We start from the raw sequence: 55,432 nt of genomic DNA, 5'->3' as shown, positions 1-55,432 counted from the left end.
GCGTCGTTCACTGCCGCAAATTGCCGTGATGTCGAATTTGGAGATGAGCGACAGCCGCCAGATTCGTATGACTGCCACCATTGGCGGAGAGTAATGATGAAACAAATGGCTACGGGGCTTTTAATCATGTGCTGCTCGGTGTCCGCTCTGGCGGCCTCTGGCTCCTGGTCGGACAGCAAGGCGGGCATCACGCTACAAAATCGCGGGCAGATGGCTTCTGCTTCAACGCTAAGCCCATCAGCCAACGCGCCAGTGATGCAGATGCCCTCGGCGGTTATCGATACTATAAGTTGGAGCTACAGCCTGCTGGGTCCGGAACCGGCGGGTTTGCAGGTGCAGCTGTGCAGTAGCAGCAACCGCTGCCAGCAGCTGGATGCCGCGCAGGGGCAAACGCGTAACTTCTTTGGTCAGTCGGCGCAGTCTTCTTTCAGGCTGGTATTTGGCGTCGAGGGACAAGGCAGGCTAAACCCGCCGCTGCGCGTGGTGAGTCAGCAGGTGATCGTGAATTATCGCTAAATGGGTTGCCAGGGCTGGCTTTTAAAACCAATCCTGCCGTCAATCACAAAAATATCGCTGATATCGGCGATATTTTTTTGTCTGAGTTTTGGCAGGCTGGGAATTTATGAGCAGGAGAAAGAAGGATAAAGTTGGAGAAGTTATACCGAAATTTTACGCACGGTCTGCCCGCTGACTGAAGTCTGGCCGTTTGGGCCATAAAGCTTTTGCGTTTGGCTGGCGCCCAGAATGGCCATGGCCTGCGTGTTGTAGTCAATTTGCTTATTGAGCAGCATACCGTTGTGGCGGTTTAGCGCGCTGAGCTTCTCACTCAGTTGAACCACGGCCTTCCACATGGCAGCAATTTCAGGCTGACGCGAATAGGGCGCAGTCTGCTTCAATCTCGCGTCATGTTCCCGACGCTGTTTATCAAGATAATCGACGGTGGTCAGCAGGGAGCTTTTTTGTTCAGTTATATTTTGCAAAGCTACCCCATTGACGCGGCCTGAGCAGAGCAGGGTTTGTTCATGTTGAATGATCAAATCCAGCGCTTCCAGCGTTTCCACCAGCGTCTTCATGGTCTTGATAAAATCTTTCATCGGGCTTCTTTACCTTTCAACTTAAGCTTATTGACTTAAATATCGTTGAGATAGGCCTGCGTGTCCTGCAACAACGCATCGGCGATTTTGCCGGTATCCATCGTCAGTTTGCCGTCACGGATAGCCTGCTTTAACTGTTCTACACGTGCAGTATTAATGTCTTGTGAACTTGATTTGGTCAGCACGGCCTGAGCATCACTCAGGGTGACAGCCGTGCCGCTAACTGGCGCGCTGTTGGTGCTTTCTTTGCGTGTCACTTGCGCATTGGTGTCAGACGGATCGCGCTGTTGAATCGGGCTAACCGGTTGCGATGCCTGAGTGCGTTCGATGCTCATAATACTTCTCCCAATCTGATATGCCGTCAAATTGCGGCTTTGATATCAGGTTATCGACACTTTACGGAAAAACTTTAGCCTTTATTGCAATGGCAGGGAAACATTCGCTAGATGGCGATGCTCACCGTGCCATCTGCTGCTACTTTGCCGTTAACAATCTGCCCGGAAGGCATTCTGACCCGCACGGTTTCACTGGCGGCGGCGTTATTCATCGCTTTGCCAGAGCTGGAAACATTAAACCCGGTTCCCGTCGCCTGTACCTGAACTTCCTGCCCCGCGTGGACCATCCACGGGCGGCGCAGCATCGATAAAGTTAGGGGCTGACCGACATTAATATTGCGCAGCGTCACCGCGTTGATGGCTTGCTGGCTGTCAAGAATAGCCCGTGGCGGCAATAAGTCCAATCTCCCCGTTTTCTGCTGCATATCGGCCTGAGTCAGATGCGCGCCGGAAGAGACGTTTCGCGCCGCCACCCAGTAGCTGCCACTGACCTGCACCTGTGCCTGCACGTAGCTTTTCTGCCCGTTGCAGTTCACCGCCACGGAGACATTTCCCCAAGGCCGCGCATTGGGAGAAAGAGAAAGCTGTGGTGAAAGGCACTGCGGCTGGCGGGCGGCAGGGGTGGTAATAAGGCTTTTCACCTGAGTCCCATTACCGGCGTACTGCTGACTGAAAAACTGCTGAATATGTCCAGCCAAGGGCGTGTTGTTATTGTCTGACGCCGCCGGCGCTGCTGCCAGCACTGCACCCGGTATCAGGCTCAGTAAAAACGCGCCTGCTTGTCCACTCTTCAGCTTAGTCATTTCGCCTTGCGCCTCGTCATGATGGCTTTTGGGGGGAACCCCACTTCTGGCGACAAGTCTACCCGCAGTTTGCATTTCCTAAAGGGACAAATAGCGGGGCATTTTGCGCTTATTCCCGCGATAGGTTGTTGACATAGGGATTTATGCTGTCGGCTCCAAATTCTCACTTTGCGGAGGGCGCATGCTCGACAAATTGAACGCCGCACTACAGTTCCAACAGGAAGCGCTCAACCTGCGCGCCCAGCGGCAAGAAATTCTTTCGGCGAATATCGCCAACGCCGACACCCCGGGGTTTCAGGCGCGCGATATCGATTTCGCCAGTCAGTTACAGAAAGTGATGGAAGCAGGGCGAGCTAACGGCAGCGGCATGTCGCTGGAGTTAACCAACGCGCGCCACATTCCAGCGGCGACCAGCTCAGGCCCGGATCTTGACCTGATGTACCGCATTCCCGATCAGCCGTCGATGGATGGCAACACGGTGGATATGGACCGTGAGCGTACCAATTTCGCGGATAACAGTGTGCGATATCAGACTGACCTGACCGTATTGACCGGGCAGGTGAAAGGCATGATGTCGGTACTTCAAGGATAACCAGTATGTCGATGCTCAACATTTTTGATATCGCCGGTTCGGCGCTTTCTGCCCAGTCGCAACGCATGAACGTTAGCGCCAGTAACATGGCCAACGCCGACAGCGTGACCGGCCCGGATGGTCAGCCATACCGCGCCAAGCAGGTGGTCTTTCAAGTCAACGCCGCGCCTGGCCAAGAAACCGGTGGCGTGAAAGTGGCCGAGGTGGTGGATGATCCCGCCCCCATGCGCATGGTGTATCAGCCTGGCAACCCCATGGCGGATGCCAAGGGTTATGTGCAGATGCCCAACGTCGACGTGGTGAGCGAAATGGTTAACACCATCTCCGCCTCACGCAGCTATCAGGCCAACGTCGAGGTGTTGAATACCACCAAATCGTTGATGATGAAAACCCTGACATTGGGTCAATAACGGAGCCGCTTATGTCAGTTTTAAGTTCAGTCAACGACAGCACCGACAACACCATTAATACCGACAACAGCAAGCCGAAATCCACGGCGGATGATCTGTCGAATAACTTCCTGACCCTGCTCGTCGCCCAGCTTAAGAACCAAGATCCTACCAACCCGATGGATAACGCCCAGCTCACCAGCCAGTTGGCGCAAATCAATACCGTGAGCGGCATCGAAAAACTCAACACCACCTTGGGCAGCATTTCCGGCCAGATCAACAGCAACCAGTCGGTTCAGGCCACGGCGCTGATTGGTCACGGGGTGATGATTGAAGGGCGGGCGATTCTGGTGGGCAGCTCTGACGGCAAGGTCAGCACCACGCCGTTTGGCCTGCAACTCGAAAGCGCGGCGGACACCAACAATGTGGTGATCAGTGACTCCACCGGCAAAGTGGTGAAAACCATCGCGCTGGGTTCACAGACTGCCGGCGTCCACAGCTACACCTGGGACGGCAAGCAGGATGACGGCACGGCGGCACCGGACGGCGCATACACCTTCAGCATCAACTCGACCAACGGCGGCCAGCAGATGGTCGCCACCGCGCTGAACTACGCGCTGGTCAACGGCGTTACCAATGACAGCTCCGGCGCAGTGCTGGATCTCGGCGTGCGCGGCACCACCACGCTCGCCAACGTTCGACAGATTTTGTAGCAGATTGAAGATTTCACACAGCAGCATAAACAGAAATTTATAATTTTAACCTATTGATTTTGCTTTTAATCACTCTCGTTTTAGGGCTGGCTACAGCCTTGCAACAAGAAGGATGACAGGCAAAAAGGAGTAGACCATGAGCTTTAACCAAGCAGTCAGCGGCCTGAATGCAGCATCGACCAACCTGGACGTGATTGGTAACAACATCGCCAACTCCGCCACCGCTGGTTTCAAATCAGGCACCGCCTCATTCGCCGACATGTTCGCCGGTTCTCAAGTAGGTATGGGTGTCAAAGTGGCAGCTATTACTCAGGACTTCAGCGACGGTACCACCACCAATACCAACCGTGGTTTAGACGTTGCGCTGAGCGGCAACGGCTTCTTCCGCCTGACTGACTCCAGCGGCGGCGTGTTCTATTCGCGTAACGGCCAGCTCTCTCTGGATGACAAACGCAATCTGGTGAACACCCAAGGTTTGAGCGTGACGGGCTACCCGGCAACCGGGACTCCGCCAACCATCGCTCAGGGCGCACAGCCAGTGCCGTTGACCATTCCGAACACCATGATGATCGCCAAGCCAAGCAGCAGCGGCCTGATGGTGGCTAACCTGAACTCCAGCGACAAGTTGCCGAAAAACGCCACTTTCTCCAGTTCAGATCCGGACAGCTACAACTACGTCAACACCATTACCACCTATGACTCACTGGGTAATAAGCATGACAACAACGTGTATTTCGTTAAGTCATCTAACCCAGCGACCCCGAACTCTTGGGACGTCTATTCACAAGATACCAGCGTTTCAGGCTCTAAAGCGGGCAAGCTAGGCACCTTGAACTTCAACCAAAACGGTACTCTGGCGAGCACCACCAATGCTGACGGCACGCCAACTGCGACGGCTTTTGCTTTCACTCTGCCGATGGATAACAGCACCAACGGTGCTACGACGCCGCAAAACGTCTCGCTGAGCTTCCTTGGCAGTATTCAGCAGAATACCGGTAGTAACAGCATCGGCGCGTTGAATCAGGATGGTTATGCCGCGGGCCAGATGACCGGCTACCAAATCAATAACGACGGCACCATCACCGGCGTCTACTCCAACCAGAAAACCCAGCTGTTGGGTCAGATCGTGATGACTAACTTCTCTAACCCGGAAGGTCTGAAATCCGAAGGCGATAACGTGTGGTCCGCCACCCAGTCCTCTGGTCAGCCAATCACCGGCATTGCGGGTGCAGGCGGTTTTGGTGAGATGAAAAGCGGGGCGCTGGAAGCGTCAAACGTCGACCTGAGTAAAGAGCTGGTCAACATGATCGTGGCTCAGCGTAACTACCAGTCGAACGCGCAGACCATCAAAACCCAGGACCAGATCCTGAACACGCTGGTCAACCTGCGCTAATCGCGCTGAATGACAGACGCAAAAGGAACGCACTATGGATCACGCTATCTACACCGCGATGGGTGCTGCCAGCCAGACGCTGAACCAGCAGTCGGTCACCGCGAGTAATCTGGCCAATGCCTCAACGCCGGGTTTTCGTGCCCAACTGATGGCGCTGCGCGCGGTGCCGGTCGATGGGCCAAGCCTTGAGACACGTACTTTGGTGACGGCTTCAACGCCGGGTGCCGACATGACTCAGGGCCAGCTGAACTACACCGGTCGCCCGCTCGACGTCGCGTTACAGCAGGACGGCTTTTTGGCGGTGCAGATGCCTGATGGTTCTGAAGCCTATACCCGAAACGGGGATCTTCAGGTTTCGCCGACCAATCAGTTAACCATTCAGGGGAACCCAGTGATGGGTGACAACGGCCCGATTGAAGTGCCGCCGAATGCGCAACTGACCATCTCGGCCGACGGCACCATTTCGGTGCTCGAGGCGGGTGCGGACCCTAACACCATGGGCCAGCTGGCTCAGTTAAAACTGGTGAAAGCCAACGGCAGTGAAGTGACCCGTGGCGATGACGGCATGTTCCGTCTCACGCCGGCCACTGCCCAGGCTCGGGGCAATACCCTGCAGGCCGACCCGACCATCCACGTGATGCCGGGAACGCTGGAAGGCAGCAACGTCAAACCGGTGGAAACCATGGTTGACATGATTGCCAACGCCCGTCGCTTTGAAATGCAAATGAAGGTCATCCACAGCGTGGATGAAAACGAACAACGCGCCAACCAACTGCTGTCGATGACCTAACGGCGGCAGAGGAGTAACAACATGATCCCATCGCTATATATCGCGAAAACTGGCCTTGACGCGCAGCAGACCAACATGGACGTCATCGCCAACAACCTGGCGAACGTCAGCACCAACGGGTTCAAACGCCAGCGCGCGGTGTTTGAAGATTTGCTGTATCAGACAATCCGCCAGCCGGGTGCCCAGTCTTCCGAGCAGACCAATCTGCCGTCAGGCTTGCAGATCGGTACCGGTGTTCGCCCGGTCGCTACCGAGCGTATCCACGCGCAGGGCAACCTGTCGCAGACGGATAACAGTAAAGATATCGCCATCAAAGGGCAGGGTTTCTTCCAGGTGCAGCTGCCTGACGGGACCTCAGCCTATACCCGTGACGGCTCTTTCCAGGTTGACCAAAACGGTCAGCTGGTGACCTCCAGTGGTTATCAGGTTATCCCGGCTATCACCATCCCTGCTAACGCCCTGAAAATCACCGTCGGCCGTGACGGCATTGTCAGCGTGACCGTGCAGGGGCAGGCGGCAGCGCAGCAGGTAGGGCAACTGACGCTCAGCACTTTCATCAATGACTCAGGCTTAGAGTCCACCGGTGAAAACTTGTATCAGGAAACCCAAAGTTCTGGCGCGCCAACGGAAAGCACGCCGGGCCTGAACGGCGCAGGCCTGCTGTACCAAGGCTATGTTGAAACCTCAAACGTTAACGTGGCGGAGGAGCTGGTCAACATGATTCAGACCCAGCGCGCGTATGAGATCAACAGTAAAGCAGTATCAACATCCGACCAGATGTTGCAGAAGTTAACTCAGCTTTAAGAGTAAGAAAGGTAACGCCCGGCGTTACCTTGGCCTGCGGGGGACGGTACGCCGCCCCCGTTACTTCAGGCTCCGATTCATTCTTTTTCGAAGGCGATTTCCGTGGTGACCATGAAATTAACGTCGGTAAACAGTGCACATTTTCACCGACATGGCGTGTTGGCTCTGCCGCTATTAGTGACCTTATTGCTCAACGGGTGCGCGTACATGCCGCATAAACCCTTGGTCGAAGGCGCCACCACGGCTCAACCTGCTCCTGCGGCACCACCGGTTCCGAACGGTTCGATTTTCCAATCCGTTCAGCCGATGAACTATGGCTATCAGCCCCTGTTTGAAGACCGTCGACCGCGTAACGTCGGCGATACCTTGACGCTTGTACTGCAAGAAAACGTCAGTGCCAGCAAAAGCTCCTCCGCCAACGCCAGCCGTAATGGCTCAAGCAAGTTTGGCGTGGCGACCGCGCCGCGTTATCTGGAAGGCCTGCTCGGCAATGCCCGCGCCGATATGGATATCTCCGGCGATAACACCTTCGGCGGCAAAGGCGGCGCGGCGGCGAACAACACCTTCAGCGGCACCTTGACCGTCACGGTTAGCGAAGTGCTGGCCAACGGCAACCTGCGCGTGGTTGGTGAGAAGCAGATTGAAATTAACCAGGGCACCGAATTTATCCGGTTCTCCGGCGTGGTGAACCCGCGCACCATCAGCGGCTCCAACAGCGTGGTTTCCACGCAGGTGGCGGACGCCCGAATCGAATATGTGGGTAACGGCTACATCAATGAAGCGCAGAACATGGGCTGGTTGCAGCGGTTCTTCCTAAATGTATCGCCGTACTAATGAGGCACTCATGCGAAAACTAATTTCCGGCTTACTCTGTATTACGCTCTGCGCGGCGGCCGCGCTGCCGGCTTCGGCGCAAAGAATTCGCGATCTGGCGACCATTCAGGGCGTGCGTGATAACGCCCTGATCGGCTACGGCTTGGTGGTTGGCCTCGACGGCACTGGTGACCAGACCACCCAAACGCCATTTACCACCCAGACGCTGACTAACATGCTTTCCCAGTTGGGGATCACCGTGCCACCCGGCACTAACATGCAGCTGAAAAACGTGGCGGCGGTCATGGTTACCGCCAAGATGCCGCCGTTCGCTCGCAGCGGACAGGCCATCGACGTGGTGGTGTCATCCATGGGTAATGCCAAAAGTATTCGCGGCGGCACCCTGCTGATGACTCCCATGAAAGGGGTAGACAACCAAGTTTACGCACTGGCACAGGGTAACGTGCTGGTGGGCGGCGCCGGAGCCTCGGCAGGTGGCAGCAGCGTGACGGTTAACCAGCTCTCCGGCGGCCGTATTACCGGCGGGGCGACCATTGAACGCGAACTTCCAAGCACCTTCGGCACCGAAGGGGTGATCAATCTTCAACTCAATGATGAAGATTTCAACCTGGCTCAACAGGTGACCGACGCCATTAACCGTCAGGGCAGCATGGGCACGGCGACCGCGCTGGATGCCCGTAACATTCAGGTGATGGTGCCACGCGGCAATAGCTCGCAGGTGCGCATTTTGGCCCAGATCCAGAACGTTGAAGTGACCGTAGGCCCGATGGATGCCAAGGTGATCATCAACTCGCGTACTGGCTCGGTAGTGATGAACCGCGACGTGACGCTGGACTCTTGCGCCGTGGCGCAGGGTAACTTGTCCGTGGTAGTCGACAGACAGAACGACGTTTCCCAACCAAACACGCCATTTGGCGGCGGCCAAACCGTGGTGACGCCAAACACCAATATTTCCGTGCGCCAGTCGGGCGGGGCCTTGCAGCAAGTGCAGTCAAGCGCCAGCCTGAACAATGTGGTGCGCACGTTGAATGCGCTGGGTGCGACGCCGATTGACCTGATGTCAATTCTGCAAGCCATGAAAACCGCAGGTTGCCTGCGCGCTGATTTGGAAATCATCTAATGAGCGATCTTATGTCGATGTCCGGCGCTGCGTATGACGCGCAGTCGCTGAATAAACTGAAGGTAGCGGCCAAGAACGATCCGCAAGGGCAGGTCAGGGAAGTGGCGAAGCAGTTCGAAGGCGTTTTCGTGCAGATGATGCTGAAAAGCATGCGTTCCGCACTGCCGCAGGACGGCCTGCTGAGCAGTGACCAAACCCGTCTTTATACATCGATGTACGATCAGCAAATTGCGCAGGACATGTCGGCTAAAGGGCTGGGCATGGCCGATATGATGGTGAAACAGCTCACTGGCGGTAATCCCGAGCCCTCCGAGAAGGCGGGTACGGTGCCAATGGCGCTGGACAACGAAGTACTGAGCACCATGCCGCTTCAGGCAATGGAGCAGATGATCCGCAAAGCCATTCCTAACGCGCCGGACCGCACGTTGGGCGGCGCACCGTTGCCGCAGGACAGCGGCCAGTTTGTGTCGCGCCTGAGCATTCCGGCGCAGGTCGCCAGTCAGGAAAGTGGCATTTCGCACCAGCTGATCATGGCGCAGGCCGCACTGGAATCCGGCTGGGGCCAGCGCGAGATCCCAACCACCGACGGCAAGCAGAGCTATAACCTGTTTGGTATTAAGGCGGGCGGCAACTGGACCGGGCCAACCACGCAAATCACCACCACCGAATACACCAACGGCGTGGCGAAGAAGGTGCAGGCCAGCTTCCGCGTCTATGGCTCCTATGTCGAAGCCATCAGCGATTACGTGAAATTGCTGACCAACAACCCGCGCTATGCCCACGTGGCGGCCGCCAACACGCCGGAACAGGCGGCCCACGCGCTGCAAGCAGCCGGTTATGCCACCGATCCTAACTACGCCGCTAAGCTGGTGAATGTTATCCAGAAAATCAAAGGGGCCGGCGCACAGGCGGTCAAAGCCTACAGCACGGATCTCAGCAAAATTTTCTGAAAAAACTGTCTTTTACGTCTCAAGTTCTCAAGGCATTAGCCGATAACTCTTTCAGAGCGGAAAAAGGGCGCGAATCCCGATTTCCATAACACTTTGATTTTATATCATTCGCCGGGCTGGTTCCGGGAGCAGAAGGGTCACTCATGTCCTCAAATGGCTTAATTAATACCGCAATGAGCGGACTGAATGCGGCTCAGGCTGCACTGAGCACGGTGAGTAACAACATCGCCAACGTCAGCGTGGCGGGCTACAACCGCCAGACCGCGATCATTGTTCAGAGCAACGGCAATAGCACGGCGGCGGGTTACATCGGCAACGGCGTTAACGTCAGCAGCATCAACCGTGAATATAACGCCTTTGTTTCCAACCAGTTACTAGGCGCCAGCACCATCAATAGCGCGCTGGGCACTCAGTACGCTCAGGCGAGCCAAATTGATAATCTGCTGTCGAACAGCACCACCAACTTATCGAGCACCATGCAGAACTTCTTCAAAAGTCTGCAAACCCTGACCAGCAACGCCGGTGACAGCGCGTCACGTCAGGCCGTTTTGGGGCAAGCGCAGGGGATGGCGGCACAGTTCAACAGCGCGGCAAAATACCTCGCTGATATGAATACCGGCATTAACCAGCAAATCACCGATAATGTGAACCAAATCAATAACTATGCTTCACAAATCGCCAAGCTGAACCAGCAGATCACCGCCACGCGCGGCAGCACCGGGCAGGAGCCAAACGCGCTGCTGGACCAACGCGATGAGATGGTCAGCAAACTGAATGATATCGCCGGTGTAACCGTGACTCAGCAAGACGGCGACGCCTATAACGTCTCCTTCGCCAACGGCGTGCCATTAGTGCAGGGCAGCGATACCCGTACCGTAGTGGCTACGCCGTCCAGCGCTGATCCGAGCAAACTGACTGTAGGCATGACTCAGCCAGATGGCAGCGTGACCCAGGTTAGCGAAAGCCGCATCACCACGGGTGCCTTGGGCGGCGTGCTGGCCTTCCGTAAAGACAACCTTGAGCCGGCCATAAACCAGCTGGGCCAGTTGGCGCTCTCCATTGGCAGCAGCTTCAACGGCGTGAACAAAGCTGGTTTTGACGTGGCCGGTAACGCTGGGACGAACTTCTTCAACTTCAGCAATCCGTCGACCATTTCGAACACCAAAAACACCGGCACGGCTAACATGACGGTGACCTACGCCGACGCGACCGCAGTGAAAGCCAGCGATTATGTGATGTCCTACGAAGGTGGCAAGTGGACGGCAACGCGCACTTCCGATGGGGCAAAAATCACCCCGACGCAGAGCACCGATGCCAATAACGTCACTACCATGACCTTCGACGGCATCAAGATTGATGTCACCGGCACCCCGGCTGAAAAAGACAGCATCACGGTGAAAACGGTAAGCAATGCCGCGAGCAGCCTGAATGTGGCATTGACCGACGGTTCGCAAATTGCCGCCGCCAGTAAAACAGATTCCGGTGCCAGCGATAACACCAACGCGCAGAAACTGTTGGATTTGCAAACCGCCAAGCTGGTGGAAGGTAAATCAACCCTGACCGGCGCATATGCCAGCCTGGTGAGCAGCGTGGGTAATCAGGTTGCCAGTTTGAAAACCAACACCACGGCGCAAACCAACATCGTCACCAACTTGCAGCAGCAACAGCAGTCGATCTCGGGCGTTAACACCGACGAAGAATACGGCGATTTGCAGCGTTATCAGCAATATTATCTGGCTAACGCGCAAGTGATTAAGACGGCATCAACCATTTTCGATGCGATCATTAACCTGTAACGCATTCACCGCGACTCGATAAGGAACTGATGCCATGCGCCTTAGTACCAACATGATTTACCAGCAGAATATGAACAGCGTCTCGAATGCTCAGTCGCTGTGGCAGGATACCGGTGTGCAGCTCTCTACCGGCAATCGGGTGAACAAGCCGTCGGATGACCCGCTGGCCGCCTCGCAGGCGATTATGGTTCAACAGGCGCAGGCGCAGAACGATCAATACGCCATCGCGCGTACCTTCGCGAACCAGAATATGAGTCAGGAAGAGAACATCCTGAACAACGTCACCACCGCGATTCAGAGCGCGCAGAGCCTGATCGTTAACGCCGGTGACGGTGCGTTGAGTGATGATGACCGCGCGTCATTGGCGACCAAATTGCAGGGTATCAAAGACCAAATCGTCAATATGGCGAACAGCACAGACGGTAACGGGCGCTATATCTTTGGCGGTTACAAAAGTGATAAGCCGCCGTACAGCGTGGATGCAACGACGGGGGCAGTGACCTATAGCGGCGGGGATGAAGCGATTTCCCAGCAGGTTGATGCCAGCCGTACCATGACCATCAGCCACACCGGCACGCAGGTATTTAACACGCTGACGTCTAACCCAGTGAAAGAGCCGGACGGCACGCCAAGCCAGACCGATATCTTCAAAACCATCGACGGCGCTATCGCCGCGTTGAAAACGCCAAAAGCTAATTTCGCTAGCCCTTCTGATTACACGGCAGCCATCGACAAAAGCAACCGCGGCCTGTCGAACTCGCTGAACAACGTGCTGTCCGTGCGCTCTCAGTTGGGTACTCAGCTGGACGAGTTGGATAAGCTGGATTCAATGGGCGACGACACCAAACTGATTAACGGCGATAAGCTTAACGCGCTGGTCGGCACCGACTGGACGGCGGCTATTTCGCAATACAGCTTGCAGCAAGTCGCATTACAGGCGTCATACAAAACCTTTACCAGCATGCAAGGGCTGTCGCTGTTCCAAATGAATTCTTAATTTCCCGCGAATTCATGTCTAAAACGTCTCACTGAAAGGGGCCTGCTGGCTCCTTCTCATTTACACCTTTTCTGAGCGTACTTAAACCGGGTGCGTTCAGTTTGTATGTCACTTTGTCAGCCTAAGGGCAGGGTGACATACACTTTTTATTTTCAATTGCATCTTAAAGGGTAAGGTCAAGGTCGTGCGCTGCCGCCACACCGGCCTTGAGGGGCGCCTATCGCCGCGCCCCTCAAGACTCCCCGGCTCTTTACTGCGCGCTGTCGCTCGTTGGGGGGGACGTGTTTCAGGTATTTCCGTTATCCACCGCAAAATGCCGCCGCTTAGGCGGTGCCTTCGCCACGGGCTTCGAGCCATAGGTCTCGAACCTCTCGCTCAGCGCCATTTTTGACTGCGGTTTTGAGGCATTTCTACCGTGCCGTTTCAGTGGGGGTTTTGCTTTGCTCCTTCTCCTCTCAGAGGAGAAGGCAGGGATGAGCAGTGGTTTAAATCGTGCTCAATGAGGCAAACCTCACCCCAGCCCTCTCCTTAAAAAGGAGAGGGAGCAAAGCAAAACCCAATGATCTGCTTTACCCAAACATTGCCAGCAGCACCGGAAACAGGAAAGGTGCAATAAGTGACGTCATGATCCCGCATATCACCAGTGCCAGCGAGCTAAAGGCACCTTCTTGAAAATCAACTTCTGCGGCGCGGGCCGTGCCTAGGGCGTGGGAGGCGGTACCCATGGCTAAACCGCGTGAGGTTTTGGTGGTGATTTTCAGGACATTCAAAATACTGTGACCAAACACCGCGCCAAGAATACCCACGAAAATCACGCAGACTGCGCTAATCGCCGGGATGCCGTTGATCGAGTGAGCCGTTGCCATGGCAATCGGCGTGGTCACTGATTTTGGTAATATTGAGGCGGCCAACTCAGGCGTCGCGCCCATCCATAAGGCTATCGCCGTGCCGCTGGTCATCGCCACCATACTGCCAATAAAACAGACGCTGATGATCGACTTCCAGCGGGCGCGTATCTGGTGCAACTGCTCATACAGCGGGAAAGCCAGCGCCACCACCGCCGGTTGTAGCAGGTCATTCAGAATCTTACTGCCAGCAAAATAACGGGCGTAGGGAATGTTGGTCACTAACAGTAGTGGGATGATCACCACCATCGACATCAGCAACGGATTCAACAGCGGAAGTTTCAGCTTGATAGCCAGCTTGCGGGTGGCGAAAAATACCAGCAGCGTTAAAGGTAACGACCAGAGAATGTCGATCATGATTTCTCCTCCGCGTCATTATCCAGCGGCTTTTCACGATGAATAAAGTGCGAGCAGTAAGCCGTGATCACCAGTACGACTAAAGTGCTGACCAGACAAGAAACCACCAGAGGGCCGAACTGGGCGCGCAGCATATCGTAATAGGTCATCACCCCGACACCGATGGGTACGAAGAGCAGGGCCATGTAGCGAATGAGCACATTACAGCCCGGCTTCACCCAGCGATAAGGCAAAACTTGCGTCGAAAGCAGGCAGAAAAGGATCAGCATGCCGATAATGCTGCCGGGAATGCTGATTGGCAGCAGTGATGAAATTCCGATGCCAGCGTATAAGCAGGCATAGATCAAAATAAATGACCTTATATATTGTAAAAGCAAAGTTAATACGTCGCGCATAGCCTTCATCCCAGTAAGGTGACGCATTCATCATACAATTAAACTGTGATCTGCACCACAAAAAGGAGTATGAAATTAATGCATGAAGTGTATGCCATTTTGGAAACGTACCTAAGGTAACTTTGCAGTTTTATCTCAGCTTTGACGTGGTTGATAGAACGTCCGCGTGCCCTTTGAAACGGTAAAAGGGCACGTGGTGGCTCATTTCATTAAGGGCAGCAGGCTTTGATAAAGCTGGTGGAAGATTTTTCGTCGTTCAAGATAGCACTGCTGCTTTGCACCGTCAGGGCGATGCGTTTGTTCCAATGGTAACTCAGGTAGCAGCTCTTCCATTGACTTATCCGGGTTCATCGCCAACTGCGCCAAACGCGCTGCACCAAGGGCTGGTCCAACATCGCCGCCGGTTCGATACTCCAGCGTCTGCCCGCTGATATCCGCCAGCATTTGCCGCCAATAGGCACTGCGTGCGCCACCACCTATAAGAGTGATGGAATCAGGTTTCAGGCCCGTGGCGTGAAGGGCATCCATACCTTCTGCGAGGGCGAATCCTACGCCTTCTAATACGGCCCGACCAATATCGGCCGGGCCGTGTTCATGTGTTAAGCCAAACAGGGTTCCGGTAGCGTTCGGATTATTGTGCGGCGTGCGCTCGCCAGAAAGATAGGGCAAGAACCAGACAGGGCTTTGGGCCGGTGTCGATTCTTCAACCAGCTTAAGCAGACTGGCTACCGAGTCCATCCCCGTTAGCTTTACCGCCCAGTCCAGACAAGAAGCGGCGCTCAGCATTACCGACATCAGATGCCATTTATTGGGCAAGGCGTGACAGAAGCTGTGCACCGCCTGCTGCGGATTACTGAGGAAGCCTTCGCTAACTGCAAAATAGACGCCCGATGTGCCGAGTGACAGCATCGCCTGGCCTGCCCGATAGAGGCCAACGCCCACCGCACCGGCTGCGTTATCTCCTCCGCCTGCGACCACCGGCACGCGTCCGATACCCCAACGCTGAGCCAATTCGGCACTCAGCTCGCCTGTGATCTGATTGCCTTCAAACAGGCGTGGCATATGTTTGCGCGAAAGGCTACAGGCGGCGAGTATCTCATCGCTCCAGTCTCGTTTGGCGACGTTCAACCACATCGTGCCTGCGGCATCTGACATATCACTGGCAAACACGCCGGTCATGCGCCAACGCAGATAGTCTTTCGGCAGCAGCACTTTGTCGATGCGACTGAAAATATCAGGTTCAAATTGCTTGACCCATGCCAACTTCGGCGCGGTAAAGCCCGGCATCATAATATTGCCCGTGATTTCCCGCGAGTTGGGCACTGCCTTTTCAAGCCCCTGACACTGCTTGGCGCTACGCCCGTCGTTCCACAAAATGGCCGGACGCAGCACTTGCCCCTGCTGATCTAACAGCGTGGCGCCGTGCATTTGCCCCGTCAGCCCAAGGGCCTTAACTGTGGCAAGGTTATGTTCAGCCCCCAACGCGAGAAGTGAGTTATCGGTGGCTGTCCACCAGTCGGCGGGATCTTGCTCCGACCACAAAGGGTGAGGGCGGGAAAGGGGGAGAGGTTCCGTGTGCGTAGCCACGACCTGACCTTGTTCATTAAGTAAGATGGCTTTGACACCCGACGTGCCAAGATCGATACCGAGATACATAAACACTTCTCTCCCTGTAGGCTGCTGCATGAGTCTTCAGCGCCCAGCAATTATCATGCCGGGCGAAGCAGATTTTATATCTTATGGGGCTTAGCCAAATAAATAGCGGTTGACGAGATTCTCTAGTTTTTCTTGTTGACCACTCTGATGAGCCGGAGCTAACTTATGCTGCTGAGCAAACTGGGACAGGGCCTCAAGAGACATCTTGCCCTGCAAAATTTGCTGACCAAACTCAGCATTCCAGCCGGCGTAACGCTGGGCGACGTGCTTGTCCAACTCGCGACTTTCCACCATTTTAGCCGCCACTTTTAGTGCGAGCGCCATGGTGTCCATCGCGCCAATATGACCGTAAAACAGATCGTATTTGTCATTGCTTTGGCGACGCACTTTGGCATCAAAGTTCAGGCCGCCGGTGGTAAAACCGCCAGCCTTAATGATTTCGTACATGACCAGCGCATTCTCTTCCACGCTGTTAGGGAATTGGTCGGTATCCCAGCCCGACTGTGGGTCGCCGCGGTTGGCATCAACGGAGCCAAAAATTCCCAGCGCGATCGCATTGGCGATCTCATGATGGAACGAGTGGCCGGCAAGGGTCGCGTGGTTGGCCTCCACGTTAACTTTAACCTCTTTCTCCAGACCAAACTGTTTCAGGAAGCCATACACCGACGCCACGTCAAAATCATACTGATGCTTGGTGGGCTCTTGCGGTTTTGGTTCAATAAGCAGCGTGCCCTGAAAACCGATTTTATGTTTGTGCTCAACAACCAGCTGCATAAAGCGGCCAATTTGCTCGCGCTCTTGGCGTAAGTCGGTATTCAGCAGGGTTTCATAGCCTTCGCGGCCCCCCCAAAGCACATAGTTTTCGCCCCCGAGTTTTTGGGTCGCTGCCATCGCATTGCACACCTGCGTTGCTGCCCAAGCGAACACTTCTGGGTCGGGGTTGGTCGCCGCCCCCGCGCCGTAGCGTGGATGAGAAAAGCAGTTCGCGGTTCCCCACAGTAGCTTAACGCCGGTGCTCTCCTGTTTGCTGGCTAATACGTCAGTCATCACCGCGAGATTATGGGCATACTCCTTGATGGTCGCGCCTTCAGGGGAGACATCCACGTCGTGGAAACAGTAGTAAGGAACATTCAATTTTTGGAAAAATTCGAAAGCGACGTCTGCTTTGCCTTTTGCCAGTTCCAGAGCCTCTCCCGGCTGCTGCCAAGGGCGGTCAAATGCCCCCAGACCGAACATATCAGAGCCGTTCCAGCAGAAGGTATGCCAGTAACAGGCCGCAAACCTTAGATGTTCTGCCATGGTTTTACCCAAAATGACTTCATTGGGATTGTAATGGCGGAATGACAAAGGATTGGTGCTGTTGATTCCCTCGTAGCGAACCGCGTCAAGCTTGTCGAAATAAGCGTGCATTGAAAACTCCTTGGAAACTGGCCCAGATCGGCTGGGAAGTGAGTTTTAATCTTCGGAGTTGAACGCCTTGCTAACAATTACGTTATTTCACACTCAAATTAACTTAATTATTAAATGTGCTGTAGATCGCATAAATAAGCAGATCGGGACGATTTATTTTCAGAAGTTACGTGATGTCACGTAAATAAATTGAGCGAAGTGCAGCTCCTTACCATAAAACTATGACATCCATCAAACATTCGGAAAGAAACTAAAAAACATAACGCGGCGATTAAAATCTGCAATTGCCGAAGTGAGGGTCAGAGACAACAATTCCACGGCGACAATAACTCTTCATTGATGAGCAATCTTTGGTGGTTAAGCCAGAGCTTCTCCTTTTCAGCCTCGATATAAAAAAGGTCTTAGAAGATGAAAATGAAAAAAATCTTACTTACAGCCTGTGCCGCAATGTTGTTTATCAGCCACGCTGGTATCGCTAAAGAAATTAAAATTGGCATGGCTATCGATGACTTACGATTAGAACGCTGGCAGAAAGATAGGGATATATTTGTTGCCAAGGCGAAAACATTGGGTGCGGATGTTTTTGTACAATCGGCCAATGGTAATGAAGAAACACAGATGGCGCAGATTGAAAATATGATCAATCGCGGCGTGGATGTCTTAGTGATTATTCCCTATAACGGCGAAGTATTGAGTAATGTTATTGCCGAGGCGAAGCGAGAAGGGATCAAGGTTCTGGCTTATGATCGCATGATCAATAATGCTGATATCGATTTTTATATTTCGTTTGATAATGAAAAAGTGGGTGAACTGCAAGCACAAAGTCTGGTCCAGCGAGTGCCTCAAGGTAACTATTTCCTTATGGGAGGATCGCCTGTCGATAACAATGCCAAGCTGTTCCGTGCAGGGCAGATGAAGGTGCTTAATCCATTAATCAAAGAGGGTAAAATTAAGGTTGTTGGCGACCAGTGGGCAGATGGATGGCTACCGGAAAACGCGCTGAAAATTATGGAAAACGCATTGACTGCCAATAACAATAAAATTGATGCCGTTGTAGCCTCTAACGATGCCACGGCAGGCGGTGCTATTCAGGCGCTTTCTGCCCAGGGGCTGGCAGGTAAAGTAGCGATTTCAGGTCAAGATGCCGACCTTGCCGCGATAAAACGTATTCAAGCCGGCACGCAAACTATGACGGTTTATAAACCTATCACCAAGTTAGCGGATAAGGCCGCTGAAATTGCCGTTCAGTTAGGCAAAGATGAGAAACCGGCGTCCAATGCCACCTTAAGTAATGGCAAGAAAGAGGTGCCTTCCTATTTGTTAACCCCTATTCAAGTTGATAAAGAAAATATCGACTCAACCGTGATTGCCGATGGCTTCCATAAAAAGTCGGAACTTAATTGATATTGAGTTAATGGTTTTTGCCATCAATGGGACTCGCTCGGCATTCGACGGTTTTACTGTCTGAATGTCCGAGCAATGCGAGGTAACTCATGCCTGTATTATCGGAAAAAAGCTGTCTGCTGGAAATGCGACACATCACCAAAAAATTTGGTCAGGTTAAAGCCGTCGATAATATTAGTCTTAAGCTAGATTCCGGCGAAGTGCTTTCTCTTTGTGGGGAAAATGGTTCCGGAAAATCAACCTTAATGAAAGTGCTATGCGGTATTTATCCTTATGGTAGCTATGAGGGAGAGATCTATTTCTCCGGCGAGCCGCTATTAGCCAAAGGCATTCGTGAGACAGAACAGAAAGGCATCGCGATTATCCATCAGGAATTAGCGCTAGTGAAGCAGATGAGCGTGCTGGAAAATATGTTCCTTGGTAACGAGTGGGGCAAGTTCGGCTTCCTCGATACCGACCAGATGTATTTACGCTGTCGGCGGATGTTAGCCCAGGTTAAATTAAACATTGATCCTCATACGTTGGTGGGAGAATTAGGTCTTGGGCAGCGCCAACTGGTTGAAATTGCCAAGGCGCTCAACAAGCAAGTGCGTCTGCTGGTTCTGGATGAGCCAACTGCCTCGCTCACTGAGAGTGAGACGGAAATCCTATTAGATATCATCCGCGATTTACGCAATCACGACATCGCTTGCATTTATATTTCGCACAAACTGAATGAGGTGCGGTCAATCTCCGACAGGCTTTGCGTCATCCGTGATGGGCAACATATTGCCACGCGGGATGCAGCCGGAGTCACGGAGCAGGAGATTATTGCGATGATGGTCGGCAGAGAGTTGACCGAACTCTTCCCTGAGCGCCAGAGGCGGATTGGCAAAGAGGTGCTGCGCGTATCGCAGCTAACCGCCTGGCATCCGATTAACCGTCACATTAAGCGAGTGGATAACGTCAGTTTCCATCTGCATGCCGGAGAAGTATTGGGCATTGCAGGGCTAGTGGGGGCTGGACGTACTGAAATAGTGGAGTGCCTATTTGGGGTTTATCCGGGGCGCTGGCAGGGCGAAGTGACCATTGCCGGCAAGGTTGCCCACATCAACAACTGCCGTGATGCGATGCGACTGGGATTAGCCATGGTGCCGGAAGACCGCAAACGCGACGGCATCGTGCCGGTTATGGCGGTAGGCAGCAACATCACTCTGGCGGCACTGGATAATTTCACCGGCGGCGGCGTGATCCACGAAGCCAATGAACAGCAGACCATCCGGCAGTCGGTGCGCCAACTGAACATCAAATCTTCCTCTTCCGAATTGGCAATTGGTCGTCTGAGTGGCGGCAATCAGCAAAAAGCGATTTTGGCCCGCTGCCTGTTACTCAACCCCAAAATCCTCATTCTCGATGAGCCGACGCGCGGTATCGATGTCGGCGCAAAACATGAGATTTATAAATTGATCGGTCAACTGGCGGCAGAGGGTATGGCAATCATTGTTATCTCTTCCGAACTGCCAGAGGTGTTGGGGTTAAGCGACAGGGTGCTGGTGATGCATCTTGGCCAGTGCAAGACCTGTCTGGATAACCATAATTTGACCCAGCAACAAGTGATGGAAGCCGCCTTAAGGAGTGAAGTTAATGTCTAAAATATCCCCGCCAGTCACTGGCGAAACGGCTAATCAATCAGCAGGGTTTTCACTGCATCGCCTTAAGAATATAAACCTGCAGGTCTATGTCATGCTCGCCGCTATTGCGGTGATTATTGTGTTCTTTTCAATCACTACCGATGGCGCCTACATCAGTTCACGTAACATCTCCAACCTGCTGCGCCAAACAGCTATCACCGGGATTTTGGCCGTGGGAATGGTGTTCGTCATTATCTCAGCGGAGATTGATCTCTCCGTCGGCTCAATGATGGGCTTACTCGGCGGCGTGGCGGCCATTTTTGATGTCTGGCTGGGATGGCCGTTGCCGTTAACCATTGTCGTCACGCTACTACTAGGATTGCTGCTTGGTGCATGGAATGGCTGGTGGGTCGCCTACCGCAAAGTCCCATCGTTTATTGTCACGCTAGCGGGGATGCTGGCATTCCGTGGCATCTTAATTGGTATCACCAGTGGGACCACGGTAGCACCGACCACGCCGCAAATGTCGCTGATTGGTCAAAGCTATCTGTCAAATGGCCTGGGTTTTGGAGTTGGCGTGGTGGCACTGGTGCTATTTATTGGTTTTCAGTGGCGTAAGCGTAATCAGCGGGCAGCGCTCGGTTTGCCGGTGACAGCGGCGAAAAACGATGTCACCCGACAGGCACTGACGGCGGTGATCGCTCTGGGCGCAGTCTTACTGTTGAATGAATATCGTGGCGTGCCGACCCCGGTGTTGATTCTGGTCGCGCTGATGCTGGGGGGGATGTTTATGGCTTCGCGCACGGCCTTTGGGCGGCGAATTTATGCTATCGGTGGCAATATCGATGCTGCAAGACTCTCCGGCGTTAATGTTGAGCGCAGCAAGTTGGCGGTCTTTGCTATTAACGGCCTGATGGTGGCGATTGCCGGTTTGATTCTCAGTTCACGCCTTGGCGCGGGTTCACCTTCGGCGGGTAACATTGCCGAACTGGATGCCATTGCTGCCTGCGTTATTGGCGGAACCAGCTTGGCTGGCGGGGTGGGCAGCGTCGCGGGGGCAGTGATGGGAGCTTTCATTATGGCTTCACTGGATAACGGCATGAGCATGCTGGATGTTCCCACCTTCTGGCAATATATCGTCAAGGGCGCGATTCTACTGCTGGCAGTATGGATGGACTCGGCCACCAAGCGGCGCGCATAAAGAGACTTATTCACGAGGCGGCTTATCTGAAAGGGGACAAATGGCAATTAAATCCAGTAAACATCACAAATTCTCACGCCGAAGGCGCGGATTTGTCGCGGTCATGTTATTGAGCTAACTCACTGTGCCCCATCTGTTTCTATACGCTGGGGCCCTCTCTTAACTATCTTTGGCTGAGATGGAAACGGCATGTTTGATAAGCGCTTTCGCATAACACTGCTATTCAACGCTAATAAAGTCTATGACCGGCAGGTGGTCGAAGGCGTCGGCGAGTATTTACAGGCGTCACAGTGCGATTGGGATATCTTTATTGAAGAAGATTTCCGTTGTCGTATCGATAACATCAAAGATTGGCTGGGTGATGGCGTTATTGCCGATTTTGACGATCGTGAAATAGAGCACATGCTGCACAATCTCAATGTGCCGACGGTGGGCGTGGGCGGTTCTTATCACCGCGAGGAGGATTATCCCCCCGTACACTACATCGCGACTGACAACTATGCGCTGGTGGAAGCCGCGTTTATGCACTTGAAAGAGAAGGGTATAAACCGTTTCGCCTTCTATGGCTTACCCGGCAGCGGCGGCAAGCGCTGGGCCCAAGAGCGAGAACACGCCTTCCGCCAACTGGTTGCGGCAGAGCAATATCAGGGCGTGGTCTATCAAGGGATGGAAACTGCGCCGGAGAACTGGCAGTACGCGCAGAACAGGCTGGCCGACTGGATACAAACTTTGCCCCAGCAGACGGGGATCATTGCCGTGACGGATGCACGCGCTCGCCATCTGCTTCAGGTGTGTGAACATCTGGATATCGCGGTGCCGGAAAAACTGAGCGTTATTGGCATAGATAATGAGGAGCTTACCCGTTACCTGTCGCGCGTCGCGCTGTCATCCGTGGTGCAAGGCACGCGGCAGATGGGCTACCGGGCGGCCAAGTTACTTCACCAACTGTTGGATAAGCGAGAGTTGCCGTTGCAGCGTATTTTGGTTCCGCCGGTAAAAGTGATGGCGCGCCGCTCTACCGATTTTCGTTCTTTGCGTGACCCTGCCGTGATCCAGGCTATGCATTACATTCGCCACCACGCATGCAAAGGCATTAAGGTTGAGCAGGTGCTTGATGCAATTGGCATATCACGCTCAAACCTTGAAAAGCGTTTTAAAGATGAAACCGGCCAGACTATTCATGGCATTATTCATGATGAAAAGCTGGATAGGGCGCGGAACTTGCTGGCGGCAACCTCAATATCTATCAATGAGATCTCGCAAATGTGTGGCTATCCGTCATTGCAGTATTTCTACTCGGTATTCAAAAAAGGCTATGACATGACGCCGAAAGAGTATCGTGATAAGCATGGCGAAGTCCTTTATTGAGCCATAAAAAAGCCCCCGGGCACCGGGGGTAACATAAATCACAACTTGATCAATCTCAGGCCTTTTATGGCTCTTTGACTTCCTGATATCCGACAAGCATTAATGTGGCGTTTTTCCCACCTTCTTTGCTACTCATCGAAATGACTCTCCCCTGACGTTCACCGCCTACGATGTAGGAAATTTCAGTTTTACCTGCCGCCAATGCGGCCCTGACGGGTTTGTCTACGGTCACATAACGGAACTGCTGGTTATTGTTCAGCTGCATACTGCCATCGGCGGTGTAATTGAATGGTGGTCGAGTGTTCCACGTCACGCTCTTTTCACTCCAGGCATTAGGATCCGTCGGATAGAAGAAGATATTTCTGACTGCGGAGTCGGTGGTATTGCCATCCCAGACGCGAATTTTATAGGTAAAGGTTACGCCCGGATAATCCTCCATATTGCTCGGGAGTGGCGGAATAGTGAATTTTAATAATGCCATACTCTGTTTATTCACATCTCGACCCGGAGGGTTCCAGTTGTCTTGAATTAACATAGTAGTTTGGTCATTAAAGTTTTTATCACTATCTTCCAAATTACTAATATAAGTATCTTCAATCACGTCGGTATAGCTATATGGAATATTCTTTCCACAATCCATCTTATAATTCATACAGCGTTCGGTCATGAATGTTGCGGCTTGGTCTGTCCATGCATTCATAAAATCACCGTGAGCTGTATAAGGGCTGCCCCAGCGAGGCGTTAATACGCCATCAACTATTGTAGGGTCCATCGATAACTCTATTTTACTCACATCCAGAGAAGTAATTTGTGGCAAGACGTAGGCGATGTTCATATTGACGGTGGCGAGTTTCACCGGATAATCCGTCGGGCATTGATTATTAGTACTATAAGTTGCGTTAATGACGCCGGCACCCGCTTTGAGATTTTTTCCATCCCAACAGTTGGGGAAAGCAATGCCGATATTTAATTGCACGGCGTCACCGGCAGATCTCAGCCCGCAGATTTGGTCTGCCTTGTTGGTGTATCCAGTACCGTTGGCACATAAGAAAGTAATATGCGGATTTGGGCCGGTACCATCGTGGTCACCGGCTAAGAGTTGCAGCCCGTGTGGATAGGGGGTTAGCGGGTTGTTAATAACATCATTGGCCTGATAGTAGTTCTTCATATAGGACGGATGGACGATCTCACCATTGGGGAGTTTCATGGTGGGAACCCAATAGGCGGTGCTGTCCGCCGCGTTGTTGCAAGTCGTGCCTGACTTGGTTAATAAGATATCGGCGGTGGAAAAGGCGTTAGTAAAGCGATTGCCAAAAAAATCATGGGACATCGCCATACCAGGTTTGCCGAACATTAAAATCGGATCGTCAGATTTCATATGGCTAAAACTACAATCAACGTCGATTTGAGAATCTGCCGCCAGAGCAGGCACGGGGAGGAAAGCCGCTAGCCCGAATAAGCAGGGCAAAGTGGTCAATACTTTTCTCATGGGATATTCCTCAAAAATAATCAATGATGCACAAGAGAATAAAGCGATGAGAGAAGTATTAGCGAAGTTAAGTCATTTAGAGAACTTAAAATCTGCTTTCCTGTTATTAATGACAGCAGTCTATGCACTATATATGGGGTGACTAAGAAGTGGGTGGCGGAAGATAATTCTTGCAACGATCATTTATCGAAAAAATTATCTTCCTGTTCTTCTAATGCAGGTTTTTACAGCCTGATACTCAAGGGTGCATTACTTTCTGTCGGCTTAAAGAGGATGCCTTTATCACTTTCGCTGGTTGCGAAGTTTTCAACATAGCTAATCTTGTGAACATTACGCAGACAGAGACTCCAGTCTGTAGCTTCACCCTCAGCAGTAAAGATTATCTGCTCACCTGAGCGGGTCGCCGTGAGGGTGAAAATCGTATTGCCGTGCATATCGGTCAGCTTACTTTCGGCGGTGTGACCTTCATCCAGCTCGAAAAGGTGGAATTCTGGCGCAACGCTATAGTCATAATCTGGCTTCTGATTATTACTGCCTAACGCCAGCAGCGTATTAGGCCGCACATAGAGCGGCAGGCTGTCAAAGCCGTGCTGCTGGTGATGCCAGCGATTACCTTCTGCCACTTGGTTAGAGAGCAAGTGGGTCCAACGGCCCGAAGGCAGATAGAAATCAACCTCTCCTTGTTCACTAAATACCGGGGCGACCAGCAAGTCATCGCCGAGCATATATTGGCGATCGAGATAGTCACAGGCCGGATCCTCAGGGAACTCTAGCATCATGGCGCGCATTACTGGCGTTCCATTGTTTGCTGCCTGAGTGGAGGCAGGATAAAGGTAGGGCATCAGTCTGCATTTGAGTTCGGTAAACAGGCGCAAGACGTCGCAAGCCTCTTCATCATAAACCCAGGGAACACGATAAGACTTACTGCCATGCAACCGGCTATGGCTCGACAGCAGGCCAAAGGCGCACCAGCGCTTATAGATATGTGCAGGAGCCGTGTTTTCAAAGCCGCCGACGTCATGACTCCAGAAACCAAAGCCGGACAGGCCGATGGATAGCCCTCCGCGTAAACTTTCCGCCATGGATTCATAGGTGGCGTAACAGTCGCCGCCCCAGTGAACAGGGAATTGCTGCGCTCCTACCGAGGCCGAACGTGCAAAAAGCACGGCTTCCGACGCGCCCAGTTTGTCTTGTAATGTTTCGTAGACCAGTTGGTTATAAACAAACGCATAGTGGTTGTGCATTTTCTGCGGATCACCGCCGTCATGCCACACCACGTCCGTGGGAATTCGCTCGCCAAAGTCAGTTTTGAAGCAGTCTACGCCCATGTCGATGAGCCGTTTTAGATGACCGGCATACCATGTGCAAGCCTGTGGGTTCGTGAAATCAACAATGGCTTGACCAGGCTGCCATTTGTCCCATTGCCACACGCGCCCATCCGGGCGTTTTAATAAATAGCCGCGTTCTTTGCCTTCTTTAAACAAAGGAGATTTCTGCCCGATATAGGGATTAATCCATACGCAGATTTTTAATCCTTTATTTTTAAGCCGGCGGAGCATGCCCTGTGGGTCGGGGAACACTTGCGGATCCCACTCAAAATCACACCATTGGAAGGCTTTCATCCAGAAGCAGTCAAAATGGAAAACGTGTAGCGGCAAGTTACGCTCAGCCATGCCGTCAATAAAGCGATTCACCGTCTCTTCGTTATAGTTCGTGGTAAACGAAGTGGTCAGCCATAAGCCGAATGACCAGGCGGGAGGCAGTGCTGGTCGGCCGGTGAGCCGAGTATATCGGTCTAACACTTTTTTGGGCGTCGGACCGTCAATGACCAGGTATTCAAGGTATTCGCTTTCCACGCTGAACTGCACCTTCGACACTTTCTCGGAGGCGACTTCAAAGGAGACGGCTTCAGGGTGGTTCACCAGCACGCCATACCCGCGATTAGTGAGGTAAAAGGGAATGTTTTTGTAGGCTTGCTCGGTACTTGTGCCGCCATCGCGGTTCCAGGTTTCTACCGTCTGGCCATTCTTTACCAGTGCGGTAAAGCGTTCTCCCAGACCATAGACAGTTTCGCCGACGCCTAAATCCAGACGCTCCATAATGTAGTTTTTGCCATCACGGTTGTTCTGCACATAGCCATTGGATTTGGCTACGCTGCCGGTGATGCGCTTGCCGTGCCGCAGAAAGTCCAGCGACCAGTGCGGGCCTTTGGTCACGCGCACGCTGAGGTCGCCGCTGTGCAGCGCGCAATATTCCTCACCGTTTTCGAACCTGACGTCGTGCTGAGTTTCGACGTTGAGCGGATACTGCGGGCCGAGATCCAAACCGCCATCAAAATGGGTAATTCGTACCCCAATGACGCCATGCTGCGGGGAGAAGAAACGCAGCGTAAAGAGCGCCGTATCAAGCTGGTTGGCTCGCTCACTGGCTTCTCTCGGCGCGGCATATACTGTCATTTCTTGATCAGAAAACTGGACCTCCGACACATACAGTGGATGGGTTAGGACCAGTCCCTCTTGAATTAACCAGTTACCATCACTGATTTTCATTTTTCACTCTCCTTGCTCTCATGATCCTGAGCCAATTTAAAATGTGGATTAATGTCTTACTTGAAAAATTCACGTTGATTACGGCGAATACCGCTGGCAACTTCGTCCAAAATGCGGCGTAAGAGTGGGGTGCGCAGGATGTAAAAGCGTTTACAGATAATGGCGCTTAGCAGATAACAGGCGGCGGGAACCAGAGTAAACAGAGCAATGATGCTGGTGAGGGTGCCGCCATTTTGGGTTGCTGCGCCGGACTGATATCCCGCACCGGCCAACACCCAGCCGATGAGCGCGCCAGCAAGGGCTAAACCGAGTTTTAATACAAACAGCGTCCCGGCAAAACTGATCCCCGTCAGGCGCTTACCGTCGTTCCATTCACCGTAATCTACGGTGTCAGACATCATTACCCACTGAATCGGCGTGACCAACTGGTGGAATACGCCAATCACAAAGATGAAGGCAAACATGGTGACGCTGGCGTGAATCGGCAGGAAGAACATGGCCGCACTGAGTACTGCTAAAATGGCGTTAGTCCACCAGAAGACGCTGACCTTACACTTCCAATCGGTCAGAGGTTTAGCCAGCGCGCTGCCGAAGAGGTTGCCCACCGAGTAGGCTCCGAGGAACCAGGCAAAGAGCACTGGATTGCCCAGAATGTAGGTGACGTAATACATCATGGCCCCGCCGCGAACGGCTACCGCCATGATGTTGAGAATGGTCAATAGGCCGACAATGCGCCATTGATCGTTATGCCAGATATCCCGGAGATCTTCGCGCATCGTGCCGGTCGGTTTACCTTCATCGCTGACGCGCTCTTTGGTGGTCGCAAAGCATATGGCAAGCATAACAATGGCCACCACCGCCAGTACCGCGATCCCGCCTTGAAAACCGAGCGCCTTATCCTCGCCACCGATCAATTGCACCAGCGGCATCATTAAGACGGTGCTCAGCATGCCACCGGCGGTGGCTAAAACGAACCGATAGGACTGCAACGAAATACGTTGAGTCGGATCGGCTGTTATAACGCCACCAAGGGCGCAATAAGGAATATTAACCACCGTGTACATCAGCGTCAGCAAGGTATAAGTGACTGCGGCATAGACCATTTTTCCGGTCATGCTGAGATCGGGAGAAGAGTAGGCGAACACGCACACTATGCCGAAAGGTACAGCACCGAACAGCACGTAGGGGCGGAATTGCCCCCAGCGGGTGCGGGTTCTGTCGGCCAGCAACCCCATGCAGGGGTCGGAAATCGCATCCAGCGCGCGGGCCAGCAAAAACAGCGTGCCCACGTATCCGGCGGGAATACCGAAAATGTCCGTATAGAAAAACATCATATAGAGCATGACGTTATCAAAAATAATGTGGCTAGCCGCGTCCCCTAAGCCGTATCCCACTTTTTCTTTTACCGAAAGAACCTCAGAAACCGATCGCACTTCAGAGCTCATAACGAGACGTCCATATCAACAATGTGAGCTTGCAGTTTTAATCCTTGTCGCGGGTATGGGCTATTGAGTTATTTACTTCTGAAATTACGTTTATTTATTTTTGTGATCGGGCAACAGAAAAACGGCTTAGGTTTGCAAAGTTGCGTTGTTTTGCTGCGAGGAAGCCCAGCTTTATGGCATTTGGCTCTATTCTTAACGGACGAAAAATAATCGAATGGAGATCTGATGAATACTCTTTTTCGCCCCACAGCGCTGTCCGTGCTGGCCGCATTGTTCCTCTCTCCCGCCTTTGCCGTGGATAAATCCCCAGAGTCGGTCCCTGAAGCCAACGCCAAGGTTGAAGAGCTGGCAGCGGGCTTGGATCATCCTTGGTCTTTGGCATTTTTGCCCGGCCAGCAGGCCGCATTAATCACCGAGCGTTCTGGGCAGTTGAGGCTGTGGCGGGCTAATAAAGGCTTATCTAAGCCTTTGGCAGGATTACCAAAAGTATGGGTTGCAGGGCAGGCTGGGCTGTGGGATGTCCGTCTGGCGCCTGATTTCGCCAGTAGCCGCCGGGTCTACCTCAGCTTCGCGCAGCAGGGAGATAAGGGACAGGCCAATGCGGCATTGGGCTACGGGCGTCTGGCCGAGGATGGCAGCGGTCTGAAAGACTTCAAAACTATCTTTGTGCAACAACCGGCGTTGAGCAGCGGGATTAATCTCGGCGGCAGGCTGGCTTTTGATTCGCAGGGCAATATCTTCATGTCGACGGGAGATAACAACCAGCGGATGTCGGCCCAGCGGCTCGATAGCCTCAAGGGTAAAATCCTACGCCTGACCCCTGAAGGCGGCATTCCGCAAGATAATCCTTTGGTGAATAAGCCAGCGGCCAAGGGGGAAATCTGGACTTATGGCAATCGCAATGCGCAAGGTTTAGCTATTAATCCCTGGAGTCACGCGCTGTGGGAGACAGAGCACGGACCGCGCGGCGGGGATGAAGTCAATCTGCCGCAAGCAGGCAAAAACTACGGCTGGCCGCTGGCGACCTACGGCATAAACTATTCAGGGCAGCCGATACCCGAGGCCAAAGGAACCCATCTTAACGGGGCGGAGGACCCGCTCTACTATTGGCCGGTATCGCCGGCGCTGAGTGGCATGGCGTTTTACAACGCGTCTAAATTCCCGCAGTGGGATCACTCACTATTTATTGGCGCGTTGGCGGGGAAATCCTTGATTAGGTTGACGTTACAGGGTAACAAAATCATCGCGGAAGAGCGTCTGTTAAGCGAGCGTAATGAGCGTATTCGCGAGGTGCGGCTGGGGGAAGATGGCTATATCTACGTGTTGACCGATGAAAGTAATGGCAAGTTGCTGAAGGTTGCGCCGGGAGCCTAGGGCGAAAATGGCCGGAGCTGTCTCCGGCCAGAAGCATATTAAGTCAATGCGATCATCACGTGCTGCTGATACGCCGCGCGTTGAGAAAGCTGTTGGTACCAGCGCTCAACGTGTGGGTGCTTTTGGCGCTCAATATCCAAATTGAACCACGCATAGGCTAAACAGCCCAGCGGGATATCCCCCAAGCCAAACTGTTCCCCGGATAACCATTTTTGTTTCGCCAGCACCTCGTCGAGCGTGGCCCAGGCCTTCTCAAAAGCCGCCATGCCGGTAGCGATAACCTGCGCATCGCGCTGTGCTTCAGGCGTGCGGATCAGGCTGACATAGACCTGCCTGAAGGGGATCGCCAGCGTGCCGCTGGCCCAGTCCAGCCATTTATCGGCAGAAGCGCGCTGTTGGGCATTTGCCCCCCAGAACTCAGGCTGCGCGGAGCGCTCCGCCAGATAGCGCAGAATGGCATTGGATTCCCACAGCACGAAGTCGCCGTCCTGCAAGCAAGGGACTAAGCCATTGGGATTGAGTGCCAGAAAACTGGCTTCGGTGTTTTTGCCATATTGGCCACCGGCGTTGATCAGCTGATATTGCTCACCAAGCTCATCCAACAGCCACAACACTTTCTTCACATTGGTCGAATTTTCACGACCCCAGACCGTTAACATGGTGATGACTCCTACAAGTAAATAAGCAATGCGGCTCAGCTGTGAAAACGCGTCCAAAGAGAGATCAACAGCCAGGCGGCTACCGTCCAGCACAAAACGCCGCCGAGCAGGGCATAGGGCAGTTTCATTGAGCCGACGAAGAAATAGAGGGCAATCAGGTAGACCATGTAAGGGATCACGGCCCACAGCCCGAAGATGATGGTAGTGCGTAACGCTTCAATGCTGCGTTCAGTGCCGACAATATAGTGGGCTATCAGCGCAAATGTGGGAAATAGAGGTAATAATCCTGCGATATAGTAGTTTTTGGTTTTCGACAATAAGCCTATTGCCACGACCATTAGCGCACCAATCAGCGCTTTTATGAGCAGACCCATCTTTTATTTCCTATCGTATTACCGCGCTATGTTGAGAGTCCATTGCGGGTAAGCACTTTATAGTTATCGTCAATAATCAATGCCGTGGCACAAACTTGCCCGAGTCACATTATCTGGTCAAGAGGCGCGATGAGAATAAATATTGCGCAGCAAAATGCAACAAAGCTTAAAAATCGCGACTATTCTAACAATCTTTACATTGCAACGGTTTCATCGCCGCGCATAAAACGGTAGGTTTTAGTCTCGGCGAACGTTTCACTTTTCAGGCGTAAATCTGTTTGAAAGATAAGATAAATTTCAGTTACATGGACAAAAGCGCTGATAACCTATGACAATTTCTCCTAAATTCCAACGGACCTTCCTATGCGCGCTCGGCGGCGGCGTTATGCTGCTAGCGCTTCCTGCTGCACAAGCAGATACCAACCCCGTAGCCCCGCAGATTAACGCGAAATCTTGGGTATTAATGGACTATAACAGCGGCAAAGTGCTGACTGAGTCCAACCCCGATGCCCGTCTTGACCCGGCCAGCCTGACCAAAATTATGGTCAGCTATGTGGTGGGTCAGGCGATTAAATCTGGCAAAGTCACTCCTGATGACATGGTTTCAGTTGGGCAGGATGCCTGGGCGACCGGCAACCCGGTGCTGCGCGGCTCCTCGCTGATGTTCCTCAAGCCGGGCGACAAGGTGCCGGTTTCCGAGCTGAACAAAGGGATCGTGATTCAATCGGGTAACGACGCCAGCATTGCCTTGGCTGATTACATTGCCGGAAGCCAAGACTCTTTCGTCAGCCTGATGAACCGCTATTCGCAGCAGCTCAAGTTAGATAACACTCATTTCAAAACCGTCCACGGTCTTGATGCAGACGGGCAGTACAGCTCGGCGAAAGACATGGCGCTGCTGTCTCAGGCGCTGATCCGCGATACGCCGGACGAATACGCGCTGCACAAAGAAAAAGAATTCACCTTCAACCATATTCGCCAGATTAACCGTAACCGTCTGTTATGGAGCAGCAGTCTCAACGTTGACGGCATCAAAACCGGCTATACCTCCGGCGCGGGTTATAACCTGGTTTCTTCGGCCAGTGACCCAAGCGGCATGCGCCTGATTGCCGTGGTGATGGGCGCGCCAAGTGACCGTATTCGTTTTAGCGAAAGCGAAAGCCTGCTGACCTGGGGTTTCCGTTTCTTTGAAACGCTGACGCCGATTAAAGCGGGTAATGCTTTCACCACCCAGCGCGTGTGGTTCGGCGAGGAGAAAATGGTGCCGCTGGGCGTGGCGGAAGACGCATCTTTGACCATGCCAAAGGGCCAGCTCAAAAACCTTAAGGCCAGCTTCAATCTGACCAACAAAGAGTTGGAAGCCCCGCTTAGCAAGAATCAGGTGGTGGGAACGGTTGATTTTAGCCTTGACGGCAAAGTCATCGACTCACGCCCGCTGGTGGCGTTGCAGGAAGTGAAAGAGGGCGGCTTCTTCAGCCGTATCTGGGATTTCGTGATGATGAAAATCACCGGCCTGTTTGGTTCTATTTTCGGCAAATAATTTGATCATTGTCTGTAATTAAAAGGCCCGGCATGAGTATGCCGGGCCTTTTGTTTTCGTGGCTTGTGACGCGTCGCGATAAGAGATTACTCGCGAACCCAGCCTTTACGGATGAGCAGGGCAAAGCTAAAGCGATAGAGCTTGTCTAAGCCTGCTGAGATCTGCTCGCCATACAGGTTCCACACCAGCTGCGAGAACAGACAACCCACCATGCCGACCAACAGGCCGCCGAGCATATCCAACGGCCAGTGTACCCCGAGGTAAACGCGTGACCAGGCAATGCCGAGGGCGGTGACGATTAACAGCGCGCCGGACCACAGGCGATGCCAGAACAGGAAAGCAATCGCAAAGGTGAAAATCGCGGTGCCGTGGTCGCTAGGGAAGGAATCATCGGGCGCGTGATGCAGGAAGTTATAGCCAAAGCCTTCAACGAACGGACGTGCGTGCGGGAATAGCATCGACAAGGTTTTTGCGCAGCTCATTGAGAACAACAGTGCGATAACGGTTTTTGTCACCAAGGTACGCTGGAAAACGATATGTTCGCGGTGACCCCATAGCCAAAGCCCAATAATGAGCATCGGCACAATCATAATCATGTCATTGGCCATAAAAGTGGCAAATTTGATCAGCGCGGGCGGGGAGTCTGGCGTGGCGTTAATCCAGGTAAATAAAAGATGGTTTAATTGCTCCATGCTTGGTACCCCAGCACGGTTTTTTGTTCACTTTGAATCTGCAAAATCACTACCCTCATCATCATTGGAGTCAGCCAAATAGGCGGCTGAAAATGTTCTAGTAACTTACTGACCATAATTCCAAAATTCGGTTCAACGTTAGTTTGAGTTAAGCGCTGGGTAAAGGGGGATCGTCTGAATATCCCAATTTCATTGAGCTACGGTATAGGTTCAGAGTGAAATCAGTTTATGGAGTGAAAATTAAGAAATCCTTAAGCCGGGGGAGGACGAGCCTCCCGACTTAAACAGTCTGAAAATGGTGATGAGGTAGGAAAGAGCGTGTTTTGTAATGCAGTGAGTGATTAACGCGGTTTTTGCGCGGCGAGCAGGAACATCATTGGGCGTTCGGTCTCTTCTTGCAGAGCGGGCGTGCTGGCCAATTGCTCGGCAGAAGGACCCCATTCATCAAGCTGGGTGATAATAAATCCACTCTTAATCAGCAAGTTAATGTAAGTCGCCAGTTTGCGATGCTGTTTGACAACCCCTTCGGCAAACCAGTTTGTGACGCGTTCGCCTTCCCGCTGATAGCCGTCTATCGGCCAGGTTTTCTGCCCGCTGGTGGTCGTTAGCCAACCCGGTTGCGCCGGTGCGGTGAAAATCGGGTGCTCGGCCGAAAAGACAAAATGCCCGCCCGGAACCAGAGAGTGATACACCTGGTCAAACAGCCCTGAGAGGTTTTGCAGGTAGTGCAACGCCAGAGAACTGTAGGCCAAAGAGTATATTTCAGACGGTAATCTCAGCTGATCCAAGTCTTCACGGCGATATTCAATACCAGAATCAGCCGTCATACTGCGGGCCTTTTCCAGCATCTTTGCAGAAATATCTAACCCTAAGACCTGCGCCGCCCCCTGTTCGCGCATATGGCGGCAGAACCAGCCATAACCACAGCCGAGGTCAACCACTTTTGCCCCGCGAAGGTCGGGCAGCATGGCTTTTAGGGCAGGCCATTCCGGCGCGCCGTCTAAACCATGAACCGAACGGTTAAGTTGTGAATAACCCTCGAAAAATTGCTGATCGTCATAAATGTTTTGAGCCATATTAATGCTTCCTTTAAAACGTTATCCTGTGCCGTATAGGCCCACTTAGTGTAGTGAAAAAAGTCCGGGAGAAAAACGTTTGGAGATTCGACAGGCGGTACTGGCTGAGATTGAGCCACTTCGGCAGCTAGGGATTTCAACTTATCGCCACTATTTTGGCGCGTTGTGGCAAAGCCCGGCGGAGCTTGAGGCGTTTCTGGAAAGTGACTTCTCCCTTGAGATTCTCACCGCAGGGTTTAGTGATCCGCAGCAACAGTGGTGGGTGGCTTGTGAAGAGGGGCGACTGCTGGGGTTTGCCAAAGTGCACGACCAGCAGACGCTGCCGGAGAGCGAACAGCGCGGTGCTATGCTTTGTAAACTTTATCTGCAGCCTGGCGCGAAATCCCGGGGGCTGGGCTCGCTTTTGTTCAACCACGTTGAGCAACAAGCAAAAAACCGCCAGCAGAACTTACTTTGGTTGACCGTGTTGCAAAGCAATACTGCCGCTATCGCATTTTATCAACGGCAGGGCATGATGATTCATAGCGAATCCGCCTATGTGACGCAGACGCAAACCACGCCGCTGTGGACAATGAAAAAGGAATTAGGATGAGAAGGAAGGCGCAATGGTCAGAGTAAAACTGGGCGGGCTGTTTATCACGCTGGCAGAGAATGAAGAGATCCCCGCGGACGAAGAGCTTTACGAGCATTACACCTACATTATTCGCTCCCAGCCGCGCGGTTTTGAGATCCTGCGCTACGATCCTTATGCTGGCTGGAAACGCAAACCCGACCGTTGGTTCTCGACCGGGCACAATGCCTTTGTCTTTGCCTACGAGTCTTACGTTGAAGAGTGGAATCAGGTCGATGGCCGTATCGGCGGGCCTTCTCAGACCGTCAATCGCATCATTTAGGCCATCACCAGGAGCGCCCGTGGATCACCCTTCGGCAGACAAGATTATCGATTTATACCAGCGTAACAGTGATTATTGGGATGATATTCGCGGCAAACAGCTTTTCGAGTTGCCCTGGCTCGAGCGCTTTCTCAACCTGCAACCCGCCGTAGCCGACATTCTGGACATCGGCTGTGGCTCCGGCAAGCCGATAGCTCAGTTCTTTGTCGAGCAAGGGCATCAAGTTACGGGCGTCGACTCCTCTGAGGCGATGATTGCCCTCTGTCGCCAGCGTTTTCCTGCCCATCACTGGCAAGTGGCCGATATGCGGCAGCTTGCACTTGGGCAGAAATTTGATGGCATTCTGGCGTGGGACAGTTTTTTTCATCTTAAACGCGACGATCAGCGTGGGATGTTTGCCCTCTTTGAGCAGCACGCCAAACCCAACGCGGCCCTGATGTTTACCAGCGGCCCCGCCAACGGCGAAGCGATTGGCGAATTTAATGGCGAAACCTTGTATCACGCCAGTTTAGCGCCAGAGGAGTACCGCCAACTGTTGGCTGATCATGGCTTCAGCCTAGTGAAAAACGTGGTTGAAGACCCAGAATGCGGCGGGCACACCATTTGGCTGGCGCAGGCAGGCGAATCCTGAAATCTAACACATAGAGCATTAATAAATAATCACCAATGGTTATGTAAATTAATGCTTTTAAAAATTATATAAATTATCTTCATAATAAAATCATGCAGATGTGTTTTTATTCCGTTCACTAGCACCTCTTACACATTGCATTTGTTAAACCATGGTCTAATTTTTAATCAGGTGCCGGCATCATGCATAAGCCGCTCACCTACATAGCCCGTATTTAATAGCTCTGGCTTAATCATTCAACTGCAATAAGGGTATATTCATGAAAGAAAACAAAGAATTGCGCGAATTGTCAATGGACGAAGTTGATGCTGTAAGTGGTGGTGGATTGATCGGTGATTTGCTGGGTAACGTGGGTCAAATTGTGACGCCAGTACCGATTGTCGGCCCGATTTTGGGCGGAATTTTAGGTACCATTGGCGGCAAGTTCCCTCTGTAACTTTCCCAAAAGTATTTGAAGAAGCCCCGTTTATCGGGGCTTTTGTATTGGTCCAATCTCAGATAACGACTAAGCTAAGCCAACTGATTTTCAGGCCGGAGCAAAGCATGACCTTCGATTGGCATAGCGCACCTTTATCCCGCGGCACGGTGATAGATAACCACTATAAAAACACCCAAAACGTACGCCGTTTTCTCACTCAGGAGTGCGGGGAAAACTTCAAATTCGACAGAGACTTTATGGCTTGGATCCGCAGCGGCGCAGCTAAGAATCTGGGGGACGTGGTGGATGAGTGGGTTAGGCGTTGGGGCGGATAGTCTAATGCTTTATCAAGGTATTCAGAATGAACTCTGCAAAATCCTCGCTGACCAGAAAGTTAACTAGATATATAGGGTTAGGGGCCTCTCATGCAATTGAAGCCATTGTCACTGGCCTTTGTGCAATTCTAGCTTTTATGTCTCTTTTTCTAATGGATGGAGCAGTAATGAAAGCTGTGGGCTTTGTCGGCTTCTTCGTTGCAGGGTATTTGATCATGCTTGCCATTGCCTGGCTGCGCGGGGAGAGGTAGTTAGTAGAGGTTTATTCGAATAAGCGCTTATCACGGTAGTGTGTTAAGTCTTTGGTAGGGGATTACCTAGGACTTCGACCATTAGGCAAATCTTTTGATAGGTTTGCTTACCAGCCGTCAGAGACTGGCCATGCAGGTTATACCAAAGCTTGGCGATATCGGCCAGGCTGCGCCGGTCAGTCTTTTCACCAAGCCATGGTTTATTATCAGCTTCATCCACAGTGTGGCGTTCGAACGCAAGAGCTTCGCCTTTGGTCGCGAACTGTTTACGTACCCTGCGGCCTGTACGGCCGGCAGGGTAGCATTCACAAATCCATGAGCCGGTTTTAAGTTTTCGAACTGCCATTTTGATCACCTTATAATAAGGAGATATTTAACTGTATATAAAAACAGTGGTCAATGTATGATTCAGTTGAATCATACATTGTGAAGGAGGGGAAGAAATGCAGTATTCAGAGATACCGATATGATTGGGGAGCGGAAATGTTTTTACCCAATGCACTTAACATCATTGGCTGATCATATTTTCGTACATTCGATATTTCGATAGCATAAGCCTTCTCTCGAGACTCGAAGTAGATATCAAAGAAGTCTTTGCTGATGCCTGCAAATTTCTTCGTTTTCTTCCATACAATAGATGGCTCATCGTGAATCACGTCTGCAATATCAAATTCACCTACAACCATACCAACCGGCATCGTTGAATAGATAACTACAGATGTGACCAGACTGTTTTTAAAAATACCTTTTCTAAATTCAAATTTCTTTGAACCATCAAGAATTTTCTCAACAAATTCTGGCTTAATTGATAATAATACTTTCATCTACGTTACCTAATTTAATTATATCAGAGAATTGGCTATCCGATATTGGTAAGACGCCCCAATAAGCACCCGGATTTAAACCTACCTGTTCGATAAGTTTAGCACGATTAGGTCTAGTAGGAAATGCAAGATTATATGTAAAGCCGATAATGTATGGATATTTTTTCGTATTATAAAATCCAACTAGGTCAATCTCACTAAATACACTATATTTCTTACATTAAGTAATAAAGGAATCGCAGTCTAAGAAACTATTAATATGCCTTACTTCGCCAACTACGCATACAGAAGTTACTACTGATTTGTAGTAAGCACTACCATCTTGGCCTGTGTTTGTCCTGTAAATTAATATAAGGTCTCCAGGCCGAAAATCTTGTGTTGCGTACATTGCACATAGGTAAACCTTTCTTATACTGTTAGTGTGGGACACATCTCTAATGATAGTCTGATCTTCAGTTTTCAAAATAGAGTCAGGGAAAAGGTCTGTATGATAATTTGGTGATACTGAGAGTAAAAATTTCCTTTGTCCATTTTGGTTATTTATAAATGGATAATCATTCACAATATCGCCGGTCATTACCGGGGATTTCATCTCTTTGATTAGTACAAGTTCCTCATTATCTAAAGGCCCTTTTTTGGCAACGATTTGAAAGCCAAATCTTTGAAACAACCTTATTAGATAGGCATGTTTGGGATAGATGGTGACATAGATATCATCAGAGTTATTGGCCAAAGCATGGTCAAAAATTTTTTTTATAAAACGCTCACCACGAAGTGTTCCCGCTGATTCAAACTTGAAAGTGCCTACTTTTAGATGCTTGCGAGCGGGAAGTTGCGGTCGAGTATCGAGGACTGCTTCATTCTCTTGCTTGAGATAAAGGAAACCTTCCAAATAATTATTATGATCAACCAAGACATACGCCATTGCTTGGGGATCACTTATCTTATTAGCTATCCATTGTTGGAATCCGTGGTAATCATTATTTAATGTTTCGAAAAAAGGACTATTGAAATTGATATTGCTGAAATGTACGTAGAATAAGTTTTCCATACAAATTCCTTTTAAGTTTACATAGTGAGAATTATTACTTTTGCACCAAAGAAAAGATTTAATAAATAAAATATTAAATAAATAACCCATGTTAACAGGAAGAATATACCAGCCCAAATGGGTATCCTACTAACAGAAAATTTCTTAAGGATTAAGGCTTTTATAATACAGTTGGAATGGGAGTTGCTTAATCTCCGCTTTACCTTTTCATCGACTTCAGACATGCTTATACTGAATATTTTGTATATTTTCTTTCTCGCTCCTTTTATTTTTTTTAGCTCCATTATTCTAATTAGTTCTATTTCCGTGTCTTTAACAGCTTCTTCCCAATATTCTTGCCAATATTTAGCTCCGGAAGAAATTCCTATTTGTAATAGTGAGACAATAGTGCCGATGACTGCTAAGGCTGGAGCATATATCCGGCTTGCATCATTTTGTAGAAGAGTTGCTAACCCGGCAAAAATGACCCCTTGAAATAACATAAAAAAATTATTTCTTTGAGAGAGTTGAGTTATTTCGAAATCTCTAATTTTAATGGTAAGTTCATAAAGCCTTTTAACGGCATGAAGATCTTCATCCTCTGCTTGAACATCTGCATTAGTATTGGAACCTGTAGTCATGATTTATCCATTTCTCATTGTGCAACTAAGAAAAACATGCGCTAAAAATCCAACATCAGCAACCTCGCATTCTATAGTTGTTTTTTCATCAAGAATGCGAATTTTACCACCTGGGATTCTTATGATTTCTTTGACGCTAATTGTCTGTTCTATATCTACAACCCAAAGGCCATTTTTAACATTTTCGAATGAGGTCTCTGATATATAGATATTCCCATCGTCAACTATTGCAACTGTATTCAACATGTTTTTAGGAATGAATGTTTTATCAAATATAAGAAAACCAGCATCGAAAATTTTGCCGTCAATTATTTTCTTCTTGCGTATTGCAACAATATCCGTACGTGAATTCTCAAAAATTACACCCTCTCCAGTAGTTATCCAACGCAAAGACGCCCCTGTCTCCAGGGCGCACTGAATTACCCAATCTGATGGAAACGAGTCCCGCATGTAACGAGTAGCTAACGTGCTCTTAGATACGCCAAGTTTTTCGGACAAAGCTTGGCGCGTAGTGAATCCATAAGCTTCTACCATGCGTTCGATAGCGCCTCTACCACCTTTATCTAAATCCATTGGGTTGCACCATGTGAACTTTTATGCTGGCGATTGCATTTTGCGGTCATATAGTTCTCACGATTTCAAAATGTGAACCATCACCACTTACAACACTTAACCACTGCTTAATAGAGGAATGTTGCCCCATGAGACCTAACATTTCAATCACTCTAATTACCCTACACATCACAATTGAGCGCTATAGCGAACTCACTGGTATAGCAGAAGATACTATCAACGACATGCTAGCTGATGGCCGCTTGACGCGCCACCTCCTTCGGAAAAATAAGAAGCACTATTCCTCCAGATAAGTAAATTATTTAGAAGACCAAATCTGACAGCCTTAGCAATCTGCAAAAGAAGACCCAGAGTAGAATATAAGGGAATTCCGGTCGTTTTGTAACACTGAAATTTTTGGAACTGTTATTTAAAAACATTAGACTCAGTTTTAAATATTTAGGCACCATGTTGTTGTGGTGCCTTTGATAATTGTTAAATAGTCTCATCCTGTTGATTATCAATGTTTGGGCGGATAATCAACGCCTCCATTTGGATACTTACACCTCAGTATCCTTGAAAGCCCTAACCGCCATCCTTTGATGAATCCGAAACGCTTGAGGCAGATAAGCGTATATTTCGAACAGGAGGGGTAATGTCTGCAACGACCTCTTATAGCGTCTGGTGCTGAATTACGATACAACAAAACAAATTGTATGCTTAACCATCGCAGCATTTATGCAGGCTTACGGAAAGTGATTACATAGTAATGCACTAGACCAATTTTGTTAGAACCAAAGCAGCCTGGCTTTTCATCAATCCCAATAGTGTCTACTCGCTGAAACTCCCAACCTTCGGCAGCCCAAGTATTTACAACGTTCTCAAGATACTGAGCGGCAATTCCACTTTTGTTGTCTTTGGCTTTAACAGAAATGTTCGGTGGAACTTGGATCATTTTATATGTGTACATTCAATATCCTTATTATTGAAAAGATAATTTGGTGATAAGCAGTTGAATTTCAGTAAAGCCATTTTGTAGCCACCTCAAAGAGAAGGGGATACGTTTTCGCATTAGCTTTTATTTTATGAATTCGGGAATTTGAACCTTGTTCGAAACTGAAACTAGTACAGTTGCCGAACTTGCTCTCATAAAGAGTTTATGTAGCGATAAAGTTAGCTAAAAGAATGGCTTAGTGCAAATAAGTTTGAAAACGTTTTCGCTAATTTGCCGTTATTAATGATAAAGACATACAGCAACTTTATGAATTTAAAGGTTTTCTAAGGCGGAAAAGAAAAAACCCGATAATCTTGAACCTAAACAGGCGGGATTATCGGGCTCTCCAAAGTGGGGACTTCAAAGAAAAGCAGTGGCATTAATTAAGACTGCCTTTCCTGAACAAAGTTCGTTCAATGCTGCAAAAATCTAAAAAAATTATTGATTTTTTTAACGCGCATTGCGAATCAATGGGTTACATCAGCCTCCCGGCCAGACAATCACTATCAAGGTACCTGCCAAGGTCAGCAATACGTTAGCGATGGCGTAGGTTCCGGCATAACCGAGGGCTGGAATGTTGCTGCGCGCGGTGTCGCTGATGATCTCCATGGCCGGTGCGCAGGTGCGCGCCCCCATGATGGCGCCGAACAGCAGCGCGCGGTTCATGCGCAGCACGTAAGCACCGAAGATAAAGCAGATAACCACCGGCACCAGACTGACGATTAACCCTGAAATCAGCATCTGGCCACCAATCGCGCCTAACCCTTGATTTATCCCTGCACCGGCACTCAGGCCTACTCCGGCCATAAATACCATCAGGCCGAACTCCTTCACCATGTTCAACGCGCCCTGCGGGATATAGCCGAAAGTAGGGTGGTTGGCTCGTAAGAAGCCGAGCATGATCCCGGCGAACAGCAGCCCGGCGGCGTTTCCGACGCCAAAACTGAAGTTCTTAAACTGGAAGGTGATAAGGCCAATCATCAGGCCAAGAATAAAGAAGGCGCAGAAGGCCAGCAGGTCGGTGACCTGACTGTGAATCGAGATAAACCCGATACGGTCGGCCACGGCTTTCACGCGACGCGCGTCGCCACTGACCTGCAACACGTCGCCTTTATTGAGCACGATGCTGTCGTCGATAGGCATCTCAATCTGGCTACGGATAACGCGGTTTAAGAAGCAGCCGTGGTCGGTCAGGTTCAGTTGGCTCAGGCGTTTGCCCACCGCGCTGCTGTTCTTCACCACCACTTCTTCGGTCACAATGCGCATGTCCAGCAGGTCGCGGTCAAAGACTTCTTTACCGTTACGGAAACTTGGATCAAGGCGCGAGTGCGCGTCAGGGTAGCCAACCAGCGAAATATCGTCGCCCACTTGCAATACGGCATCGCCATCAGGCGTCGCCAGAATGCCGTTACGGCGAATACGCTCGATGTAGCAGCCCGTCTGGCGATAGATACCCAGCTCGCGCAGGTTCTTGCCATCGGCCCATGCCACCAACTCTTGACCCACGCGATACGCGCGGATCACCGGCAGGTAAACCTTGCGCTTGCTGTCAGTGTCGAGGCCGCGCTCGCGGGCGATCTGTTGGGCGCTGGTTGGCAGGTCCTGGTGCTGTAATTTGGGCAGATAGCGCGCGCCAAAAATCAGGCTCACCAGGCCGATTAAGTAGGTCAGGGCATAGCCAAGGCTCAGGTTATCCAGTTCCGGACCGAGCATTTTACTGCCGCCGAGGGTGTTCCTGAGAGTATCTCCCGCCCCCACCAGAACCGGCGTGGAGGTCATAGAGCCAGCCAGCATACCGGCGGTCAGCCCGATGTCCCATCCAAATAGCCGCCCAAGTCCCAGCGCGAGGAGCATCGCCGTGCCGACCATCACCAGCGCCAGCATCAGGTAATTTTTACCGTCGCGGAAGAAAATGGAGAAAAAGTTCGGACCCGCTTCAACCCCGACGCAAAAAATAAACAGCATGAAACCGAGATTGAGCGCCTCAGTGTTAATGCTGAAATGTTGTTGGCCGAGAAGCAGGGAAACGACTAATACGCCTATAGAATTTCCGAGTTGGACCGAGCCCAATCGTACTTTTCCCAGACAAAGTCCGAGCGCTAAAACTACAAATAATAACAGGATGTAATTCCCGTTTAACAAACTAGCGACGTTTATGTTCACAAGGATAACTTATTGTTTACCAACAAATTCTTGATATAAGGGGTTGTAAGGGATAAATTCAATTGCATTATATTTTAACCGTTTATTCTAAGGCTAAGGATATTAACGATCACTAAAACAACGCAATTTAGCGCGTTATTTTAGTCATAGATTGTTCATTCAGCCAGATAAAAGCGGGTGTTAGCATCTTTTAAGCATGTTTTGTGTTGCACAGGCAGTGCAGCTTAGCAGGGGAACTGCGGGGCGGGGACGAATTGACTCAATTTTGTTGTCGCTTATGAGCAAAACTTTAAGGAGGAAGTACTGATGCATCTGCGTTCGCGCGTCGGACCTATCATTTGTTGCGTGCTTTTCACGCTGATTTTTGTCTTACTGAAAACGGAAGTGATTGTGGTTCGCCACATTACCCCGGGTCCGGAATATGGCCTGCTGCTGTTTATTTTTCCCGGCATCATCACTGCTCACCTTGTGCAGCGGTCGGCGCTATTTTATGCCTTTCTCGGTGCGCTGCTTGCCATTCCGGTGTGTTACTTGCTGCGCATTGTCTACTTCGTACGCGTGCGTACTTTTGTACAAGAGATGGCTTATGCCGGTAGCGCCATTTTCTGGTGTGTGATGGGCGCGCTGTTTTACCTGCTGATTCGGGCCATCGTGCTGCATATGACCAAAGAGTAGTGTGAAATAAGCTAAAAAATAAAGGCGCTCATTGAGCGCCTTTTTGCTGTGTAGACTTTGCCACGTCTCAGTCAAATTAAGACTGGAACAGAGCCAGATGTTCTTTAGCGTAAGCTTCGAAATCTGTGCAACCACCAATGTGGGTGGAGTCAATGAAGATTTGTGGAACAGTTTCAACCGGCTTACCGACAGTTTTTTCCAAATCGGCTTTTGAAATGCCTTCAGCGTGGATATCAACATAACGGAAATTGAAATCATCACGTTCTTCAGTCAGTTTTTCAGCCAACTCTTTTGCACGTACACAATAAGGACACGCCGGGCGCCCGAAAATCACTGCAAACATGGAGACTCCTTGATTTTTTAATGCCAGTAAAATGAATAAGTTAAAGTGTGATGCATTTTTATTTTGTTAACTGCATCACCTTTTGATGTCGGTACTATGCCTGTTACGCACGTCAAAAAACAGTAGGATTTACCTGTCAGTTTGATGCACTGCGCCTATCAGGCCGACGAACAAACGGGTTTATCACCTTTTTTCTGCCCTAAAAAAACGCTGCGTTTTGTTACAGCATTTGGGGTTAATGGACTTGCAAAGCCGTGAGCTAGCATCAATGATTGTCGGCTATTAGGCTTTTATCTTGTTTTCGTTCAAGGATTTCCCATGACCCCCACGATTGACCTCCTGCGCTCCCACCGTTCTATTCGTTCTTTTACCGACCAGCCGATCACCGATGAGCAGCGCGAAGCCATTCTTAGCGCGGCTCAGAGCGCATCGACTTCAAGCTTTTTGCAGTGTTCGTCAATCATTCGCATTACCGATCCCGCGCTGCGTGAGAAGCTGGTGGAATTCACCGGCGGGCAGAAATATGTCGCCAGCGCCGCCGAATTTTGGGTTTTCTGCGCCGACTTTAATCGCAATCAACAAATCAATCCGCAGGCCGAGCTAGGGTTAGCTGAGCAGCTGCTGCTGGGCTGCGTGGACACCGCGCTGCTGGCGCAAAACGCCATGACGGCGGCGGAGTCACTCGGGTTGGGCGGGGTGTTTATCGGCGGTATCCGTAATCAGGTTGAAGAGGTGATTGGCCTGCTGAAGCTGCCGAAGTTTGTCATGCCGCTGTTCGGTATGTGTATCGGCCATCCGGCGCAGGATCATCAGGTGAAGCCGCGTATGCCACAATCTATGCTAGTGCACGAAAACAGCTATCAGCCGCTCAACCCCCAAACCTTGGCGGAGTATGATGAGCAGCTGGCCGCCTATTACTTGCAGCGTGACAGCAATGCGCGTCGCGATACCTGGAGCGATTTGATTATCCGCACGCTGAAAAAAGAGCAGCGCCCACACATGCTGGCTGCTTTGCACAAGCAGGGCTGGGCAACGCGCTAACACTCTCCATCCTTGACGGGGCGTCTGATGAAAATAGCTATTCTTTCTCGCGATGGCAGTCTCTATTCGTGCAAGCGGCTGCTTGAAGCGGCGGAGTGTCGCGGCCATTCGGTCGATATCATCGACCCCTTGTCCTGCTATATGAATATCAATCCGGCGGCGCCTAGCGTGCATTATCGCGGCCGCCAGCTGGATAAATATCACGCAGTGATCCCGCGCATTGGTTCGGCCATTACTTTCTACGGTACGGCGGTGCTGCGCCAGTTTGAGATGTTGGGCAGCTTCCCACTCAACGAATCCGTCGCCATCACTCGCGCGCGTGACAAGCTGCGTTCGATGCAGATTCTGGCTCGCGAGGGGATCGATTTGCCGACCACCGGTTTCGCCAACATGCCGGACGATACCGCTGACCTGATTGCCTTGGTGGGCGGCGCGCCGCTGGTGGTCAAGCTGGTGGAGGGAACACAGGGTATTGGCGTGGTGTTGGCCGAGACGCGTCAGGCGGCGGAGAGCGTGATTGACGCCTTCCGCGGGCTGAATGCGCATATATTGGTGCAGGAATACATCCGCGAAGCCGAGGGCAGGGATATTCGCTGTCTGGTGGTGGGCAAGAAAGTGGTGGGGGCGATTGAGCGTCAGGCCAAGCCGGGCGATTTCCGCTCAAACCTTCATCGCGGCGGTACCGCCAACAAGGTGCAAATCACCGCCGATGAAAAAGCCATTGCGGTGAAAGCGGCGGCAACCTTGGGTCTGGATGTCGCCGGTGTCGATATCCTTCGATCTAACCGAGGCCCGTTAGTGATGGAAGTTAACGCTTCGCCTGGCTTAGAAGGGATCGAAAGCACCACCGGCTTGGACATCGCGGGCATGATGATTGACTACATTGAGCATCGCGCACGCCCTGGTTTTCGCCTGAAATCCGGCGGCTAAGCGCCTTATCCCGCATTAATGTGCAGCAAGCGCGTATTGATCATAGCGCTTACTGACATAATTCCGTAAGCTATGTCCCCTTCGCGCCCTTTAAGGGCGCGCTTTTCTGCTGTCGACTTCATTGATTTAAACTTGTGAGGCATTTTATGGATTCGCTCATCGTCCCTGATTTGGCGTTGCTCCGGCGCTGGCTGGATCAGTTGGGGATATCATTTTTCGAGTGTGATTCCTGTCAGGCTCTCCATTTGCCGCATATGCAGAATTTTGATGGCGTGTTTGACGCCAAATTGGACATTGTTGATAACGTGATCCTGTTTTCCGCGCTGGCAGAAGTCAAACCCACCGCGCTCATCCCCATCGTGGCCGACCTCAGCCAAATCAACGCCAGTTCGCTGACGGTGAAGGCGTTTATCGACATTCAGGATGACAACTTGCCGAAGCTGATTGTCTGCCAGTCGCTGGCGATTGCCGTAGGCGTGACGGTGGAGCAGTTTGCTCACTTCCTGCAACAGGCGGAAGAGCAGATGTCGATGATCATCCTCGAAGCCCATGCTAATGACATGCTGTTCGTGGGCGAGCCGGACGAAGGCGAGCCGCTAACCAACCTCAATGTCCCCATTCTGCATTAATCCTCTCTCGCTTTAACACTTCCCCATTGCAAATTTCTCGCATAAGCCGCGAATTCCCGCGGCTTTGGTGATTTTTTCCGCTTCCACTACACTCTTTAACAAACAGTTATTCTGTTATTTGCACATTGTTGCCAAACATTTCACTTTGTTAATGGCTTATGTGCCACAGGGCATAGAGCAAAAATGCATAATTAATCGATAAATCGTGGTTTTGCCCGTGCGGTCTAGTACCAAGGGGGCGCAGGGGGTATTCTGCTGATTCTGCGCTATAGGTTAATTACACCGTAAAACCAAATGGTTATTCGGCTCGCAGCGTTGGGCTTGGCGATGCATGCTTATGCAGATCGGAGCGCGACGGTTGGTCTGGTTATGAAAGGTTTTGTATCCATTTGAGATACAAGTTTAATTTTCCTTTTCCCCCTGTATTGGAGGTAGTAACGGATGTTCACCCTGCGTAAAAAGTGGTTATCGGGTGTTGTCGCCGGTCTGGCTATGGCCGCGTCCGTCACAGCGTCAGCGGAAGAAAAAACGCTGCACGTCTACAACTGGTCTGACTATATCGCGCCGAATACGGTGCCGGATTTCCAGAAGGAAAGCGGCATCAAGGTGATATACGACGTTTTCGACTCCAACGAAGTGTTGGAGGGCAAACTGATGGCGGGCAGCACTGGCTTCGACCTGGTGGTGCCGTCGGCGAGCTTCCTTGAGCGCCAACTGGCGGCAGGGGTGTTCCAGCCGCTGGATAAGAGCAAACTGCCAAACTACAAAAACCTCGATCCCGCGCTGCTGAAAATGGTCGCGCAGCACGATCCGGATAACAAATACGCCATTCCTTACCTGTGGGCGACCACCGGCATTGGCTATAACGTCGATAAAGTGAAGGCCGTGCTGGGCAAAGATGCGCCGGTGGACAGCTGGGATCTGGTGCTGAAGCCTGAAAACCTCGAGAAGCTCAAAAGCTGCGGCGTCTCCTTCCTCGACGCACCGGCCGAAATCTACGCCACCGTGCTGAACTACCTGCACCTCGACCCGAACAGTACCAAAGCCAGCGACTACACCGGTGCCGCCAATGACCTGCTGTTGAAGCTGCGCCCAAGCATTCGCTACTTCCACTCTTCCCAATACATCAACGACTTGGCAAACGGCGATATCTGCGTGGCGATTGGCTGGGCGGGTGACGTGATGCAAGCCTCTAACCGCGCGAAAGAAGCTAAAAACGGCGTCAACGTGGCTTACAGCATTCCGAAAGAGGGGGCGCTGGCCTTCTTCGACGTGTTTGCTATTCCGGCGGATGCAAAAAATCTGGATGAAGCCTATAAGTTCCTCAACTACCTGATGGAGCCGAAGGTGATCGCGCAGATCAGCAACACGGTTTACTACGCGAGTGGCAACCTTGCCGCCACGCCGCTGGTGAATGCCGACGTACGTAACAACCCGGGGATTTACCCACCGGATGCCGTGCGCGCCAAAATGTTTACGCTGAAAGTTCAGGACCCGAAAATCGACCGTGTTATTACCCGTTCTTGGACTAAAGTGAAAACCAACAAATAATACTCTTCATCCTTCGAGCTGCCGCCTTGAAGCAACTTGAATGATATTGATTATTACCCCAGTGGCTCTGCGAAATAAACGCGCCGAGCCACTGCTTCTATTTCGGTTCCTCAATCTATGCGGCTTTTTACCGCCTTCTGCCGGAGATGTTTCTGAGTGAATGATGCAATCCCCCGTCCTCAGCCGAAAACTCACAAAGGCTTCACGCCTTTGCTGGAAATCCGCAATTTAACCAAATCTTTTGATGGTCAGGCCGCCGTGGATGACGTCAGTTTGACTATCTATAAAGGCGAAATCTTTGCCCTGCTGGGCGCGTCTGGTTGCGGCAAGTCCACCTTGCTGCGCATGCTGGCGGGCTTTGAAACCCCAACGCAGGGACAAATCGTACTCGACGGCGTCGATCTGTCGCAGGTGCCGCCTTATCAGCGCCCGATTAACATGATGTTCCAGTCTTATGCGCTGTTCCCGCACATGACCGTCGAGCAGAACATCGCCTTTGGCTTGAAGCAGGACAAGCTGCCGTCGGCGGAGATCAAAAGCCGCGTGGCGGAGATGCTGACGCTGGTTCATATGGAGGAGTTCGCCAAGCGTAAGCCGCACCAGCTCTCCGGCGGGCAGCGCCAGCGCGTGGCCTTGGCGCGCAGTCTGGCGAAAAGACCTAAACTGCTGCTGCTTGATGAGCCTATGGGCGCGCTGGACAAAAAACTGCGCGACCGCATGCAGCTTGAAGTGGTGGATATCCTCGAACGCGTCGGCGCGACCTGCGTGATGGTGACTCACGATCAGGAAGAGGCGATGACCATGGCGGGGCGTATCGCCATTATGAATCGCGGTAAGTTTGTGCAAATTGGCGAGCCAGAGGAGATTTACGAGCACCCGACCAGCCGCTTTAGCGCGGAGTTTATCGGCTCGGTGAATATCTTCGAGGGGGTGCTGCAAGAGCGTCAGGACGAGGCGCTGATCATCAGCAGCCCGGGCTTAGTGCATCCGCTGAAAGTCGATGCTGACTCCTCGGTGGTCGACGGCGTGCCGGTGTTCGTGGCGCTGCGGCCGGAGAAAATCCTGCTGTGCGAAGAGATCCCTGAAGATGGCTGTAACTTCGCCGTCGGCGAAGTGGTCAACATTGCCTATTTGGGCGATTTGTCCATCTACCACGTCAAGTTACACAGTGGACAGATGATCACCGCACAGCTGCAAAACGGCCATCGCTTCCGCAAAGGCATGCCGACCTGGGGCGACGAAGTGCGCCTGTGCTGGGAAGCCGACAGCTGTGTCGTGCTGACCGTTTAAGGGGAGTTGAAGCCATGTCTTTTATTTCCGCGCATCCCGAGCCTGCCAAACCACCGGGTGGGTTAAAAGCCTATATCGGCCGCATGCAGCAAAAGCACGGCCGCAAGCTGGTGATCCTGCTGCCGCTGGTCTGGTTCCTGCTGCTGTTCCTGCTGCCTTTCCTTATCGTGTTCAAAATCAGCCTGGCGGAGATGGCCCGCGCCATTCCTCCTTACACCGATTTAGTCACTTTCTCGGACGGCATGCTGGATATTGCCCTGAATCTCGGCAATTACATCTCGCTAACCGACGACCCGCTGTATATCGAAGCCTATCTGCAATCGCTGGAAGTGGCGGCGATTTCCACGGTCTGCTGTCTGTTGATTGGCTATCCGCTGGCGTGGGCCGTGGCGCACAGCAGCAAGTCTATGCGTAATATCCTGCTATTGCTGGTGATCCTGCCGTCGTGGACCTCATTCCTGATCCGCGTCTATGCCTGGATGGGTATCTTAAAAGATAACGGGGTACTGAATAACTTCCTGATGTGGCTGCACGTCATCGACCAGCCGCTGGTGATTTTGCACACCAACCTGGCGGTCTATATCGGCATCGTTTACTCCTATTTGCCGTTTATGGTGCTGCCGATTTACACCGCGTTAACCCGTCTGGACTACTCGCTGGTGGAGGCCTCGCTGGATCTCGGCGCCCGCCCGCTGAAAACCTTCTTCAAAGTGATTATGCCGCTGACTAAGGGCGGGATTATTGCTGGCTCGATGCTGGTGTTTATCCCGGCGGTGGGGGAATACGTTATTCCTGAGCTGCTGGGTGGGCCGGACAGCATCATGATTGGCCGAATTTTGTGGCAGGAGTTCTTCAATAACCGCGACTGGCCGGTGGCCTCTGCGGTGGCGGTAATTATGTTGCTGCTGCTCATCATGCCAATCCTCTGGTTCCACAAATACCAAAACAAAGAGCTGGGAGACAAAGAATGAACAATTTGCCGGTTGTTCGCTCACCGTGGCGAATTCTTATTCTGGTGCTCGGCTTCACCTTTTTGTATGCGCCGATGTTGATGCTGGTTATTTACTCATTCAACAGCTCCAAGCTCGTTACGGTCTGGGCTGGCTGGTCAACTCGCTGGTATACTCAATTATTCCATGATTCTGCAATGATTAGCGCAGTAGGCATGAGTCTGAGTATCGCCACGGCGGCGGCCACTATGGCGGTCATCGTCGGGACCCTCGCCGCGGTGGTGATTGTACGTTTTGGCCGTTTTAAAGGCTCTACCGGCTTCGCCTTTATGCTGACCGCGCCGCTGGTGATGCCCGACGTGATCACCGGTCTGGCGCTGCTGCTGCTGTTCGTGGCGATGGGGCACGCCTTTGGCTGGCCCGCCGAGCGCGGCATGTTCACCATCTGGCTGGCGCACGTTACCTTCTGTAGCGCCTACGTGGCGGTGGTGGTGGCGGCGCGTCTGCGCGAACTGGACAGGTCTATCGAAGAGGCGGCGATGGACCTCGGCGCGACGCCGCTGAAGGTGTTTTTCATTATCACGGTGCCGATGATTGCTCCAGCGCTGGTGTCCGGCTGGCTGCTGGCCTTCACGCTGTCCCTCGACGACTTGGTGATTGCCAGCTTCGTGGCCGGGCCGGGTTCCACCACCTTGCCAATGCTGGTGTTCGCCAGCGTGCGCATGGGGGTGAACCCAGAGATCAACGCACTGGCGACGCTGATCCTGCTGGTGGTTGGCATCATCGGCCTGATTGCCTGGTGGTTTATGTCGCGGGCGGAGAAGCAGAGAATCAAAGATATGCAGCGCGCTTATCGGCACTAATTTTTATATTTAAACAGACACTTAAACCCAAAGTCATGGGCGTTGATGCTCTCAGCGCCGCGGCAACGCCCAAAACCCAGGGGATCTAAGGAAAGATGAGATTTATACCCGTACCCGTAATGATTGGCGCGTCGGCGATCGTCGCCACGCGCTGCCTAGAGTTTATTTTGCTGTTCGATGCCATGGGCGTGGCGGGTGTGGTGGATTTTGTTCAGGCCAGCGCGGAGTCGTGGGTTAACTGCTTTATCCTGCTCGCCAGCCTGCTGATTGTATGGATTGAGTGCCATGCGTCCTACGCCATGATGCGCGGGCGCAACTGGGGGCGCTGGGCCTTTGTCGGCTGTCAGGCGGTGGTGGTGAGCTACATGCTGCTGGCGTCGTTCGAGTGGTTCGGGCCGAAGATCTTCCGCTTCGAAACCGAGACTCAGGGGCAATTTCTCTATGCACTCTTGATGCAAAAAGTCCCCGACATGGTGGTGCTCCTGCTGCTGTTTGCGCCACAGAGTAGCCGTCAGTTTTTCCTGCGCCGCAGAGCAGCCTTTCAGGCCGCGCGGTGATACACTGCGCGCCACGTTTTTCTCCGCTCATTCAATAACGGTCAATTTTCATGCATTGCGCACTTTATACCGCCGGGACCTGCCGTTCCTGCCAATGGCTGGACAAGCCTTACGCTCGCCAACTGGTCGATAAACAACAGGATCTGCGTCAGCTGCTGGCCGACCTGGCGGTAGGCGAATGGCTGGAACCGGTCACCGGGCCGGAAAGTGCGTTTCGCAATAAAGCCAAAATGGTGGTGAGCGGCAGCGTGGAGCGCCCGCTGCTCGGCATGCTGCATCGCGACGGCACTCCGGTGGATTTGTGCGACTGCCCACTTTATCCCGCCAGCTTCCCCGAGGTGTTTGGCGTGCTAAAAAGCTTTATCGCCCGCGCCGGACTCACCCCCTATAACGTCGCCCGCAAGCGCGGCGAGCTGAAATTCCTGCTATTAACTGAAAGCCAGAAAGAGGGCGGTATGATGCTGCGCTTTGTGCTGCGTTCAGAAGCCAAGCTGGCACAGCTGCGCGCCGCGCTGCCGTGGTTACAGCAGCAGTTGCCGCAGTTGAAGGTGATTTCCGCCAATATTCAGCCGGTGCATATGGCGATTCTGGAAGGCGAGCGCGAGATTGCGCTGACCGAGCAGCAGGCGCTGGAAGAAGAGTTTAACCAGGTGCCGCTGTTTATCCGCCCGCAAAGTTTTTTCCAGACTAACCCGCAGGTGGCCGCCGCGCTGTACGCCACGGCGCGCGACTGGGTGCGCGAGCTGAACGTCGGTAGCATGTGGGATCTGTTCTGCGGCGTTGGCGGTTTTGGCCTGCACTGCGCCACGCCGGAGATGAAGCTGACCGGAATTGAAATCAGCGCCGAGGCCATTGCCTGCGCCAAAGCGTCGGCTGACAGATTGGGGCTGAAGCAGGTGGAATTTCAGGCACTGGATTCCACCGGTTTTGCCACCGGCAGGCAGAGCATTCCCGATCTGGTGCTGGTCAATCCGCCGCGTCGTGGCATTGGTCAGGCACTGTGCGACTATCTCAGCCGCATGGCCCCGCAAACTATTCTCTACTCCAGCTGTAATGCTCAGACCATGGCGAAAGATTTGGCCGCTATGCCGGATTACCGCGTCGCGCGCGTGCAGCTGTTTGACATGTTCCCGCACACCGCGCACTACGAAGTGTTAACGCTGCTTTCGCGCCGTTAGCGGTTCGCCATCTGGCCAAGGATAAGCACCAGCTTATCGAAGGTTTCACTGAACAGGTGCTCGCTGAACGGCGCGAGCATCGGCATCATCAGGCTTATCGCCAAAATCCCAATACTTAGCGTCAGCGGGAAACCAATGACGAACACCGACAGCTGCGGCGTGACGCGGTTAAGCAGGCCGAGGCATACGTTGAGCGTCAGCAGCAGGGTGACAATCGGCAGGGCCAGCATCAGGCCGCTGCTGAAGACCATACTTCCTCCTTTCGCCAGCGCCATAAAACCGTTGCCATTCAAGGGTTGAGAGCGAATAGGCAGGGTCTGGAAGCTGTCGGCCAGCAGGGAGATCAGCCACAGATGGCCGTCAAAACTCAAAAACAGCAGTACCGCCAGCAGGTTTAAGATCTGCGCCAAAATCGGGGAGTTAAGGCGGTTGCTGGGGTCGAAGAAGGTAGCAAAAGAGATACCCATTTGCAGGCCGATGATCTCGCCCGCCATGCGTACGGCGGCAAAGGCCAGCTGCATGGTTAAGCCCAGGGCGCTGCCGATAATAATTTGCTGAGCCGCTAGCCAGAGCGCGCCGCTAGAGAACATCGGCACCTCAATCGGTGGCAGGCTGGGGGCAATCAGGAAGGTGATCATCATGCCGAGGCCAAGCTTCACGCGCTTCGGCACCTGCTTTTCACTGGTCACCGGCGCGGTGCTGATCAGCGCCAAAATGCGCAGCAGTGGCCAGAAGTACATGCTGAGCCATCCGGCAAGCTGGGTGCTGTCGAAGGAAACCATGGCTAGCCGATGATGTAAGGCAGGCTGGTGAACAGCGTGCGCATGTAGTCCAGCAGCAGATTGAGCATCCACGGCCCGGCGATAACGATGGTTGCCACCACGGCCAGAATCTTCGGAATAAAGGACAGGGTTTGTTCGTTAATCTGCGTCGCCGCCTGTAACAAACTGACGACAAGACCCGTGACCAACGCGGCTAAAAGCAGCGGCGCAGCCACGGCCAGCGCTATTTTCATTGCCTGGTTGCCAATCGCCATTACCGATTCAGGAGTCATCGTGTCTTTTCTCTAGAAACTCAAAATCTCATGACTCCGCCGAAGTAACGGGGAAGTCGGACTGCTCCTCCCCCTGAAAAGGGGGAGGCTGGGAGGGGGTATAGCAGGCAACTCGAGCGTCGCCATCCATAAACCTCACCCCAACCCTCTCCTTAAAAAGGAGAGGGAGCGTTAGCTATAAAAACTCTGTGCCAACGATCCCAGCAGCAGCTGCCAACCGTCGACCAACACAAACAGCATCAGCTTAAAGGGCAGCGAGATGGTGGCGGGTGGCACCATCATCATCCCCAGCGCCATCAGCACGCTGGCGACCACCAGATCGATGATCATAAAGGGAATAAATACGGTGAAACCAATCTGGAAGGCAGTTTTCAGCTCGCTGGTGACATAGGCAGGTAGCAGAATACGCATCGGCACGGCTTCCGGGCCTGCCAGCGGCGGCAGGTTGGCTAAACGAGCGTACAGCGCCAGGTCGGTTTCGCGGGTCTGGCGCAGCATAAACTGGCGCAACGGCTCGGCGCCTTTGTCCATCGCCACCTGCATACTGATCTTGTCTTCACTGAACGGCTGGTAGGCATCGGTATAGATTTTGTCGAACACCGGCGACATAACGAAAAAGGTCAGAAACAGCGCCAGCCCGAGCATCACTTGGTTCGGCGGCGCAGAAGGGGTACCCAGCGCATTTCGCAGCAAACCCAGCACGATAATAATGCGCGTAAAGCTGGTGCACATCAGCAGCATGGCGGGCAGCAGGGTCAGGGTGGTGATGAACACCAGCGTCTGCACCGGCAGCGACCAGCTCTGTGCGCCGTTCGACAGTTGCTGACTGACAATGCCCGGAAGTTGCGCGAAGGCGGCAGGGCTTGCCAATAACAGCAGCGGCAGGCTCCAGCGCAGAGAGGATTTCAGCACGCTCATTCTTTATTTCCCGGACGTTTCAGCACTTTGGTTAACAGTTGAGCAAAATCAATCGGTTTCTGTGACGTTGTCACCTCAGCACTCTCCGGCATAACTGGCGGTGAAGTCAGGGTATGCAGCGGGGTGATTTGGTGCGAGGTCACGCCCAGCACCAGCCAAGTGTTATCTACTTCGACAATCACCACTTTCTCTGAGCGCCCGACCTGACAGCTGGCGGTGACTTTTAATAACTTAGAATTCTTGGTCTGCGGCGCGAAGCCCAGACGCTTTGCCACCCAGCCAATCAGCAAGATCAGCAGCAAAATGCCGCCGAGCACGGTGCTCACCTGTGTTAACGCCGAGCCGGTTGGAATAGCGGGTGCAGCCTGTTGCTGCACCGTGCCGTGCGTTGCGGCTGGCGTGATATAAGGTGAATCGCTGTTGGCCGAGCTGTTAGCGGTAGTCAAGGGAGTGTCTCACTAGCGGCTCAGGCGACGCATACGCTCTGACGGGGTGATGATGTCAGTGATACGCACGCCGTATTTATCAGCAACCACCACCACTTCGCCTTGGGCAATCAGATAGCCATTGATCAGGATATCCAGCGGCTCGCCCGCCAGTCCGTCCA

Annotated in this window: 63 protein-coding genes and 1 pseudogene (2 of these 64 only partly in view); 36 read left to right on the top strand and 28 right to left on the bottom strand. The window is 52.1% G+C overall.

Annotated elements, in window-relative coordinates; translation table 11 throughout:
• Both flhA and ACT3RR_RS11605 read left to right on the top strand, forming a co-directional pair.
• Window positions 1-94, top strand: the 3' portion of a protein-coding gene (gene flhA, locus ACT3RR_RS11610; RefSeq protein ID WP_496200359.1) for a flagellar biosynthesis protein FlhA. Its footprint begins 1,985 nt before the window's first position; 94 of the gene's 2,079 nt are visible here — the last part of the coding sequence; its start codon lies off the left edge, out of view; its stop codon occupies window positions 92-94.
• A complete protein-coding gene (locus ACT3RR_RS11605; RefSeq protein ID WP_496200358.1) occupies window positions 94-516 on the top strand; it encodes a flagellar protein FlhE in 423 nt (140 codons plus the stop codon). The genes flhA and ACT3RR_RS11605 overlap by 1 nt, the downstream gene beginning before the upstream one ends.
• A gap of 140 nt (window positions 517-656) precedes the next feature.
• Here the strand turns inward: ACT3RR_RS11605 and ACT3RR_RS11600 are convergent, their stop codons facing one another.
• The 3 genes from ACT3RR_RS11600 to flgA form a co-directional block, all read right to left on the bottom strand.
• Entirely contained in the window at window positions 657-1,094 is a 438-nt protein-coding gene (locus tag ACT3RR_RS11600) for a flagella synthesis protein FlgN (RefSeq protein ID WP_034789986.1), read from the bottom strand.
• Between the two features lie 35 nt (window positions 1,095-1,129).
• A complete protein-coding gene (gene flgM / locus ACT3RR_RS11595) occupies window positions 1,130-1,429 on the bottom strand; it encodes a flagellar biosynthesis anti-sigma factor FlgM (protein WP_353501865.1) in 300 nt (99 codons plus the stop codon).
• 107 nt (window positions 1,430-1,536) lie between these two features.
• Window positions 1,537-2,232, bottom strand: coding sequence for a flagellar basal body P-ring formation chaperone FlgA (gene flgA / locus ACT3RR_RS11590; RefSeq protein WP_496200357.1), 696 nt, complete (start codon window positions 2,230-2,232; stop codon window positions 1,537-1,539).
• A 181-nt stretch (window positions 2,233-2,413) separates the two neighbouring features.
• Here flgA and flgB point away from each other — a divergent pair, with 181 nt between their 5' ends.
• The 11 genes from flgB to flgL all read left to right on the top strand — a co-directional run bounded on the left by flgB (window position 2,414) and on the right by flgL (window position 12,610).
• Complete coding sequence (flgB, locus tag ACT3RR_RS11585; protein ID WP_034789994.1) at window positions 2,414-2,824, top strand: flagellar basal body rod protein FlgB; 411 nt, start codon at window positions 2,414-2,416, stop codon at window positions 2,822-2,824.
• 5 nt (window positions 2,825-2,829) lie between these two features.
• On the top strand, window positions 2,830-3,234 hold the full coding sequence (gene flgC / locus ACT3RR_RS11580; protein WP_353501867.1) for a flagellar basal body rod protein FlgC: 405 nt from the start codon (window positions 2,830-2,832) through the stop codon (window positions 3,232-3,234).
• Window positions 3,235-3,245: 11 nt separating this feature from the next.
• A complete protein-coding gene (gene flgD / locus ACT3RR_RS11575) occupies window positions 3,246-3,926 on the top strand; it encodes a flagellar hook assembly protein FlgD (protein WP_353501868.1) in 681 nt (226 codons plus the stop codon).
• Window positions 3,927-4,062: 136 nt separating this feature from the next.
• Window positions 4,063-5,319, top strand: a complete 1,257-nt coding sequence (gene flgE, locus ACT3RR_RS11570; RefSeq protein ID WP_353501869.1) for a flagellar hook protein FlgE — start codon at window positions 4,063-4,065, stop codon at window positions 5,317-5,319.
• A gap of 34 nt (window positions 5,320-5,353) precedes the next feature.
• The gene (locus ACT3RR_RS11565) at window positions 5,354-6,109 is read left to right on the top strand and encodes a flagellar basal body rod protein FlgF (RefSeq protein WP_353501870.1); all 756 of its coding nucleotides are present in this window, start codon (window positions 5,354-5,356) and stop codon (window positions 6,107-6,109) included.
• A 21-nt stretch (window positions 6,110-6,130) separates the two neighbouring features.
• Window positions 6,131-6,913: a flagellar basal-body rod protein FlgG gene (flgG, locus tag ACT3RR_RS11560; protein ID WP_353501871.1), complete on the top strand. Its 783-nt coding sequence runs from the start codon at window positions 6,131-6,133 to the stop codon at window positions 6,911-6,913.
• 111 nt (window positions 6,914-7,024) lie between these two features.
• A complete protein-coding gene (locus tag ACT3RR_RS11555) occupies window positions 7,025-7,747 on the top strand; it encodes a flagellar basal body L-ring protein FlgH (protein WP_084674068.1) in 723 nt (240 codons plus the stop codon).
• 10 nt (window positions 7,748-7,757) lie between these two features.
• Window positions 7,758-8,867 carry a flagellar basal body P-ring protein FlgI gene (locus tag ACT3RR_RS11550; protein WP_353501872.1) on the top strand — a complete coding sequence of 370 codons (1,110 nt, stop codon included), beginning with the start codon at window positions 7,758-7,760 and terminating at the stop codon, window positions 8,865-8,867.
• Window positions 8,867-9,817: a flagellar assembly peptidoglycan hydrolase FlgJ gene (gene flgJ, locus ACT3RR_RS11545; protein ID WP_486029673.1), complete on the top strand. Its 951-nt coding sequence runs from the start codon at window positions 8,867-8,869 to the stop codon at window positions 9,815-9,817. The genes ACT3RR_RS11550 and flgJ overlap by 1 nt, the downstream gene beginning before the upstream one ends.
• Before the next feature lie 143 nt (window positions 9,818-9,960).
• Window positions 9,961-11,613: a flagellar hook-associated protein FlgK gene (gene flgK, locus ACT3RR_RS11540; protein WP_396130879.1), complete on the top strand. Its 1,653-nt coding sequence runs from the start codon at window positions 9,961-9,963 to the stop codon at window positions 11,611-11,613.
• 34 nt (window positions 11,614-11,647) lie between these two features.
• Window positions 11,648-12,610 (top strand): flagellar hook-associated protein FlgL, encoded by a 963-nt coding sequence (gene flgL, locus ACT3RR_RS11535; protein WP_486029670.1) that lies wholly within the window; start codon window positions 11,648-11,650, stop codon window positions 12,608-12,610.
• Between the two features lie 569 nt (window positions 12,611-13,179).
• Here the strand turns inward: flgL and ACT3RR_RS11530 are convergent.
• From ACT3RR_RS11530 to xylA, 4 genes are all read right to left on the bottom strand, one after another.
• Entirely contained in the window at window positions 13,180-13,872 is a 693-nt protein-coding gene (locus ACT3RR_RS11530) for a CidB/LrgB family autolysis modulator (RefSeq protein WP_396130877.1), read from the bottom strand.
• Window positions 13,869-14,267 carry a CidA/LrgA family protein gene (locus ACT3RR_RS11525; protein ID WP_353501876.1) on the bottom strand — a complete coding sequence of 133 codons (399 nt, stop codon included), beginning with the start codon at window positions 14,265-14,267 and terminating at the stop codon, window positions 13,869-13,871. Before ACT3RR_RS11525 ends, ACT3RR_RS11530 begins: the two co-directional genes overlap by 4 nt.
• Before the next feature lie 201 nt (window positions 14,268-14,468).
• Window positions 14,469-15,923, bottom strand: coding sequence for a xylulokinase (xylB, locus tag ACT3RR_RS11520; protein WP_496200369.1), 1,455 nt, complete (start codon window positions 15,921-15,923; stop codon window positions 14,469-14,471).
• Window positions 15,924-16,013: 90 nt separating this feature from the next.
• Window positions 16,014-17,333, bottom strand: coding sequence for a xylose isomerase (xylA, locus tag ACT3RR_RS11515; protein ID WP_496200356.1), 1,320 nt, complete (start codon window positions 17,331-17,333; stop codon window positions 16,014-16,016).
• 408 nt (window positions 17,334-17,741) lie between these two features.
• Here xylA and xylF point away from each other — a divergent pair, with 408 nt between their 5' ends.
• The 4 genes from xylF (at window position 17,742) to xylR (ending at window position 22,916) form a co-directional block, all read left to right on the top strand.
• Complete coding sequence (gene xylF, locus ACT3RR_RS11510; protein WP_353501878.1) at window positions 17,742-18,737, top strand: D-xylose ABC transporter substrate-binding protein; 996 nt, start codon at window positions 17,742-17,744, stop codon at window positions 18,735-18,737.
• Between the two features lie 89 nt (window positions 18,738-18,826).
• Window positions 18,827-20,368 carry a xylose ABC transporter ATP-binding protein gene (locus ACT3RR_RS11505; protein ID WP_496200355.1) on the top strand — a complete coding sequence of 514 codons (1,542 nt, stop codon included), beginning with the start codon at window positions 18,827-18,829 and terminating at the stop codon, window positions 20,366-20,368.
• Window positions 20,361-21,548, top strand: coding sequence for a sugar ABC transporter permease (locus tag ACT3RR_RS11500; protein WP_353501880.1), 1,188 nt, complete (start codon window positions 20,361-20,363; stop codon window positions 21,546-21,548). Before ACT3RR_RS11505 ends, ACT3RR_RS11500 begins: the two co-directional genes overlap by 8 nt.
• Window positions 21,549-21,737: 189 nt before the next feature.
• Window positions 21,738-22,916 (top strand): D-xylose utilization transcriptional activator XylR, encoded by a 1,179-nt coding sequence (gene xylR, locus ACT3RR_RS11495; protein ID WP_353501881.1) that lies wholly within the window; start codon window positions 21,738-21,740, stop codon window positions 22,914-22,916.
• A 64-nt stretch (window positions 22,917-22,980) separates the two neighbouring features.
• Here xylR and ACT3RR_RS11490 read toward each other — a convergent pair whose 3' ends face one another.
• The 3 genes from ACT3RR_RS11490 to ACT3RR_RS11480 all read right to left on the bottom strand — a co-directional run bounded on the left by ACT3RR_RS11490 (window position 22,981) and on the right by ACT3RR_RS11480 (window position 28,399).
• Window positions 22,981-24,405, bottom strand: coding sequence for a CBM96 family carbohydrate-binding protein (locus ACT3RR_RS11490; protein WP_485900324.1), 1,425 nt, complete (start codon window positions 24,403-24,405; stop codon window positions 22,981-22,983).
• Window positions 24,406-24,629: 224 nt separating this feature from the next.
• On the bottom strand, window positions 24,630-26,954 hold the full coding sequence (gene yicI / locus ACT3RR_RS11485) for an alpha-xylosidase (RefSeq protein WP_496200354.1): 2,325 nt from the start codon (window positions 26,952-26,954) through the stop codon (window positions 24,630-24,632).
• A 56-nt stretch (window positions 26,955-27,010) separates the two neighbouring features.
• On the bottom strand, window positions 27,011-28,399 hold the full coding sequence (locus ACT3RR_RS11480; protein ID WP_496200353.1) for a glycoside-pentoside-hexuronide family transporter: 1,389 nt from the start codon (window positions 28,397-28,399) through the stop codon (window positions 27,011-27,013).
• Window positions 28,400-28,624: 225 nt separating this feature from the next.
• Between ACT3RR_RS11480 and ACT3RR_RS11475 the strand changes: the two genes are divergently transcribed.
• Complete coding sequence (locus ACT3RR_RS11475; RefSeq protein WP_496200352.1) at window positions 28,625-29,773, top strand: PQQ-dependent sugar dehydrogenase; 1,149 nt, start codon at window positions 28,625-28,627, stop codon at window positions 29,771-29,773.
• Window positions 29,774-29,811: 38 nt separating this feature from the next.
• Here the strand turns inward: ACT3RR_RS11475 and ACT3RR_RS11470 are convergent, their stop codons facing one another.
• On the bottom strand, window positions 29,812-30,432 hold the full coding sequence (locus ACT3RR_RS11470) for a glutathione S-transferase family protein (RefSeq protein ID WP_496200351.1): 621 nt from the start codon (window positions 30,430-30,432) through the stop codon (window positions 29,812-29,814).
• Between the two features lie 35 nt (window positions 30,433-30,467).
• Window positions 30,468-30,806 carry a GlpM family protein gene (locus ACT3RR_RS11465; RefSeq protein WP_486029650.1) on the bottom strand — a complete coding sequence of 113 codons (339 nt, stop codon included), beginning with the start codon at window positions 30,804-30,806 and terminating at the stop codon, window positions 30,468-30,470.
• Window positions 30,807-31,134: 328 nt separating this feature from the next.
• Between ACT3RR_RS11465 and ACT3RR_RS11460 the strand changes: the two genes are divergently transcribed.
• The gene (locus ACT3RR_RS11460; RefSeq protein ID WP_353501888.1) at window positions 31,135-32,346 is read left to right on the top strand and encodes a serine hydrolase; all 1,212 of its coding nucleotides are present in this window, start codon (window positions 31,135-31,137) and stop codon (window positions 32,344-32,346) included.
• Between the two features lie 86 nt (window positions 32,347-32,432).
• Here the strand turns inward: ACT3RR_RS11460 and ybjG are convergent, their stop codons facing one another.
• Both ybjG and ACT3RR_RS11450 read right to left on the bottom strand, forming a co-directional pair.
• Window positions 32,433-33,038 (bottom strand): undecaprenyl-diphosphate phosphatase, encoded by a 606-nt coding sequence (ybjG, locus tag ACT3RR_RS11455; protein WP_353501889.1) that lies wholly within the window; start codon window positions 33,036-33,038, stop codon window positions 32,433-32,435.
• 341 nt (window positions 33,039-33,379) lie between these two features.
• Window positions 33,380-34,114, bottom strand: a complete 735-nt coding sequence (locus ACT3RR_RS11450) for a class I SAM-dependent methyltransferase (RefSeq protein ID WP_496200350.1) — start codon at window positions 34,112-34,114, stop codon at window positions 33,380-33,382.
• A 79-nt stretch (window positions 34,115-34,193) separates the two neighbouring features.
• Here ACT3RR_RS11450 and ACT3RR_RS11445 point away from each other — a divergent pair, with 79 nt between their 5' ends.
• The 6 genes from ACT3RR_RS11445 to ACT3RR_RS11420 all read left to right on the top strand — a co-directional run bounded on the left by ACT3RR_RS11445 (window position 34,194) and on the right by ACT3RR_RS11420 (window position 36,642).
• Complete coding sequence (locus ACT3RR_RS11445) at window positions 34,194-34,706, top strand: GNAT family N-acetyltransferase (RefSeq protein WP_496200349.1); 513 nt, start codon at window positions 34,194-34,196, stop codon at window positions 34,704-34,706.
• Between the two features lie 13 nt (window positions 34,707-34,719).
• Window positions 34,720-35,007 (top strand): hypothetical protein, encoded by a 288-nt coding sequence (locus tag ACT3RR_RS11440; RefSeq protein WP_353501892.1) that lies wholly within the window; start codon window positions 34,720-34,722, stop codon window positions 35,005-35,007.
• A gap of 19 nt (window positions 35,008-35,026) precedes the next feature.
• The gene (locus ACT3RR_RS11435; RefSeq protein WP_485900333.1) at window positions 35,027-35,638 is read left to right on the top strand and encodes a class I SAM-dependent DNA methyltransferase; all 612 of its coding nucleotides are present in this window, start codon (window positions 35,027-35,029) and stop codon (window positions 35,636-35,638) included.
• Between the two features lie 259 nt (window positions 35,639-35,897).
• Window positions 35,898-36,074: a hypothetical protein gene (locus ACT3RR_RS11430; RefSeq protein WP_396130860.1), complete on the top strand. Its 177-nt coding sequence runs from the start codon at window positions 35,898-35,900 to the stop codon at window positions 36,072-36,074.
• A 107-nt stretch (window positions 36,075-36,181) separates the two neighbouring features.
• Complete coding sequence (locus tag ACT3RR_RS11425; protein WP_496200348.1) at window positions 36,182-36,391, top strand: DUF6434 domain-containing protein; 210 nt, start codon at window positions 36,182-36,184, stop codon at window positions 36,389-36,391.
• Between the two features lie 26 nt (window positions 36,392-36,417).
• Window positions 36,418-36,642, top strand: a complete 225-nt coding sequence (locus ACT3RR_RS11420; protein ID WP_496200347.1) for a hypothetical protein — start codon at window positions 36,418-36,420, stop codon at window positions 36,640-36,642.
• Window positions 36,643-36,662: 20 nt separating this feature from the next.
• Here the strand turns inward: ACT3RR_RS11420 and ACT3RR_RS11415 are convergent.
• The 5 genes and pseudogenes from ACT3RR_RS11415 to ACT3RR_RS11395 all read right to left on the bottom strand — a co-directional run.
• A pseudogene (locus ACT3RR_RS11415) lies at window positions 36,663-36,988 on the bottom strand (phage integrase); the annotation flags it as partial.
• 106 nt (window positions 36,989-37,094) lie between these two features.
• Window positions 37,095-37,466 (bottom strand): ASCH domain-containing protein, encoded by a 372-nt coding sequence (locus tag ACT3RR_RS11410; RefSeq protein ID WP_496200346.1) that lies wholly within the window; start codon window positions 37,464-37,466, stop codon window positions 37,095-37,097.
• A 220-nt stretch (window positions 37,467-37,686) separates the two neighbouring features.
• Entirely contained in the window at window positions 37,687-38,517 is an 831-nt protein-coding gene (locus ACT3RR_RS11405) for an N-acetyltransferase (protein WP_496200345.1), read from the bottom strand.
• A 17-nt stretch (window positions 38,518-38,534) separates the two neighbouring features.
• Window positions 38,535-39,137: a RipA family octameric membrane protein gene (locus tag ACT3RR_RS11400; protein ID WP_496200344.1), complete on the bottom strand. Its 603-nt coding sequence runs from the start codon at window positions 39,135-39,137 to the stop codon at window positions 38,535-38,537.
• 3 nt (window positions 39,138-39,140) lie between these two features.
• Window positions 39,141-39,710, bottom strand: a complete 570-nt coding sequence (locus ACT3RR_RS11395; protein ID WP_496200343.1) for a phage repressor protein CI — start codon at window positions 39,708-39,710, stop codon at window positions 39,141-39,143.
• Window positions 39,711-39,838: 128 nt separating this feature from the next.
• On the opposite strand from ACT3RR_RS11395, the gene ACT3RR_RS11390 reads away from it, so the two are divergent.
• Window positions 39,839-40,003, top strand: coding sequence for a regulator (locus ACT3RR_RS11390; RefSeq protein ID WP_496200342.1), 165 nt, complete (start codon window positions 39,839-39,841; stop codon window positions 40,001-40,003).
• Window positions 40,004-40,209: 206 nt separating this feature from the next.
• On the opposite strand, the gene yidD is transcribed toward ACT3RR_RS11390, so the two are convergent.
• From yidD to ACT3RR_RS11375, 3 genes are all read right to left on the bottom strand, one after another.
• A complete protein-coding gene (gene yidD / locus ACT3RR_RS11385; RefSeq protein ID WP_496200341.1) occupies window positions 40,210-40,425 on the bottom strand; it encodes a membrane protein insertion efficiency factor YidD in 216 nt (71 codons plus the stop codon).
• Window positions 40,426-40,659, bottom strand: coding sequence for a DUF4177 domain-containing protein (locus ACT3RR_RS11380; RefSeq protein WP_496200340.1), 234 nt, complete (start codon window positions 40,657-40,659; stop codon window positions 40,426-40,428).
• A 504-nt stretch (window positions 40,660-41,163) separates the two neighbouring features.
• Window positions 41,164-42,846, bottom strand: a complete 1,683-nt coding sequence (locus ACT3RR_RS11375) for an aspartate:alanine antiporter (RefSeq protein WP_353501896.1) — start codon at window positions 42,844-42,846, stop codon at window positions 41,164-41,166.
• A 306-nt stretch (window positions 42,847-43,152) separates the two neighbouring features.
• Here ACT3RR_RS11375 and ybjM point away from each other — a divergent pair, with 306 nt between their 5' ends.
• Window positions 43,153-43,521: an inner membrane protein YbjM gene (ybjM, locus tag ACT3RR_RS11370; RefSeq protein ID WP_353501897.1), complete on the top strand. Its 369-nt coding sequence runs from the start codon at window positions 43,153-43,155 to the stop codon at window positions 43,519-43,521.
• 76 nt (window positions 43,522-43,597) lie between these two features.
• Here ybjM and ACT3RR_RS11365 read toward each other — a convergent pair whose 3' ends face one another.
• Window positions 43,598-43,864 carry a GrxA family glutaredoxin gene (locus tag ACT3RR_RS11365; protein ID WP_034790052.1) on the bottom strand — a complete coding sequence of 89 codons (267 nt, stop codon included), beginning with the start codon at window positions 43,862-43,864 and terminating at the stop codon, window positions 43,598-43,600.
• 318 nt (window positions 43,865-44,182) lie between these two features.
• On the opposite strand from ACT3RR_RS11365, the gene nfsA reads away from it, so the two are divergent.
• The 9 genes from nfsA (at window position 44,183) to rlmC (ending at window position 52,853) form a co-directional block, all read left to right on the top strand.
• Complete coding sequence (nfsA, locus tag ACT3RR_RS11360) at window positions 44,183-44,905, top strand: oxygen-insensitive NADPH nitroreductase (protein WP_496200339.1); 723 nt, start codon at window positions 44,183-44,185, stop codon at window positions 44,903-44,905.
• A gap of 27 nt (window positions 44,906-44,932) precedes the next feature.
• A complete protein-coding gene (gene rimK / locus ACT3RR_RS11355) occupies window positions 44,933-45,835 on the top strand; it encodes a 30S ribosomal protein S6--L-glutamate ligase (RefSeq protein WP_353501899.1) in 903 nt (300 codons plus the stop codon).
• Between the two features lie 146 nt (window positions 45,836-45,981).
• Window positions 45,982-46,464 carry a YbjN domain-containing protein gene (locus ACT3RR_RS11350; RefSeq protein ID WP_353501900.1) on the top strand — a complete coding sequence of 161 codons (483 nt, stop codon included), beginning with the start codon at window positions 45,982-45,984 and terminating at the stop codon, window positions 46,462-46,464.
• 441 nt (window positions 46,465-46,905) lie between these two features.
• Entirely contained in the window at window positions 46,906-48,015 is a 1,110-nt protein-coding gene (gene potF / locus ACT3RR_RS11345; protein WP_496200338.1) for a spermidine/putrescine ABC transporter substrate-binding protein PotF, read from the top strand.
• A 156-nt stretch (window positions 48,016-48,171) separates the two neighbouring features.
• Window positions 48,172-49,305, top strand: a complete 1,134-nt coding sequence (gene potG / locus ACT3RR_RS11340) for a putrescine ABC transporter ATP-binding subunit PotG (protein WP_485900335.1) — start codon at window positions 48,172-48,174, stop codon at window positions 49,303-49,305.
• Between the two features lie 14 nt (window positions 49,306-49,319).
• The gene (potH, locus tag ACT3RR_RS11335; RefSeq protein ID WP_496200337.1) at window positions 49,320-50,276 is read left to right on the top strand and encodes a putrescine ABC transporter permease PotH; all 957 of its coding nucleotides are present in this window, start codon (window positions 49,320-49,322) and stop codon (window positions 50,274-50,276) included.
• Window positions 50,273-51,118 carry a putrescine ABC transporter permease PotI gene (gene potI, locus ACT3RR_RS11330; protein ID WP_034790066.1) on the top strand — a complete coding sequence of 282 codons (846 nt, stop codon included), beginning with the start codon at window positions 50,273-50,275 and terminating at the stop codon, window positions 51,116-51,118. Before potH ends, potI begins: the two co-directional genes overlap by 4 nt.
• Window positions 51,119-51,213: 95 nt before the next feature.
• Window positions 51,214-51,675, top strand: a complete 462-nt coding sequence (locus ACT3RR_RS11325) for a YbjO family protein (protein WP_353501904.1) — start codon at window positions 51,214-51,216, stop codon at window positions 51,673-51,675.
• A gap of 50 nt (window positions 51,676-51,725) precedes the next feature.
• Entirely contained in the window at window positions 51,726-52,853 is a 1,128-nt protein-coding gene (gene rlmC, locus ACT3RR_RS11320) for a 23S rRNA (uracil(747)-C(5))-methyltransferase RlmC (protein WP_353501905.1), read from the top strand.
• On the opposite strand, the gene fliR is transcribed toward rlmC, so the two are convergent.
• The 5 genes from fliR to fliN form a co-directional block, all read right to left on the bottom strand.
• Window positions 52,850-53,635 (bottom strand): flagellar biosynthetic protein FliR, encoded by a 786-nt coding sequence (gene fliR / locus ACT3RR_RS11315; protein WP_353501906.1) that lies wholly within the window; start codon window positions 53,633-53,635, stop codon window positions 52,850-52,852. The two genes, rlmC and fliR, sit on opposite strands and share 4 nt — an antisense overlap.
• Before the next feature lie 2 nt (window positions 53,636-53,637).
• Entirely contained in the window at window positions 53,638-53,907 is a 270-nt protein-coding gene (gene fliQ / locus ACT3RR_RS11310; RefSeq protein WP_353501907.1) for a flagellar biosynthesis protein FliQ, read from the bottom strand.
• A gap of 171 nt (window positions 53,908-54,078) precedes the next feature.
• On the bottom strand, window positions 54,079-54,825 hold the full coding sequence (gene fliP, locus ACT3RR_RS11305; RefSeq protein WP_034790072.1) for a flagellar type III secretion system pore protein FliP: 747 nt from the start codon (window positions 54,823-54,825) through the stop codon (window positions 54,079-54,081).
• Entirely contained in the window at window positions 54,822-55,271 is a 450-nt protein-coding gene (fliO, locus tag ACT3RR_RS11300) for a flagellar biosynthetic protein FliO (protein ID WP_496200336.1), read from the bottom strand. The genes fliP and fliO overlap by 4 nt, the downstream gene beginning before the upstream one ends.
• A 12-nt stretch (window positions 55,272-55,283) precedes the next feature.
• Window positions 55,284-55,432 carry the final stretch of a flagellar motor switch protein FliN gene (gene fliN, locus ACT3RR_RS11295; RefSeq protein WP_353501909.1) on the bottom strand. 271 nt of this gene lie beyond the right edge of the window, so 149 of the gene's 420 nt are visible here — the last part of the coding sequence; the start codon falls outside the window, past its right edge — the gene reads right to left on this strand; its stop codon occupies window positions 55,284-55,286.

Source organism: Ewingella sp. AOP8-B2-18 (assembly GCF_052376015.1).
In the GTDB taxonomy this organism is placed as follows: Bacteria; Pseudomonadota; Gammaproteobacteria; order Enterobacterales; family Enterobacteriaceae; genus Ewingella; species Ewingella allii.
This window is presented reverse-complemented; position numbering and strand designations above follow the sequence as displayed.

Coding starts and splice junctions, on each gene's coding strand:
- ACT3RR_RS11605 (WP_496200358.1), top strand. CDS start 94: ATGATGAAACAAATGGCTACGGGGCTTTTAATCATGTGCTGCTCGGTG.
- ACT3RR_RS11600 (WP_034789986.1), bottom strand. CDS start 1,094: ATGAAAGATTTTATCAAGACCATGAAGACGCTGGTGGAAACGCTGGAA.
- flgM (WP_353501865.1), bottom strand. CDS start 1,429: ATGAGCATCGAACGCACTCAGGCATCGCAACCGGTTAGCCCGATTCAA.
- flgA (WP_496200357.1), bottom strand. CDS start 2,232: ATGACTAAGCTGAAGAGTGGACAAGCAGGCGCGTTTTTACTGAGCCTG.
- flgB (WP_034789994.1), top strand. CDS start 2,414: ATGCTCGACAAATTGAACGCCGCACTACAGTTCCAACAGGAAGCGCTC.
- flgC (WP_353501867.1), top strand. CDS start 2,830: ATGTCGATGCTCAACATTTTTGATATCGCCGGTTCGGCGCTTTCTGCC.
- flgD (WP_353501868.1), top strand. CDS start 3,246: ATGTCAGTTTTAAGTTCAGTCAACGACAGCACCGACAACACCATTAAT.
- flgE (WP_353501869.1), top strand. CDS start 4,063: ATGAGCTTTAACCAAGCAGTCAGCGGCCTGAATGCAGCATCGACCAAC.
- ACT3RR_RS11565 (WP_353501870.1), top strand. CDS start 5,354: ATGGATCACGCTATCTACACCGCGATGGGTGCTGCCAGCCAGACGCTG.
- flgG (WP_353501871.1), top strand. CDS start 6,131: ATGATCCCATCGCTATATATCGCGAAAACTGGCCTTGACGCGCAGCAG.
- ACT3RR_RS11555 (WP_084674068.1), top strand. CDS start 7,025: ATGAAATTAACGTCGGTAAACAGTGCACATTTTCACCGACATGGCGTG.
- ACT3RR_RS11550 (WP_353501872.1), top strand. CDS start 7,758: ATGCGAAAACTAATTTCCGGCTTACTCTGTATTACGCTCTGCGCGGCG.
- flgJ (WP_486029673.1), top strand. CDS start 8,867: ATGAGCGATCTTATGTCGATGTCCGGCGCTGCGTATGACGCGCAGTCG.
- flgK (WP_396130879.1), top strand. CDS start 9,961: ATGTCCTCAAATGGCTTAATTAATACCGCAATGAGCGGACTGAATGCG.
- flgL (WP_486029670.1), top strand. CDS start 11,648: ATGCGCCTTAGTACCAACATGATTTACCAGCAGAATATGAACAGCGTC.
- ACT3RR_RS11530 (WP_396130877.1), bottom strand. CDS start 13,872: ATGATCGACATTCTCTGGTCGTTACCTTTAACGCTGCTGGTATTTTTC.
- ACT3RR_RS11525 (WP_353501876.1), bottom strand. CDS start 14,267: ATGCGCGACGTATTAACTTTGCTTTTACAATATATAAGGTCATTTATT.
- xylB (WP_496200369.1), bottom strand. CDS start 15,923: ATGTATCTCGGTATCGATCTTGGCACGTCGGGTGTCAAAGCCATCTTA.
- xylA (WP_496200356.1), bottom strand. CDS start 17,333: ATGCACGCTTATTTCGACAAGCTTGACGCGGTTCGCTACGAGGGAATC.
- xylF (WP_353501878.1), top strand. CDS start 17,742: ATGAAAATGAAAAAAATCTTACTTACAGCCTGTGCCGCAATGTTGTTT.
- ACT3RR_RS11505 (WP_496200355.1), top strand. CDS start 18,827: ATGCCTGTATTATCGGAAAAAAGCTGTCTGCTGGAAATGCGACACATC.
- ACT3RR_RS11500 (WP_353501880.1), top strand. CDS start 20,361: ATGTCTAAAATATCCCCGCCAGTCACTGGCGAAACGGCTAATCAATCA.
- xylR (WP_353501881.1), top strand. CDS start 21,738: ATGTTTGATAAGCGCTTTCGCATAACACTGCTATTCAACGCTAATAAA.
- ACT3RR_RS11490 (WP_485900324.1), bottom strand. CDS start 24,405: ATGAGAAAAGTATTGACCACTTTGCCCTGCTTATTCGGGCTAGCGGCT.
- yicI (WP_496200354.1), bottom strand. CDS start 26,954: ATGAAAATCAGTGATGGTAACTGGTTAATTCAAGAGGGACTGGTCCTA.
- ACT3RR_RS11480 (WP_496200353.1), bottom strand. CDS start 28,399: ATGAGCTCTGAAGTGCGATCGGTTTCTGAGGTTCTTTCGGTAAAAGAA.
- ACT3RR_RS11475 (WP_496200352.1), top strand. CDS start 28,625: ATGAATACTCTTTTTCGCCCCACAGCGCTGTCCGTGCTGGCCGCATTG.
- ACT3RR_RS11470 (WP_496200351.1), bottom strand. CDS start 30,432: ATGTTAACGGTCTGGGGTCGTGAAAATTCGACCAATGTGAAGAAAGTG.
- ACT3RR_RS11465 (WP_486029650.1), bottom strand. CDS start 30,806: ATGGGTCTGCTCATAAAAGCGCTGATTGGTGCGCTAATGGTCGTGGCA.
- ACT3RR_RS11460 (WP_353501888.1), top strand. CDS start 31,135: ATGACAATTTCTCCTAAATTCCAACGGACCTTCCTATGCGCGCTCGGC.
- ybjG (WP_353501889.1), bottom strand. CDS start 33,038: ATGGAGCAATTAAACCATCTTTTATTTACCTGGATTAACGCCACGCCA.
- ACT3RR_RS11450 (WP_496200350.1), bottom strand. CDS start 34,114: ATGGCTCAAAACATTTATGACGATCAGCAATTTTTCGAGGGTTATTCA.
- ACT3RR_RS11440 (WP_353501892.1), top strand. CDS start 34,720: ATGGTCAGAGTAAAACTGGGCGGGCTGTTTATCACGCTGGCAGAGAAT.
- ACT3RR_RS11430 (WP_396130860.1), top strand. CDS start 35,898: ATGAAAGAAAACAAAGAATTGCGCGAATTGTCAATGGACGAAGTTGAT.
- ACT3RR_RS11425 (WP_496200348.1), top strand. CDS start 36,182: ATGACCTTCGATTGGCATAGCGCACCTTTATCCCGCGGCACGGTGATA.
- ACT3RR_RS11420 (WP_496200347.1), top strand. CDS start 36,418: ATGAACTCTGCAAAATCCTCGCTGACCAGAAAGTTAACTAGATATATA.
- ACT3RR_RS11410 (WP_496200346.1), bottom strand. CDS start 37,466: ATGAAAGTATTATTATCAATTAAGCCAGAATTTGTTGAGAAAATTCTT.
- ACT3RR_RS11405 (WP_496200345.1), bottom strand. CDS start 38,517: ATGGAAAACTTATTCTACGTACATTTCAGCAATATCAATTTCAATAGT.
- ACT3RR_RS11400 (WP_496200344.1), bottom strand. CDS start 39,137: ATGACTACAGGTTCCAATACTAATGCAGATGTTCAAGCAGAGGATGAA.
- ACT3RR_RS11395 (WP_496200343.1), bottom strand. CDS start 39,710: ATGGATTTAGATAAAGGTGGTAGAGGCGCTATCGAACGCATGGTAGAA.
- ACT3RR_RS11390 (WP_496200342.1), top strand. CDS start 39,839: ATGAGACCTAACATTTCAATCACTCTAATTACCCTACACATCACAATT.
- yidD (WP_496200341.1), bottom strand. CDS start 40,425: ATGCTGCGATGGTTAAGCATACAATTTGTTTTGTTGTATCGTAATTCA.
- ACT3RR_RS11380 (WP_496200340.1), bottom strand. CDS start 40,659: ATGTACACATATAAAATGATCCAAGTTCCACCGAACATTTCTGTTAAA.
- ybjM (WP_353501897.1), top strand. CDS start 43,153: ATGCATCTGCGTTCGCGCGTCGGACCTATCATTTGTTGCGTGCTTTTC.
- ACT3RR_RS11365 (WP_034790052.1), bottom strand. CDS start 43,864: ATGTTTGCAGTGATTTTCGGGCGCCCGGCGTGTCCTTATTGTGTACGT.
- nfsA (WP_496200339.1), top strand. CDS start 44,183: ATGACCCCCACGATTGACCTCCTGCGCTCCCACCGTTCTATTCGTTCT.
- rimK (WP_353501899.1), top strand. CDS start 44,933: ATGAAAATAGCTATTCTTTCTCGCGATGGCAGTCTCTATTCGTGCAAG.
- ACT3RR_RS11350 (WP_353501900.1), top strand. CDS start 45,982: ATGGATTCGCTCATCGTCCCTGATTTGGCGTTGCTCCGGCGCTGGCTG.
- potF (WP_496200338.1), top strand. CDS start 46,906: ATGTTCACCCTGCGTAAAAAGTGGTTATCGGGTGTTGTCGCCGGTCTG.
- potH (WP_496200337.1), top strand. CDS start 49,320: ATGTCTTTTATTTCCGCGCATCCCGAGCCTGCCAAACCACCGGGTGGG.
- potI (WP_034790066.1), top strand. CDS start 50,273: ATGAACAATTTGCCGGTTGTTCGCTCACCGTGGCGAATTCTTATTCTG.
- ACT3RR_RS11325 (WP_353501904.1), top strand. CDS start 51,214: ATGAGATTTATACCCGTACCCGTAATGATTGGCGCGTCGGCGATCGTC.
- rlmC (WP_353501905.1), top strand. CDS start 51,726: ATGCATTGCGCACTTTATACCGCCGGGACCTGCCGTTCCTGCCAATGG.
- fliR (WP_353501906.1), bottom strand. CDS start 53,635: ATGGTTTCCTTCGACAGCACCCAGCTTGCCGGATGGCTCAGCATGTAC.
- fliQ (WP_353501907.1), bottom strand. CDS start 53,907: ATGACTCCTGAATCGGTAATGGCGATTGGCAACCAGGCAATGAAAATA.
- fliP (WP_034790072.1), bottom strand. CDS start 54,825: ATGAGCGTGCTGAAATCCTCTCTGCGCTGGAGCCTGCCGCTGCTGTTA.